At 39.0% G+C, this 48771-nt stretch carries 41 protein-coding genes, 1 rRNA gene and 1 pseudogene; 21 read left to right on the top strand and 22 right to left on the bottom strand.

The genetic code is table 11. From position 1 onward, the window contains the following. Positions 1-67: ribosomal RNA gene (locus tag B9T30_RS16570) — 16S ribosomal RNA — on the bottom strand; the annotation flags it as partial. Positions 68-1798: 1731 nt separating this feature from the next. After that, entirely contained in the window at positions 1799-3013 is a 1215-nt protein-coding gene (gene tyrS / locus B9T30_RS13405) for a tyrosine--tRNA ligase (RefSeq protein WP_086185439.1), read from the bottom strand. Positions 3014-3093: 80 nt separating this feature from the next. On the opposite strand from tyrS, the gene B9T30_RS13400 reads away from it, so the two are divergent. Next, positions 3094-4221, top strand: a complete 1128-nt coding sequence (locus tag B9T30_RS13400; RefSeq protein WP_086185438.1) for an anhydro-N-acetylmuramic acid kinase — start codon at positions 3094-3096, stop codon at positions 4219-4221. Positions 4222-4300: 79 nt separating this feature from the next. Here the strand turns inward: B9T30_RS13400 and B9T30_RS13395 are convergent, their stop codons facing one another. The 4 genes from B9T30_RS13395 to B9T30_RS13380 all read right to left on the bottom strand — a co-directional run bounded on the left by B9T30_RS13395 (position 4301) and on the right by B9T30_RS13380 (position 8613). Continuing rightward, positions 4301-5584 (bottom strand): lytic murein transglycosylase, encoded by a 1284-nt coding sequence (locus B9T30_RS13395; protein ID WP_086185437.1) that lies wholly within the window; start codon positions 5582-5584, stop codon positions 4301-4303. Positions 5585-6248: 664 nt separating this feature from the next. After that, entirely contained in the window at positions 6249-7370 is a 1122-nt protein-coding gene (locus B9T30_RS13390; protein ID WP_086185436.1) for a 5-(carboxyamino)imidazole ribonucleotide synthase, read from the bottom strand. 15 nt (positions 7371-7385) lie between these two features. After that, positions 7386-7910 carry a 5-(carboxyamino)imidazole ribonucleotide mutase gene (gene purE / locus B9T30_RS13385; protein WP_086185435.1) on the bottom strand — a complete coding sequence of 175 codons (525 nt, stop codon included), beginning with the start codon at positions 7908-7910 and terminating at the stop codon, positions 7386-7388. Positions 7911-8274: 364 nt separating this feature from the next. Further along, positions 8275-8613, bottom strand: a complete 339-nt coding sequence (locus B9T30_RS13380) for a DMT family protein (protein WP_086185434.1) — start codon at positions 8611-8613, stop codon at positions 8275-8277. Positions 8614-8867: 254 nt separating this feature from the next. Between B9T30_RS13380 and mpl the strand changes: the two genes are divergently transcribed. Both mpl and B9T30_RS13370 read left to right on the top strand, forming a co-directional pair. Next, positions 8868-10232, top strand: coding sequence for a UDP-N-acetylmuramate:L-alanyl-gamma-D-glutamyl-meso-diaminopimelate ligase (mpl, locus tag B9T30_RS13375; RefSeq protein ID WP_086185433.1), 1365 nt, complete (start codon positions 8868-8870; stop codon positions 10230-10232). Between the two features lie 537 nt (positions 10233-10769). Next, entirely contained in the window at positions 10770-11840 is a 1071-nt protein-coding gene (locus B9T30_RS13370; protein WP_086185432.1) for a zinc-dependent alcohol dehydrogenase family protein, read from the top strand. 35 nt (positions 11841-11875) lie between these two features. On the opposite strand, the gene B9T30_RS13365 is transcribed toward B9T30_RS13370, so the two are convergent. Beyond that, positions 11876-12160: a GNAT family N-acetyltransferase gene (locus B9T30_RS13365; protein ID WP_086185431.1), complete on the bottom strand. Its 285-nt coding sequence runs from the start codon at positions 12158-12160 to the stop codon at positions 11876-11878. A 542-nt stretch (positions 12161-12702) separates the two neighbouring features. On the opposite strand from B9T30_RS13365, the gene B9T30_RS13360 reads away from it, so the two are divergent. Then, positions 12703-13896, top strand: coding sequence for a sugar transporter (locus B9T30_RS13360; protein ID WP_086185430.1), 1194 nt, complete (start codon positions 12703-12705; stop codon positions 13894-13896). A 317-nt stretch (positions 13897-14213) separates the two neighbouring features. Then, positions 14214-15173, top strand: a complete 960-nt coding sequence (locus B9T30_RS13355; protein ID WP_086166492.1) for a TerC family protein — start codon at positions 14214-14216, stop codon at positions 15171-15173. 148 nt (positions 15174-15321) lie between these two features. Here the strand turns inward: B9T30_RS13355 and B9T30_RS13350 are convergent, their stop codons facing one another. After that, positions 15322-15894, bottom strand: a complete 573-nt coding sequence (locus tag B9T30_RS13350; RefSeq protein ID WP_086185429.1) for a nucleotidyltransferase family protein — start codon at positions 15892-15894, stop codon at positions 15322-15324. A gap of 104 nt (positions 15895-15998) precedes the next feature. On the opposite strand from B9T30_RS13350, the gene guaD reads away from it, so the two are divergent. The 3 genes from guaD (at position 15999) to B9T30_RS13330 (ending at position 18514) form a co-directional block, all read left to right on the top strand. Beyond that, positions 15999-17315 (top strand): guanine deaminase, encoded by a 1317-nt coding sequence (gene guaD, locus B9T30_RS13345; protein WP_086185428.1) that lies wholly within the window; start codon positions 15999-16001, stop codon positions 17313-17315. Between the two features lie 222 nt (positions 17316-17537). Further along, on the top strand, positions 17538-18065 hold the full coding sequence (gene hpt / locus B9T30_RS13335; RefSeq protein WP_086166496.1) for a hypoxanthine phosphoribosyltransferase: 528 nt from the start codon (positions 17538-17540) through the stop codon (positions 18063-18065). A 191-nt stretch (positions 18066-18256) separates the two neighbouring features. After that, complete coding sequence (locus B9T30_RS13330; RefSeq protein WP_086166497.1) at positions 18257-18514, top strand: GlsB/YeaQ/YmgE family stress response membrane protein; 258 nt, start codon at positions 18257-18259, stop codon at positions 18512-18514. 86 nt (positions 18515-18600) lie between these two features. Here B9T30_RS13330 and B9T30_RS13325 read toward each other — a convergent pair whose 3' ends face one another. Further along, positions 18601-19302 carry a DsbC family protein gene (locus B9T30_RS13325; RefSeq protein WP_086185426.1) on the bottom strand — a complete coding sequence of 234 codons (702 nt, stop codon included), beginning with the start codon at positions 19300-19302 and terminating at the stop codon, positions 18601-18603. A gap of 107 nt (positions 19303-19409) precedes the next feature. Then, positions 19410-20359, bottom strand: a pseudogene (gene dmeF, locus B9T30_RS13320) (CDF family Co(II)/Ni(II) efflux transporter DmeF). A 56-nt stretch (positions 20360-20415) separates the two neighbouring features. Between dmeF and B9T30_RS13315 the strand changes: the two are divergent. Both B9T30_RS13315 and B9T30_RS13310 read left to right on the top strand, forming a co-directional pair. Beyond that, positions 20416-20682 (top strand): metal/formaldehyde-sensitive transcriptional repressor, encoded by a 267-nt coding sequence (locus B9T30_RS13315; RefSeq protein WP_086185425.1) that lies wholly within the window; start codon positions 20416-20418, stop codon positions 20680-20682. Positions 20683-20803: 121 nt separating this feature from the next. Then, the gene (locus B9T30_RS13310) at positions 20804-21982 is read left to right on the top strand and encodes an MFS transporter (protein WP_086185443.1); all 1179 of its coding nucleotides are present in this window, start codon (positions 20804-20806) and stop codon (positions 21980-21982) included. A gap of 228 nt (positions 21983-22210) precedes the next feature. On the opposite strand, the gene mnmE is transcribed toward B9T30_RS13310, so the two are convergent. The 5 genes from mnmE to rpmH form a co-directional block, all read right to left on the bottom strand. After that, positions 22211-23566, bottom strand: coding sequence for a tRNA uridine-5-carboxymethylaminomethyl(34) synthesis GTPase MnmE (gene mnmE / locus B9T30_RS13305; protein ID WP_086185442.1), 1356 nt, complete (start codon positions 23564-23566; stop codon positions 22211-22213). Between the two features lie 99 nt (positions 23567-23665). Next, positions 23666-25420, bottom strand: a complete 1755-nt coding sequence (gene yidC / locus B9T30_RS13300; RefSeq protein WP_086185424.1) for a membrane protein insertase YidC — start codon at positions 25418-25420, stop codon at positions 23666-23668. A gap of 5 nt (positions 25421-25425) precedes the next feature. Continuing rightward, positions 25426-25749: a membrane protein insertion efficiency factor YidD gene (yidD, locus tag B9T30_RS13295; protein ID WP_086166502.1), complete on the bottom strand. Its 324-nt coding sequence runs from the start codon at positions 25747-25749 to the stop codon at positions 25426-25428. A gap of 9 nt (positions 25750-25758) precedes the next feature. Then, positions 25759-26148, bottom strand: a complete 390-nt coding sequence (gene rnpA, locus B9T30_RS13290; RefSeq protein WP_086166503.1) for a ribonuclease P protein component — start codon at positions 26146-26148, stop codon at positions 25759-25761. A 29-nt stretch (positions 26149-26177) separates the two neighbouring features. Beyond that, on the bottom strand, positions 26178-26312 hold the full coding sequence (gene rpmH / locus B9T30_RS13285) for a 50S ribosomal protein L34 (protein WP_000831329.1): 135 nt from the start codon (positions 26310-26312) through the stop codon (positions 26178-26180). 662 nt (positions 26313-26974) lie between these two features. Here rpmH and dnaA point away from each other — a divergent pair. From dnaA to B9T30_RS13260, 5 genes are all read left to right on the top strand, one after another. Continuing rightward, positions 26975-28354 (top strand): chromosomal replication initiator protein DnaA, encoded by a 1380-nt coding sequence (gene dnaA, locus B9T30_RS13280; RefSeq protein ID WP_086185423.1) that lies wholly within the window; start codon positions 26975-26977, stop codon positions 28352-28354. Positions 28355-28464: 110 nt separating this feature from the next. Then, positions 28465-29610, top strand: coding sequence for a DNA polymerase III subunit beta (gene dnaN / locus B9T30_RS13275; protein WP_086185422.1), 1146 nt, complete (start codon positions 28465-28467; stop codon positions 29608-29610). Positions 29611-29637: 27 nt separating this feature from the next. Continuing rightward, positions 29638-30720, top strand: coding sequence for a DNA replication/repair protein RecF (recF, locus tag B9T30_RS13270; RefSeq protein WP_086185421.1), 1083 nt, complete (start codon positions 29638-29640; stop codon positions 30718-30720). Between the two features lie 53 nt (positions 30721-30773). After that, the gene (gene gyrB, locus B9T30_RS13265; RefSeq protein ID WP_086185420.1) at positions 30774-33245 is read left to right on the top strand and encodes a DNA topoisomerase (ATP-hydrolyzing) subunit B; all 2472 of its coding nucleotides are present in this window, start codon (positions 30774-30776) and stop codon (positions 33243-33245) included. Between the two features lie 170 nt (positions 33246-33415). After that, on the top strand, positions 33416-33757 hold the full coding sequence (locus tag B9T30_RS13260) for a hypothetical protein (protein ID WP_086185419.1): 342 nt from the start codon (positions 33416-33418) through the stop codon (positions 33755-33757). 367 nt (positions 33758-34124) lie between these two features. Here B9T30_RS13260 and B9T30_RS13255 read toward each other — a convergent pair whose 3' ends face one another. Continuing rightward, positions 34125-36059, bottom strand: a complete 1935-nt coding sequence (locus B9T30_RS13255; protein WP_086185418.1) for an ATP-binding cassette domain-containing protein — start codon at positions 36057-36059, stop codon at positions 34125-34127. Between the two features lie 237 nt (positions 36060-36296). On the opposite strand from B9T30_RS13255, the gene B9T30_RS13250 reads away from it, so the two are divergent. The 4 genes from B9T30_RS13250 (at position 36297) to erpA (ending at position 40252) form a co-directional block, all read left to right on the top strand. Then, entirely contained in the window at positions 36297-37304 is a 1008-nt protein-coding gene (locus tag B9T30_RS13250) for a putative solute-binding protein (protein ID WP_086185417.1), read from the top strand. 231 nt (positions 37305-37535) lie between these two features. Further along, entirely contained in the window at positions 37536-38546 is a 1011-nt protein-coding gene (locus B9T30_RS13245) for a putative solute-binding protein (protein ID WP_086166510.1), read from the top strand. 242 nt (positions 38547-38788) lie between these two features. Continuing rightward, positions 38789-39799 carry a putative solute-binding protein gene (locus B9T30_RS13240; RefSeq protein ID WP_086185441.1) on the top strand — a complete coding sequence of 337 codons (1011 nt, stop codon included), beginning with the start codon at positions 38789-38791 and terminating at the stop codon, positions 39797-39799. 117 nt (positions 39800-39916) lie between these two features. Then, positions 39917-40252, top strand: a complete 336-nt coding sequence (erpA, locus tag B9T30_RS13235; RefSeq protein ID WP_086166511.1) for an iron-sulfur cluster insertion protein ErpA — start codon at positions 39917-39919, stop codon at positions 40250-40252. 79 nt (positions 40253-40331) lie between these two features. On the opposite strand, the gene B9T30_RS13230 is transcribed toward erpA, so the two are convergent. The 5 genes from B9T30_RS13230 to B9T30_RS13210 form a co-directional block, all read right to left on the bottom strand. After that, entirely contained in the window at positions 40332-40709 is a 378-nt protein-coding gene (locus B9T30_RS13230) for a hypothetical protein (RefSeq protein WP_086185440.1), read from the bottom strand. A 120-nt stretch (positions 40710-40829) separates the two neighbouring features. Then, positions 40830-41741: a matrixin family metalloprotease gene (locus B9T30_RS13225; RefSeq protein ID WP_086185416.1), complete on the bottom strand. Its 912-nt coding sequence runs from the start codon at positions 41739-41741 to the stop codon at positions 40830-40832. 241 nt (positions 41742-41982) lie between these two features. Then, positions 41983-43929, bottom strand: coding sequence for a molecular chaperone DnaK (dnaK, locus tag B9T30_RS13220; RefSeq protein ID WP_086185415.1), 1947 nt, complete (start codon positions 43927-43929; stop codon positions 41983-41985). Between the two features lie 120 nt (positions 43930-44049). Further along, positions 44050-44598, bottom strand: a complete 549-nt coding sequence (grpE, locus tag B9T30_RS13215; protein WP_086185414.1) for a nucleotide exchange factor GrpE — start codon at positions 44596-44598, stop codon at positions 44050-44052. Positions 44599-45213: 615 nt separating this feature from the next. After that, positions 45214-45711, bottom strand: coding sequence for a hypothetical protein (locus B9T30_RS13210; protein ID WP_086185413.1), 498 nt, complete (start codon positions 45709-45711; stop codon positions 45214-45216). Positions 45712-45912: 201 nt separating this feature from the next. Between B9T30_RS13210 and B9T30_RS13205 the strand changes: the two genes are divergently transcribed. Next, positions 45913-46983 (top strand): alpha/beta hydrolase, encoded by a 1071-nt coding sequence (locus B9T30_RS13205; RefSeq protein WP_086185412.1) that lies wholly within the window; start codon positions 45913-45915, stop codon positions 46981-46983. A gap of 57 nt (positions 46984-47040) precedes the next feature. Here B9T30_RS13205 and B9T30_RS13200 read toward each other — a convergent pair whose 3' ends face one another. After that, positions 47041-47709, bottom strand: a complete 669-nt coding sequence (locus tag B9T30_RS13200) for an acetoacetate decarboxylase family protein (protein ID WP_086185411.1) — start codon at positions 47707-47709, stop codon at positions 47041-47043. Between the two features lie 101 nt (positions 47710-47810). On the opposite strand from B9T30_RS13200, the gene B9T30_RS13195 reads away from it, so the two are divergent. Then, positions 47811-48380 carry a peptidylprolyl isomerase gene (locus B9T30_RS13195; RefSeq protein WP_086185410.1) on the top strand — a complete coding sequence of 190 codons (570 nt, stop codon included), beginning with the start codon at positions 47811-47813 and terminating at the stop codon, positions 48378-48380. The last annotated feature ends 391 nt before the right edge of the window (positions 48381-48771 follow it).

Here is a 48771-nt window from a genome sequence, read left to right as displayed (position 1 = left end):
GCTCGACTTGCATGTGTTAAGCCTGCCGCCAGCGTTCAATCTGAGCCATGATCAAACTCTTCAGTTTAATATTGCTTAGCACCTTAAAGGGTGCCAATCTTGGCTCATCAATTTTCTGACAAATATTTCTCAAATAAACTTCGAGTAATTTCTACCATCAATCAATGAAAATAATTTCGATCAATCAACCAGTAAAAATCCACACAAGTTGTTCTTCATAATCTCTTAATGATCTTCTTAATACTTCGTCAGTAATTAAGTCGCTCAACTTGATATTCCTTAACAACTCAGCACTTCGTGCTTCGTTTGTTTCCGGCTATCTCGTCGGGATGCTGCGTATTCTATACAGTTTATTATCTTGCGCAACCCCTAAATTCACTTATTCTTCACGTATGTCTTTTTTTTCAGCAAAAACTGCAAAAAAACTGCTTTTCTGGCTATTTTTTAGATGTTTTAACCCTAAAGAATGCTTTTTTATAAAAATTAATTTTCAGTATGCTTGTTATTAAAGACCTTCTCGCTCTTAAACAGCATATAGATCAAGCCACTTTTATTGAGTTGAAAAATAAGGCTGGTTAGATGCCTAAGTTATTCTGCTTTAACATTACTCAAATATTACAGCACTACTCAAAGGACTTTCCCACGCATAATTTTTACCAGTAAACATGCCAAGGTTCGCAACGGTCAAAAAGAAATTCTCTAATCACCTCCAGCAAAATATCTCAACAGTTATTGCATACCCACTTTTTAATTCCACAGACTCGCATTACAAAACATATTAAAGACAGCCAAAATTATCTCCTGCATGCTTTGAATTATGCTCAATGCTAGAGCTGTACTTCTGCTATTACCAATCTGAATTAGAGACTACAATCACCCATATATCGTGTTTTAAAAATGAAACTCCCCTCGGGAATTTATAGCGCTAAAAAATGAGTGCGTTAAATGTCTATTTTATGAAGGTAAATACAGTCAGATATCTAAACAATATGCTTAGTATTCGTGAAGGAAGCATTATTGCTGTGTTATGTGTCAACAGCTTAGTCAAAATGATTCGCCTAAATTAGACTTCATTAAATTTTAGATAGAAAAAAAGAAAGAGATCTCTCCCAAAATCTCTCCCTTGGAGTTAGATCATTATTAGATCCATAGATGTCATTATTATAGTTATCTACATATATCGTTAAAAAAGTCTCTCGGGGGAAAGACTTAAAACTGTGCAGCTTTTTATAAAATCACTTTCTAACCATGCTTTCTACACAACAGCTAGATGAATAAATCTTATACATAAGCATATAGAAATGCAATACGAATGGAAAAATTTAACTCTTGTTTTTATAAGGTTTTTTTGAATTTACTTATCTACATAACTTATTAAGAATTTGATAAATAAAAAGCAGACCGAAGCCTTAATGCCAGTCAGTTAAGGATTTTAGAAATTAAGTCCTTAGTTTTTAGTTGTTCATGACGGAGTCTTATATTTTTTAAATCAAATACTTGGAGCTCATCTATTACTTTGGATAAGCCCAAATGAGAATCCTCAAAATATATTTTGAGTTCGCAAGAAAGGCATCTTGCGGCGCAGTGCGCCTCACCGCAAAACTCGCCAAATCCCTTTTATTGATTAATAAATCGCAGAAACTTTACTTTTTTAAAATAGTTTTGCCTCGAAGAGTTGCGGATGACGTTTCCGTGTGTCGAATAACATCATGAATTTAAAAAATAAAATGCCAGTCAATTTCTGAACTGACTGGCATTAGACCGAAGCCTGCTTTTATTTCAATGCAAGTATGCCGATTTAGTCAACAAATGTAACTTTCGCAATCGCTTTCTTACCTGCTTGAATAATATAAGTTTTGTTCTCAGTAACAGAAAAATTAACATCAACCACTGCCCAGTCGACTTTCACCGCACCACGTGCAACTGCATCTTTGGCTTGGGCTGCATTCTTAGTTAAACCGGCTGCACGCACAATAGAAGCAATAAACATTTCACCACCAAATTCACCACGAGAAATTGTGACTTCAGGTGTGCCTTCAGGTAATTCACCTTCCGTAATGATGTTCCCTGCACCTTTATGCGCATTGGCAGCAGCATCTGCACCATGAAAACGCTCAACCAATTCAAGCGCAAGAATCTTTTTCACTTCTTGAGGATTACGACCTTCTGCCACATCCTTCAATAACACGGCAATTTCATCGAGTGATTTGAAACTTAAAAGATCGAAATAACGTTCAATCAAACTATCAGGCATTGAAAGTACTTTTTGATACATCGCACCCGGCGCATCAAATACCCCAATATAGTTACCTAAAGATTTAGACATTTTATTGACGCCATCTAAACCTTCAAGAATGGGCACGGTAATACAGACTTGTGCTTCTTGCTCATAACGACCTTGCAGCGTACGACCCATTAATAAGTTAAAGGTTTGGTCCGTACCGCCCAACTCTACATCAGCCTCTAAAGCAATTGAGTCATACCCTTGAACCAATGGATACAGAAATTCGTGAATCGCAATCGGTTGATGGTTGTTGTAACGCTTAGTAAAGTCATCGCGCTCAAGCATACGGGCAACCGTCTGCTGTGAAGCCAATTGAATCAGGTCAGCAGCCGTTTTTTCAGCAAACCATTCAGAGTTAAAACGCACTTTGGTTTTATTTGGATCAAGAATTTTAAACACTTGTTCTTGATACGTTTTGGCATTTTCCAACACTTGTTCGCGTGACAAGGGTGGACGGGTTGCACTTTTACCTGTTGGATCACCAATCATCGCGGTGTAATCACCAATCAAAAACGTCACTTCATGCCCCAAATCTTGGAACACTTTTAGCTTATTAATCAGTACAGTGTGACCTAAATGCAGATCCGGTGCTGTTGGATCAAAGCCCGCTTTAATTTTTAAGGGACGATTTTCTTTAAGTTTCTTTAACAGATCCTCTTCAGAAATAATTTCATGAGTGCCTCGTTGAATGAGGGCAAGTTGTTCTTCAGCCGGCAGGAAATTTGACATCACAAAACCCAATACATCAGTTATACAATTTGTGCGATATACTAACACTTTTTCAGCACAATGCAGGCTTAACTATCATCATGACAGCGATCTATATTGGGGTAATGACCGGCACCAGCATGGATGGCGTTGACATCGTTGCTGCTTCGTTTGATCCTTTGCAGCTTCATGCCACCCTGACCTTGCCATTTGATCCAGACTTACGTGATGAACTGATGGCGCTGACCTTACCGAATGACAATGAAATTGATCGTATGGGTAAAGCGGATGTTGCTTTGGCTCAAATGATTGGTCGCGGCATTAATGAGCTGATTGAAAACAATCATTTAGATCGCAGCCAAATTAAAGCGATCGGTTCACATGGACAAACCATTCGTCACCGTCCTGAACATGGTTTTACCTTGCAAATTGGTGACCCCAATATCATTACTGAAATGACGCAAATTCCTGTAATTTCAGATTTTCGACGTCGTGATATGGCGGCTGGAGGTCAAGGCGCACCTTTAGTGCCTGCATTTCATCAAGCCTTATTTCAACATTCCAGTATTCACCGTGTCATTTTAAACCTAGGTGGCATTGCCAACGTGAGTATGTTGCCCGCAGGCAACCCAGACGGTGTGTTTGGTTTTGATACTGGCCCCGCCAATATTTTAATGGATGCTTGGTGCCACCGTTATACGGGGCAACCCTATGATGAAAATGGCAATTGGGCAGCCTACGGTCAACCGATTCGCAGCTTGCTCGACCGTTTACAAGCACACGAATATTTTTCTAAAGAACCACCGAAAAGCACAGGCCGTGAAGATTTCAACCTAGAATGGTTAGATGAACAAATTGCAGACTGGCACAATGATCTTGAATATAACGAATTAGAAGATATCCCTGAAAATATTCAAGCAACTTTACTCAAACTCACCACGCGTGCGATTAAAAAAGCCATTTATCGTTCAAACATGGATACCGGTGAAGTGTATGTCTGTGGTGGTGGTGCCTATAATTCACATTTACTTGAACAATTGCGTTGGCGGTTACGCAAACACAATTGGTCTGTTCAAACCACATCCGCGATTGGCTTAGCCCCGACATGGGTGGAAGCCACTGCTTTTGCTTGGCTGGCAATGCGCTTTGTCAATCAACAAAGTGGCAACTTACCCGCAGTCACGGGTGCAGCAGGCTATCGAATTTTAGGCAGCATTACTGCGGTATAAGTACAAATACGCAAAACAAAAGGTCTGCTTTATACAGACCTTTTATCATTCTTAGATTAACATCTTAAAACAATAGGCTTTATTGCATCATTTTTTGGGCATTTTCATTGCGAAAAGCAGCTAAAATTTGTTGTCCAGCACGCCCTGTTGGACTAAGACCCAAACGAATCTGCTCCTGACGAATTGCTTGACGGCTTTTATCGCCAATCAATCCATCGACTGCGCCAATATCATAGCCTTTATTGAGCAAAAACTGCTGAATTTCACGACGTTCTGCCCGTGAAGTACCGGCATCATCGGTCGGCCAAGCTTGACTAAAACCACCACCACCTTGTAAGCGATCAGACAAATGCGCAATCGCTAAGGCATAACTTTCCGCAGCGTTATAACTATATATAGCATCGAAATTTTTAAAGACTAAAAATACCGGACCATTCGCGCCAGCAGGTGCCATCAATCCAGCAGCACTACTGCTCGATAAATTCCCTTGAATTAAAGCACTTCCATCCGCACGAACCACACCACGACTCATCCAGCTACTTAAAGGTTTTTTATTGCGACGACTTTCTCCACCAATCGGTAGATCTTCTGGAATACGCACTTCAAAACCCCAAGGCATACCTGTTTGCCAACCGCGTTTTTTTAAGAAATTTGCAGTAGAAGCCAAGGCATCAGAGGTACTGGATACCAAATCACGACGACCATCACCATCAAAATCAACAGCTAACTCTTCATAGGTTGAAGGCATAAATTGAGTATGACCAAATGCGCCTGCCCATGAGCCTTTCATCTGCGCTTCTGTTAAATCACCACGTTGTAAAATTCGCATGGTGGTAAAAAACTCACCACGGAAAAAGCTTTGCCGACGACCTTCGCAGCTTAAAGTGCCCAAAGCTTGTAATAAAGGATAACTTCCCGAAATTTGACCAAAATTACTTTCCACCCCCCAAACTGCCACCACGGTTTCAGCGGGTACGCCATAAGTGGCTGCAACACGATTTAACACCTCACGATGCTGTGCCAATTTTTGCTGTCCCAATTGCACCCGCTCTTCATCCACCAAACCAGATAAATAATCCCAAATCAGGGTAGAAAATTCAGGTTGATAGTTCAGTTTTTCAATCACTGAATAATCTGGGGTTAAATTTTGCGTATAACGATCATAGGTTGAGCCCGTTACACCTAAACTCATCGCCTGAGCACGTAAATTCGCAATACATTGCTGAAAATCATTTTGTGCTGTAGATGCTGTATTAAAACTGGATGGCGAAGAAGAAATACTTTGACCATTAATAATCAACTCAGCCTTGGCTTGAGTCATGGCTAAAAAAACTGAACCTAAAACGAAAGCTAAGCGACGCATAGTATCCCTAATGGTATTTGAATTTAAATTATGTTTTTACCATACCATCATCAACCCATAACGTCTGAATCAAATCGTAAATTTAAATTCATTGTTTTTATTTTAAATTCATATTTCGCTTTTTGAATTTAAAAAGTTATCCACAACAGCTGATTTTTCAAAATTTAAATTCAAAACCAACCAAAATATAAATTCAAATTCGCATATTTAAATTTAAACAGACTTTTTAAATTCAAACCTACTGTGGATAAGTTAATTTCTCTATATTTTATCTGCTTTTATATTAACAAAACTTTAAATTCAAAACTTATTTTTAAATTTAAAGTTTGAATTCATAATGCAAATTTCGCTTTGAATTCATTTTTTTAAATTCAAAATTATGGCTTTTGAATTCAAATTAAGATCATTTTAAATTTATTTTTATCTTTTGAATTTAAAAAATCTGCGCTGCTCTACCTCAGTAAAACTTAAATACAGCACACTTTTCAGGTGTTGGTTTTTTATGCAGAATATTTATGAACTATTGCATCAATGGCATGCTGTTATTTTTATTTTGTTGCAATAAATGTAGTGCTCATTCAAAAGAGGCGCAATCATGCCCGAACTTCAGGCATAAAAAAAGCGGTCATTGGCATGACCGCTTTTTTTCCATTCAATCGAAGGATTAAATGCTCATATCTTGAGTCAGTGCCAATGGCTCTGGCAAAATTTTCGCTAATTGGCGACACAAAGTGGTCAATTCAGCACTGTCATTTGGCATTAACGTGATGTGACCAATCTTACGACCTTCACGTTCAGTCTTATTATATAGATGTAAATGTGCGCCATTAAGCGCCAATACATCTTCAGACTTTGGATGCTTGCCAATAATGTTGATCATCACAGTCGGGCGAACCACTTCCGTTGAACCAAGGGGTAAACCCGCAACGGCGCGAATATGGTTTTCAAATTGCGAGCAGATAGCGCCTTCAATCGACCAGTGCCCTGAGTTATGCACACGGGGTGCCATTTCATTGGCGTATAAGCCGTTTTCAGTGACAAACAATTCCAGTGTCAACACACCGACATAATTCAAATGATTGAGCAGGCGAGTGATGTAATCCTGCGCCACAGGCTGTAAATCAGCACTGTTGGGTGCAGGAACAATCGAGTGTGACAAAATACCGTTATGATGGTGATTTTCAGCCAACGGCCAAGTTTTCACATCACCGTTCTGACCACGCACCGCAATAATCGACACTTCACGCGAAAATATCACAAAGCTTTCTGCAATCAATGAACCTGCTGGTCCCAATTCCGCCCAAGCTTGTTCCATTTGATCTGCTGAACGCAGAACAAATTGACCTTTGCCATCATAACCACCCGTGGTGGTTTTCAGGACAATCGGCAAACCCAAATCAACAACCGCTTGTTGTAAGCTGTCGAATGAATCCACTGCACGATAGGGTGCAACAGGAATATCTAATTCATCAAACAAGGCTTTTTCTGACAAACGATGTTGTGCAATGGCTAAAGCTTGACGAGGTGGATGCAAATCTTTGTTTTTGATCAAGACATCAACATCAGCCAAGGGTGTATTTTCAAACTCCAAGCTAAATACATCAGCACTGTTGATGAAATCCTGTAAACCATTTTCAGCTTTGCTTGAAATCACTTGACCCAATACAGCCGATGGACAATCTGTACTGGCTTCAAAGAAAGTACATTGAATATTCAGTGGTAGGGCAGCTTGTGCCATCATACGGCCAAGTTGACCACCACCAAAAATACCGATGGTTTTATCCATAACATGTGTCCCGTTTTAAGCTTGGCTCGGAATGTGACCTGGAATATTGTTGCTTGCCACTTTTTCAGTTTGTGCATCACGGAATTGGGCAACATTTTTTGCAATTTCAGGACGGGTCAGACCTAAAATCTGCGCTGCCATAATTGCCGCATTGGTTGCACCAGCAGGGCCAATCGCCAATGTACCGACCGCAATACCCGCAGGCATTTGAACGATAGAAAGCAATGAATCGACGCCATTTAAAATAGACGATTTCACAGGAACGCCCAGTACAGGTAAGTCCGTTTTCGCTGCACACATACCCGGTAAATGCGCTGCACCACCTGCACCCGCAATAATCACCTGAATACCACGTTCACGTGCTGTTTCAGCATATTCAAATAAACGATCCGGCGTACGATGTGCAGAAACGACTTCAGCTTCAAAAGGGACACCAAGCTGTTTGAGCATATTGGCAGTGTGTTCTAAAGTTGCCCAATCAGATTGAGAACCCATGATAATTCCAACTAAAGGAGCGTCTTGTGCAGCGGCCGCATTCATTGCAAATATTCCATAAACGAATGTAAGGAAGGATAAATCTCGACGAGAGCCAAGCTTTACATGAATCAGAAGCTCGCTATTATAGACTGAAAATTCATCTCACCAAAATTTAACAGAGACCGTACTGCGATATTTCCGCTATTTTTTTAGAAAATAATAAAAAATCATCATCAATTATAAAAAGTATTCAATGATTATTCCCAACGATGCCGTCGCGTAAAGGCGACATAAATGCCACCATTGGAGTGGGGGATATGGACATCGCCTCAATCCAACAATGGTTTTACCTACACCATGTATATAAATTCTCAATATGAAATGTGGCTGTGCAAAATTCTAAAAATTGAAATGCACTTGTGAGTCTTTACTGACTTCTAAAAACAAAATAGACACAGCCCAAAAGACACAATCCTGCCCAGATATAATCTAATTTAAAAGGCTGTTTAAATAGAAAAATCATAAAAGGCACAAAAACCAGCAAAGTCACCACTTCCTGTGTGATTTTCATCTCACCCAATGACCAACCTTGCTGCGCCAACAATCGCGTGGCAGGAATCATAAAACTGTATTCAAGCAAGGCTATCAGCCAACCAAATAAAATCGCTTGCCAAAGGGGTGCGCCATGTAAAAATTTCAGATGACCATACCAAGCCAAAGTCATAAAACAATTCGAGACAATTAAAAGAAACAGGGGAAATAACATGCTGAATTTATCTGGAACAATCGTGAATATTTTACGTTTTTTAAATAAAAAATCATGTCATTTCAGTGCTGATTTTTCTTCCCTACAATATGCCTTGAACAACACGATAAAACACATCATGCCATCCCATGAATAGATACAAGAAAAACTATCTTTTCAGTGAAACCCTTGCTATCGTTGCTTTCAAATCAAATTAATCACGACAACAGCACAATAAAAAAGTGATGTGTCTAAAACACAGCGGAGTTAAGTGTATGCATCTGCATATTTTGGGTATCTGTGGCACATTTATGGGTTCACTGGCGCTATTAGCGCGCGACTTAGGTCATAAAGTGACGGGTTCAGATGCAAATGTCTATCCACCGATGTCGACCCAACTTGAAAATGCAGGCATTACTTTAATGCAAGGCTATGACCGTAGCCATTTACAACCTCATCCCGATTTGGTGATTGTTGGCAATGCCATGAAACGCGGTATTGATGCTGTAGAATATATGCTCAATGAAGGTTTAGCCTATATTTCAGGGCCACAATTCCTAGCCGATCATGTTTTACAAGGCAAACACGTTTTAGGGGTTGCAGGAACTCACGGTAAAACCACCACTACGACTATGCTGGCTTGGGTGCTCGATCAAGCGGGTTTAAATCCGGGGTTCTTGATTGGCGGTGTGCCGTTAGGTTTTAGCGAAAGCGCACGTTTGGGCGGCGGTAAATACTTCTGTGTCGAAGCCGATGAATACGATTCTGCATTCTTCGACAAGCGCTCTAAGTTTGTGCACTACCATCCTAAAACGGCCATTTTAAATAACCTTGAATTTGACCATGCCGACATTTTTGATGATTTGGCTGCCATTCAAAAACAATTCCATCATTTAGTTCGTACCATTCCAAGTGAAGGTCGCATTATTGCCCCGATTACGGAAAGCAATATTGATGAAGTGCTCGAAATGGGTTGTTGGACACCTGTAGTTCGAACCAGTTTAGCAGCCAATGCCAAAGCAGCACTTTCTGCGGAACAACTTTCTGCTGATGGTTCACATTTTAATGTGTTAGAAAATGGTGTGGTCAAAGGCATCGTTACATGGAATATGACCGGGCAACATAGCGTTGCCAATGCCTTGGCAACCATTGCCGCGGCTGAACATGTCGGTGTTTCGATTGAACAAGCCTGTGAAGCCTTGTCGAATTTTGGTGGTGTAAAACGCCGTATGGAATTATTAGGCACGGTACGTGGCATTGAAGTGTATGACGATTTTGCCCATCATCCAACAGCCATTGAAACTACTTTAGACGGCGCACGTAAACGCCTTGCCGAACGTAAACTTTGGGCGATTATTGAACCACGTTCCAACACCATGCGTATGGGAAGCCACAAAGACGGTTTAGCTCATTCTGCACGTTTAGCCGATGAAGTAATTTGGTATCAACCTGAAGGTTTAGACTGGGATTTGCAACCCGTGATTGAAGCCGCTTCAAATAAAGCCGTAGTGGCTCGTTCACTGGAAGATATTATTCAAACAGTGGTCAGTGAGGCAGGTGAGGGCGATGCTGTCGTGATTATGTCGAATGGCGGTTTTGGCGGGTTACATCAGAAATTGATTGCTGCATTACAAGCTTAATCTATTCGTGTAAAAAAGCCCGCTTTGCGGGCTTTTTTACACTCAAAATTAGAATCATGAATAACAACAATATTCTTTTTTAATTAATCCTATAAAACTGAGTAATCAACTGCATAAACTATATTTGAGCTGAAGAATAGAAGAAGGATTAAACCTATTTTTTATCATGCTATTTCTTCAAAATGATATACATCATGTTCAAATCGCATCAATAATCAAATTAAGAGTCCAACAACGTTGAGCCCATTCTAATATTCAATGCTAAGCCTCTATATTTTCAAAACTTTCCTTATGTCCAAATATTACTTCCACATAAAAAATCAGCTTCATTTTATATTCACGGCCCTAAAGTAATTTACTTTAATTTTGAAATATCTTCATACAAATCTCATTGTAGAACAGTGCAATACCAGTACTTTTCCTACTGAGTTTATTCTACAAAAGTGCTAGCTTAAAAAATCAACAGAAAAGACTTATGAAAAGGAAGTGCTTTACGCCAATCCAACTCAATGAATAATCATAACAAGGAACTACTCCATGAAAGCCATGGTTTACTACGGTGCAAATGATATCCGCTTTGAAGAACGCCCTCATCCACACATTATTGACCCAACTGATGCTGTAATCCGCGTGACCAAAACTACAATTTGTGGCACAGACCTCGGAATTTGGAAAGGTAAAAACCCAGAAATTGAAGAACAAGCCACCCAAAAAATAGGACAATTCAATGGTCGAATCTTAGGTCACGAAGGTATTGGCATTGTTGAAGAAGTCGGAGCCGCCGTCAAAAATTTCAAGAAAGGTGATCGTGTCATTATTTCCTGTGTCAGCCGCTGTGGCACATGTGAAAACTGTCAAAAACAACTTTATGCACATTGCCGCAATGAAGGTGGCTGGATTATGGGTTATATGATTGACGGTACCCATGCAGAATATGTTCGCACTCCATTTGCTGATACTTCACTTTATCCACTCCCTGATGGTTTAAATGAAGAAGTTGCTGTATTTTTATCTGATGTCTTACCGACAGCACATGAAATTGGCGTGCAATATGGTGATGTTAAACCCGGAGATAGTATTGCAATTGTTGGTACAGGGCCAATTGGCATGGGCTGCTTATTGACCGCACAATTTTATTCCCCCGCAACGATTATTGCCATTGATATGGATGACAATCGCTTAAAACTTGCCAAAGAATTAGGTGCTACCCATACTATTAATTCAAATCGAGAAGATGCAATTCAACGTGTATTAGAAATTACTGAAGGGCGTGGTGTGGACTGTGCCATTGAAGCCGTAGGTATTGAAGCCACTTGGAATACTTGCCAACATATTGTCAAAGAGGGCGGGCATATTGCGAATGTTGGTGTCCATGGTAAATCAGTGAATTTTGAACTCAATAAACTTTGGATTAAAAACCTCACCATTACCACAGGCTTAGTCAATGCGAATACTACGGGTATGTTGTTAAAAACCTGTTGTTCTGGAAAATTACCCTTAGAAAAACTGGCAACCCATCATTTTAAATTTGCAGAATTTGAAAAAGCCTATGATGTGTTTAAACATGCTGCTGATGAAAATGCCATGAAAGTGATTATTGATCTCTAATTTAACCCTAAAAAGCCTCTTTTAAGAGGCTTTTTTTATGCTGCAACATCAACCAAGCTCTGATCACGCTTAAACATCGTATCCACATAAGAACAAGTCGGCACAATTTTTAACTGCTTTTCACGTGCAAATTCAACCAAAACATCCAGTAACTTTCGTGCGGCACCTTGCCCACGCAAAGAATCATCCACCCAAGTATGATCTGCAACAATAATCTCTTCACTACGCCAGATATAACTAATTTCTGCAATGCGTTTGCCTTGAGCATCGTCTAAAAAGAATTCGCCCTTTTGTTTATTATCTAAATGTTGAAATTGCATAACGTCCTCTAAATTATTCGTCTCTAAATGATTAATGCTTCAAAACATATCTTACCGAAATAAAACAGCATGCATAGTTGGATCTTTGTCGAATACAAATTTGGTCAAAGGGTAAAGTCATTATATTTTTATTTTCACAATAAAAATCAAACCTATATAACCAATAAAAACTAATTCATTATCCATACAACGTCACTTACATGAGTATCATTAATCACAAATACCTAATTAAAGGGATATAAAACAAAATCTTAAACATTTAGATTGGTGAGTAAATTTTATAGACTAACGCTTATGGATCTTGATTTAATTGCGATCATTTTTTTGTTTTGTATTGCACTCGTCCTAGTATTGTCAATTTACAAAGAAAAGTTAAAAAACCCATTTAAATAAGCAAGCAATTCAGTAAAAAAATTAATTAAGCAATATGCTACTGATCATCTTTTAACTATTTTTAGCATTACTTTTCCACTATATTTTAGCTTAACAAGTCTGCAACTTAAGCCTAAAATTTAACGCTGCTCATTTAAGTTTCCTGACTTATGTCAATGTCATCTTCAGAAATAGCGTCTCCCAATCCATCACACCAATGGATTTGTGTCATTACCCTTGCTTTTGCTGCCTTTATTTTCAATACCACTGAATTTATTCCTGTGGCATTGCTGAGTGATATTGGCCACAGTTTTAATATGCCTGCCACAGATGTAGGTATCATGATTACCATTTATGCATGGGTGGTTGCACTGATTTCATTGCCTATGATGTTAATAACCAAAAATATTGAACGACGCTTTTTGTTGATTGCTTTATTCGTGGTTTTTATTGTTAGTCATGTGCTGTCTTATTTTGCATGGAGTTTTGAGATTCTGCTTACAAGCCGAATCGGAATTGCTTTTGCACATGCATTATTTTGGTCAATTACGGCATCATTAGCCGTTCGTATCGCACCTAAAGGTAAAGAATTTCAAGCCTTAGGATTACTTGCAACAGGAACGGCTTTAGCTATGGTTTTAGGTATTCCTTTCGGACGTATGATTGGTGAAGCCTACGGTTGGCGCAATACCTTTGCTTTAATTGCCATTGGTGCAGCACTCGTTTGTCTGACCTTGGCAAAAATGCTCCCGAAGCTGCCCAGTATCAATTCAGGTTCATTTAAAAGTATTGGTATCCTATTTAAACGCCCAAGCTTGATGCTGGTCTTTGCATTGACGATTATTATCATTAGCGCGCAATTTACCGCTTATAGTTATATCGAACCCTTTACCCTCACTATTGCACATTTTAGTTCATCACAAACCACCACTTTATTGCTCATTTATGGTGCTGCTGGTTTCTTAGGTTCTTATTTATTTGGCAAATTTGGTGCGCGTTATCCTAAAGTTGCGATTCCTTTCAGCAGTCTATGTTTAGCCATTTCCATGTTGCTGTTGCTGCCTCTAGCACAAAATATTATCAGCTTAAATATGCTCAGCTTATTTTGGGGGATGGGTATTATTGGCTTGAGCTTAGCCCTACAAGCCAAAACGCTCAACCTTGCGTCAGATGCAACCGATGTGGCTATGGCCATTTATTCAGGTCTTTATAATGTCGGCATTGGCGGTGGTGCATTATTGGGTGGGTGGGTTACCACACGTTATGGTCTAAGTTATATTGGCTTCGTGGGTGGCTTAGTCGCAGTTTTCGGCATGGTTTTGGCGTTAGTGTTGGTTCAGCGCAAAGACTTTATGAAATTGTAACCACTACAGATAAAATTTGCACAATGATAATAAATATGCGATTCTTCAGCCATATTTGGATTTAATCCAAAACTAAATTATGTTGAACAAGGGGAGTAGCCTCCTTCAAACGTCAGCCATTTGATCTTTTTAAATGACTGACGTGTCAGAATATCGTCATTACACTTTGCAAAAAGTCGGTATCTGAGCATCTGAAATAACCAAACATTGGTATTCAGATGTAGGCAAGACCTTGATCATGTTGACACAGATGTTTAAATCATCTGGCAACAGGTCAAGGTTTTTTTATGGCCAGTTGTCAGATGTGGAGGATTCACATGGAAACAATTGGCAATTTATGGCTGTATTTAGCATTCTTCGGTTTAGTTGCCGTCATGCTCACCATCGACTTTTTAGGCTTTAAACAAAAACAAGGTCAAGAAGTCAAAATTAAAACCGCAGCATACTGGAGTATGGCTTGGGTTTCTGTGGCTGTTCTATTTGGTGGCGGCTTATGGTTTTACCTACAACAGACAGCTGGCATCGCCATCGCAAATACCAAAGTCATGGAATACTTTGCAGGTTATCTATTAGAGAAATCTCTCGCGATTGATAATGTCTTTGTTTGGTTAATGATTTTTGCTGCCTTCGCTATTCCACCCGCTTTACAGCGTAAAATTCTGCTTTATGGCGTACTTGGCGCGATTGTTCTCAGAACGATCTTTATTTTTATTGGCGCATGGTTCGTACAAGAGTTCTCATGGGTGCTTTATATTTTCGGTGCATTCCTCGTTTATACCGGCTTTAAGTTCTTAAAAGGACATGAAGAAGACCCAAATATTGAAGATATGGCGATTTTAAAGTGGTTGCGTAAGCACATACGTATCACACCTAAGCTAGAAGGGGATAAGTTCTTTGTTCGTCAAAATGGTCTGTTATGGGCAACGCCATTATTTCTGGTGTTAATTTTGGTTGAAGCATCGGACGTTATTTTTGCCGTCGACTCTATTCCTGCGATATTTGCAGTCACCAGTGATCCCTTTATTGTTTTAACCGCAAACTTAATGGCGATTTTAGGTTTACGCGCAATGTTCTTCTTACTGGCTGGGGCTGCATCAAAGATGCACTATTTACCCTATGGTCTAGGAATAATCTTGCTATTTATTGGTTTCAAAATGTTAATGCTAGACGTATTCCATATGCCAATTTGGATTTCACTTGGCTTTATTGTCATCACTTTGGCCATTACCGCTTGGTTATCAATTCGCTATAACAAGAAGCAAGAATCACTATCTTAATATTTTGCTAACCATAAAAGCCTTCCCCACGTGGAGGGCTTTTTTACTCCTAAAATAAAAAACTAAAGACAAGACCAGATATACGAAAATGCCATCCGCCACTATTCAATACGGGAACATGCTCATAAACAGGTTAAAGGCGCATCCATCATAACAAGCTTAATTTGTTCCATCTGCGCAAAAACTGCTTTTCTTCCATTCTTTGCATAAAAACATGATGACTAACCAACGCAGTATTCCATCTTAGTTTTAACTCAAATAAATCATCCAGACCCAAGGGTGCAATAATTTCAAGCTCATTATTTTCCAATAAGCGTACAGCAACTGCCGTCGCTGTTTCAGGCCATAAAGACAATGCATGTTGAATCGATTGTAACGGTTGAATCGAAGTGCCATTTTCTGTGGTGTACCATTGGTGAACCCATGCCTGATTGACGACATCCCAGTCATTTTCAGGAAACTTCTGCTTTAAAATTTCAGCCAAATACCGCTGTTCAAAACCAGACGGATCTTCTACATCATAAAAAATCACATCAATTTCAGTCTGTGAAAGTTCATAATACTGATCATGCAATACAGACCAAATAAGATTGCGAATCACACCTGCACTGCAAAATGCCTCGGGTTTCACTTGTCGTAAAAAAAGCAATCTGGCATAAAGATCCCGATGCTTTAAAAGGTTTTTCTTCAGCAGATTTTGATAGTTTTCAGCCAACTGCATCCTTTGCTCCTTGAGATCTCTTCACAATCGGCATTCAATATGCCTAAAAATAGAATAATTTCAGGTACAATCAATCGAAAAAATTACACGTTAAAGGTTATTGTATGTCTCCCATTCAGGCTCAACGCGCCGTTCGTGGTCGCTTTCTTGATATTCAACACACGGTTTCTCAGGCAGCAGATATTCCTCAAGCCATTCGTTACCTTGAAGATGGTTTAGTCATCATCACAGCAGGGAAAATTACGTGGTTTGGCACATGGCAAGATGGGCAGCATTTGCTGAATGAAGATATACCATTTGAGCATTATCCTGAGCAACTGATTGTGCCAGGTTTTATTGATACCCATATTCATTTCCCACAGACCGAAATGGTCGGCGCTTATGGCGAGCAACTGCTGGAATGGCTCAACAGTTATACCTTCCCAACAGAATTGCAATTTAAAGACAAAAACTATGCAGACCAAATTGCCCAATTTTTTGTGCAAGAACTGCTTAAAAATGGCACCACGACTGCTTTAGTTTTTTGTAGCGTACATGCTGAATCGGTTGATGCATTATTTGAAGCAGCAGAACAGCATCATATGCGTTTAATTGCAGGGAAGGTGATGATGGATCGTCATGCACCCGAAGACTTATGTGATACCGCTGAAAGTGCTTATAGCGACTCTAAAGCACTGATTGAAAAATGGCATGGTAAAGGTCGTAACTTGTATGCCATTACGCCACGTTTCGCACCGACCTCGACTCCTGAGCAACTGGCAAAAGCAGGACAGTTAAAAGCTGAATATCCTGAAGTGTATGTGCATACCCATTTAAGCGAAAACAAAAATGAAATTGCGTGGGTTAAAGAGTTATTCCCTGAGCAACAAGGCTATTTAGATGTTTATCATCATTATGGTTTAACAGGACAGCGCTCGATCTTTGCCCATTGTGTGCATTTAGAAGAGGCTGAATGGGACTGTATGCATGAGACAAACTCTGCCATCGCCTTTTGTCCAACCTCTAATTTATTTTTAGGCAGTGGTTTATTTCCTTTGAAAAAAACATGGGAAAAACAAGTCAAAGTCGGCTTAGGGACAGACATTGGTGCAGGCACGTCATTTAACCAACTGCAAACCTTAAATGAAGCCTATAAAGTGCAACAACTTCAGGGCGATAAACTTTCTGCTTTTGAATCTTTGTATCACGCGACTTTAGGTGGAGCCAAAGCCTTAGATCTGGCGGATAAACTGGGGAATTTTAATCTGGGCAAAGAAGCCGATTTTATTGTATTAGATTTAAAAGCAACCGCCTTACAAGCCCTACGCCAAGCACGTGCCAAAGGCATAGAAGATGCTTTATTTGCCCTGATGACTATGGGGGATGATCGTAATATCCATGCCACTTATATTTATGGAGAACCCGTTTATATCAAAGCATAAAACTAAAAAAAAGAGGCAGTAAAAAGAATGTATTGCTGATGTTAATCGTGCTGAGTTGTGCTTTTTAAATCAGGTATGAGACTGTACAACTCAAGGCTGAATACATTTTCAACTGCAAAAAAGATGCATCTCTTGAGTAGATGTATTAAAATTACAACATCTTTTGAGGTGTTGCTGGTCAACACCTTTTTTATTTTTTGATTTGCTTTTAGGTATCTACCCATGACCATTCATATGAGCGTAATGATCTCAGCGGAAGAAATTCACGCTAAAGTCAAAGAGCTTGGTGCAAAAATTGATGCTCACTATGCCCATAGTGACAAAGAACTTGTGCTGATTGGTTTACTTCGCGGTTCAGTTATTTTCATGGCTGATTTATGCCGTACCATTAGTAAACCGCATGAACTCGACTTTATGACGGTATCTAGTTACGGTGGCGGTACGACATCAACACGTGATGTCAAAATTTTAAAAGATTTAGACGGCGAAATTCGCGGTAAAGATGTTCTGATTATTGAAGATATTATTGATTCGGGCAATACCCTCAGCAAAGTGCTGGAAATTTTAAGCACCCGTAATCCTCATTCTATCGAACTATGTACTTTAATCAGTAAACCTTCACGCCGTGAAATCGAACTTGATGTGAAATTTCTAGGCTTTGAAGTTGAAGATAAATTTATTGTGGGTTATGGCTTAGACTTCGACCAAAAATATCGCCATATTCCCTTTATTGGTGAAATTGGTCTATAAGCACACTATAGCTACCAATAGAGACTTAAAGTGGCCGAAGGCCACTTTTTTTTATTCACCACACTTTAAAACGAACATAAAAACAACAGTTATTAGCATGATTGATCTATTTCATTTTCGATAAATGATTAATTATGAACATGAAAGCGAATTGAAAGTAGATAAACAAACGATAAAAAAGGAGAAGACACATGTGGTCACTCATCGTTGCGATCGTGGTCGGTTTTATTGCGGGCTTAATTGCTCGAGCCATTCATCCAGGAGATGATAAAGCAGGTTTTTTGATTACCGCTTTATTGGGTATTGCAGGGTCTTTATTAGCAACTTATGGTGGGCGTTTGCTCGGACTTTATGGTGAAAACTCTGCTGCTGGATTTATTGCCTCAGTCATTGGCGCCATTATTATCTTATTTCTTTATAACTTGGTTTCAAAAAAATCTGGCGGCTAAAGACACTTTAAGATGCGTAACTGCCCAAATAAAAAAGTACCTTTCTGCAAGGTACTTTTTTATGCTTTAGTTCAGCAAGCAATATCCTATAAACCTAACTCTTGCCACATTTTTTCTATTTCTTGTGCAGGGTAGGCACCCATCACTTTAAAACCATTGGAAAAGATAATCGCGGGTGTGCCATTTAAAGCCAGTGACTTACCTAAAGTTAAATTACGCTCAATAGGATTGGCACAGGTTTTTTTCGAGCTCGGTTGAATGCCTTTGGCAATCAAATTTGACCATGCTAAAGCAGCATCTTTTTCACAGAAAACCTGTTTTGAAACAGCAATAGATTGCGTTTTAATCGGGTAAATAAAAGTATAAATCGTGACATCATTCAACTTGGTTAATTCAGTCTCAAGCTGTTTACAATATGGACAATTTGGATCAGAAAAGACCGCGATCTGGCGTTTACCATTACCTCGCACCGTTTTTACAGCATCCTGTAAAGGTAATTTTTTCCAATCAATAGTATTTTGCTTGAGCATTAAATCTTTGGTTAAATTTTTCTGATCACTTAAACGAAACATTGAACCAATTAAAATATGCTGTGTATCTTCACCAACATATACCACTTGACCATCCATCGAACCACTATAAATACCTTTCATCTCGGTGGTTTGAATATTTTCAATCTTCAAATTTGGATGTTGTTTCGTAAGGTTACTTTTGACCGTATCAACATTGGCCAAACTTAAGGTTGAAATAAAGCTGACGAAAGCCAATGCCAATGTTTTTTTAATCATGTTTTTTACTCAAAGGTTCAAATTATTCAAGCTGATTCTACTCAAAATCCGAGCAGAACTTTAGTCATTTTTAACTGTCATTACTTAAACCAAACATATTGCATGCTTCAGGTTTCACGTGGAACATATCTATTTTTTACAGAAAATTTATTTCTACCGAGATATGCACGATTTCATCATGAATGGATAACGCCTCACGAACTTGGTCTGCATTTAAATCGGAATCAGTGACTAAAGCCAAAATACAAGAAAACTTTCCCTTTCCAACTTTCCATACATGCAAATCAGTAATATCAGCCTGAGGAAACTCAGCAATCACTTCACGAATTTCCTCGACCACGGGATGATTCATTTCTGCATCGAGTAAGGTTTTTCCAGTCTCTTGTATCAGACCAATCGCCCATTTTGCAACCAAAATTGAACCCACGATACCCAATATGGCATCAAGAAAACCCCAATCCAAATACTTCGCTGCGCACAAAGCAATAATGGCAAAAATTGAAGTAACCGCATCCGCCACGACATGCATAAAAGCTGCTTTTTGATTTAAATCATAATGGATATGAGCATGCTCATGATGGTGATGGTGATGGTGATGGTGATGGTGACCATCATGCAGTAGCCAAGCACAGATCAGATTAATCACTAAACCCAAAATTGCAATTGGAATGGCTTGGTTATAGTGAATATCAACAGGGTTAAATAGTCGTTCTACAGACTGAAAGGCCATAAATAATGCCATCACCATCAATAAAATGGCGCTGCTATAGCCCGCTAGAATTTCAATTTTCCATGTCCCAAAACTAAAACAGCTATCCTTGGCATAATGACGGGCAGAGCGATAGGCAAAATAAGCCAAGCCCAGTGCCAACATATGCGAACTCATATGCCAACCATCAGCAAGCAATGCCATTGAATTGTAAATCCAACCGCCGATCACTTCTAATAACATCATGACTGCCGTTAGAATAGTCGCGAAGAGGATACGTTTTTGTGCGAGGGGATTACCTTCATCAAACTGATGAGTATGTGATCGTATGAGTGGGGCTTTTTGCATAATCTTAGTGTTAAAATATACTCCCCTACAGTATATTGATTTTTTGGAGTATTGTATTGGCTCATTTACATCAAGATCAGAAAATTAAAAATCGTGTTAAACGCTTACAAGGGCAAATTAATGCAGTAGAGCAAGCTTTAAATAGCCCTGAAAACTCGTGTATTACGGTATTACAGCAAGTCGCTGCAATTAAAGGGGCGGTAAACGGTTTAATGACTGAATTAATCGAGTCTCATTTGCGCCATCACGTGATTAAGGAACAAACTGAAGTGAATGAAAATGAACTTGCTGAGTTTTTAAAATTATTAAAGCGTTATGGTTAAATGAGTTACATCTTATAAATTGACGTGGTCGTTGAAGAGGAACTAATCTACAACTCTTCTTATTTCTCTGCAAATGTTCGCTATATTTTAAATTTAGCGGGTATTTTTGTGACCCGACATGATGACTCAACAATCATGGCGACCCTTTCTCATGGTCAGCCTAGCACTTTGTATTGGAACCATTGGAACGGCACTCGCCAGTCCTTTATATCCCATTTATCAAGAACTCTGGCATCTACTCCCTAGCCATATTACCTATATCTTTGTCGCCTATATGTTTGGTTGTCTGGCAACATTGCTATTCTTAGGTCGTATCAGTAACAGTTTAGGATTTCTACGCACCTTACAAATCGGCATCCTTTTTGTCATCTTAGGCTTAGTCATTTCCGCCATTTCTCCCAATGCAACTTGGTTGGCTTTTGGGCGCTTTATTATTGGCATTGCTTCAGGACTGATCAGCACTTCGGCAATGTTGGGTCTCATTACGACAATTCCAGAGCGTCATAAGCCAAATGCACCTCAGTTAAGTTCGATCATTACGGTGATTGGTTTTGGATTGGGGCCATTTATTGGTGGATTGATTGCACAATTTTCGACTTCCCCCTTAACGACACCTTATTTACCGATTATTGCAGCAGCAATTTTATGCTTTTTTTGTTTGTTTTGGCTAAAAGTCCCACAATTTAAAGCTCAACCTTTTTCCATTGCACCGCGTTTAGAAACACCAGAAGCTCAATATAAGTCATTATTTTTTATTGCAGGCTTCACCGCATTTTGTGCTTTTGCAGCCTTTAGTTTATTCGCATCGCTGTCACCTTCTTTTGTTAAAGATTTAATTCCTTGGCATGGGCCTTTGATTAGTGGGGCTGCAATTTCGAGTATTTTACTCATTTCTGCTTTAGTACAATTTTTTGCTAAAGATCTGACTGCGGCTAAAAGCTTAACTTTAGGGTTGATGACCTTGCTGCTCAGTTTTATTTTACTCGGCTTATGCATGATTATGCAGTGGAGCATTTTGTTCTTTATCAGCGATATTTTGTTGGGTATAGGGCATGGCTTAGGCTTGTTAGGTGCATTTGGTTTAATTCACCAAATGACTACCGCAGATAACCGTGCAGCCGTGATGTCGACCTATTTATTTATTGGTTATTTAGGCACGATTGTGCCGATTATTGCCGTGGGTTATTTAGCAGATCATTTTGGTTTAACCACCGGTGTTTTAGGATTTTGTATAGGCGTTGGTTTACTCTGCTTAACTTTAATTGTTTGGCATAAGAAAATTGCATCATTAAAAAAATAGCCTTCATTTGAAGGCTATTTTTTTAATCAATTTTAGAAAAGTTTTAACTGTAAAGAATCTACAATTTCATCAATGTTATGATGTAAATATGGTTTTACTTTTTTACCGCACTTCTTTACCTATAAATTGTCTTAGATCTTGTCATGCAGCATCATCTCTCGGCTGTTGATCAATTTTAAAAATAAAAAAAGGGCATCGAATATGCCCTTCAATTGATTCTTTTATAGATTACTTTCCAATACAGAAAGATCCAAAAATCTTACCGAGTAAATCATCAGCACTAAATTCACCGGTAATTTCTGCCAAAGCATTTTGTGCCAGTCGCAAAGATTCAGCCACTAACTCACCCGCTTGATACACCACTAACTGCTCATGCGCTTCAGCCAAATACACCTGTGTACGCTTCATTGCATCTAAATGGCGTGTACGTGCGATAAAGTTATCTTCTTCTGGTTGAAAGCCCGCATGCGCTGTAATCGCATCTATAAGCGATTGAACACCCGTTTCCTGCTTAGCAGAAACCGTGATATGACGAAAACCCTGATAATCACCAATATCGGCTGGGGCATGGGTTAAATCACACTTATTGGCAATTAACATTAAGCGTTTCGGTTCAAGATGCTCAGCAAAATAATTCTGTGCCAATTGCAAAGGGTCTTCGCCTTGGCTTAAGTCATACACCAATAGTAACAAGTCGGCTTGTTCAATTTCTTTAATTGCGCGGCGAATGCCTTCTTTCTCGACAATGTCGCCCGTTTCACGTAAACCAGCAGTATCCGTAAGGGTAATCGGCAAACCATTTAAACTAATTTTTTCATGTAATACATCACGCGTTGTACCCGCAATATCCGTGACAATGGCACGTTCATTTCCTGCTAGGGTATTAAGTAACGACGATTTTCCTGCATTGGGCTTCCCTGCAATCACCACCTGTAAACCTTCACGTAGCAACTGACCCTGACGTGCCGAGGCTTGTACTGCCGCAACCGAGCTTTGCACATCTTGCAATAGCGCTAGAATTTTACCGTCAGCCAAAAAATCGATTTCTTCTTCAGGGAAATCAATCGCAGCCTCTACATGTAAACGCAAATGAATCAGTTTTTCTAACACGGTATTCACACGCGTTGAAAATGCACCTTGTAAAGAACGTACCGCAGAACGAGCAGCTGCTTGTGATGTTGCATCAATCAAGTCGGCAATGGCTTCGGCTTGAACTAAATCTAACTTGCCATTTTCAAAAGCACGCATCGAAAACTCACCGGCTTTGGCTGCAATTGCTCCCAGTTCCAACAAACGTGCCAGCAAAGCATTTTGAATGACAGGACCACCATGCCCTTGTAACTCCACCACATCTTCACCGGTAAATGAATGTGGGTTGGGAAAGCAAATCGCTAAGCCCTCATCCATCACCTCACCAGCAGCATCATAAAACTGCCGAAAACCAGCAAAGCGTGCCTTCGGTAGATTTTTTTGCGTCAAGGCTTCGGCAATAGCATAGGATTTAGGACCTGACAGACGAATGACACCGACACCGCCACGTCCAGGTGGCGTCGCAATTGCAGCAATCGTTGTTCGGTTTTGCATAAAATTCACCTCAAAAAATCCTAAATCACAGCCAAATAAAAATCCGCCTAAGATTACCATCTTAAGCGGATTTATTCAGCTATTCGCAATCAGTCGTGATTAAACAACTTCGCGTTTGGCACGGTCTTTTTCAACACTTTTGTTGATCAAACTTTGTTGCAAGATGGTGATACTGTTATTGACAATCCAGTACAACACCAAGCCCGCAGGGAAGAACAACATAAATACAGTGAAGACAATTGGCATGATTTTGAAGACTTTCGCCTGCATTGGATCAGCCGGTTGTGGATTTAAAGACTGCTGAATAAACATGGTTGCACCCATCAATAAAGGTAGGATAAACCACGGGTCCATTGCAGACAAATCTTGAATCCAGCCTAACCAAGGTGCGTGACGAAGTTCTACAGACTCCATCAATACCCAGTATAAGGCTAAGAAAATCGGCATTTGCATTAACAGTGGCAAACAACCTGCAAGCGGGTTGACTTGTTCACGTTTGTACAGTGCCATCATCTCTTGAGAGAAGCGCATACGATCTTCACCGAACTCTTCTTTCATGCGTTGCATTTCTGGTGCAATCACACGCATTTTCGCCATAGAACGGTAGCTCTTAGACGACAATGGCCAAAGAATCAGTTTCACCAAGATAGTCAATAAAATAATAGACCAGCCCCAGTTGCCCACTAATCCGTGGAAGAACTCTAAGCCAACGAACAATAATTTCGCAATTGGCCATAACCAGCCATAATCTACAGTTTGGTTTAAACCAACAGCCAAATCTTTGAGTTCAGATTGAACTTTAGGACCTGAATAGAATGTTGCATCCAATTCAGCCGCAGTACCCGCAGGCACATTAATCATCGGTGAAGTGAAACCAATAATGTTCATGTTGTCTGTTGATTGGCGCGATTCTAATTTCGCACTATAAGGCTGACCACCCGCTTGAGTCAGTTTGAGATCACCCGGAATCCAAGCACTAACAAAATAGTGTTGAACCATTGCAACCCAGCCACCTTTTGCTTCTACATTCAATTTTTCTTCATTGAAGTTAGCAAATTTAAGCTTGTTGTAATGTTCTTCAGGCGTACCCCAAGCACCACCCAAGAATGTTCCTAGGGTGAAAATACCTTGGTCTGATTTACCTGGATCATCTGAATTATCACGTTTGATTTGACCAAACATCTGACCTTGCCAATTGCCTGCACTACGATTGACAATTTTGTGATTCACAATAATCGGATATTCACCTTGTTTAAAGGTAAATGTCTTGATAATTTCTACACCATCAGCCGTTTTATAAACCATTGGTACAGATAAAATTTTAACAGCTTTGCCGTCTTTAGTTTTTTCTGCTTTAGCATCCGCTAAGCTATAAGATGATTTTTCAATCTCATAAACAGGGCGGCCATTACGGTTACTGTCTGGCCCATTTAAACCAATCAAACCAGACTGAGCAACATAAGTACGTTTTGCATCGCTTTCCAGCATGACAAACGGTTGATCACTGTCTTTATTTTTATCATGGTTCAATAATTCAATACGAACAATGTCACCACCTTTAGGATTAATCCAAAGATGATAAAGGTCAGTGTGTACTGAAATAAGCTGTTGACTTACAGGTGCCGTAGCATCTGTTGTTGTTTGCTGAGTTGCAATATTTGCTTGAGGCATGTCAGACGCTGCAGTAGCTGTTTGACCATTTGGCAAATCTGCAGATACTTCATGCGAAACAACCGCAGCTTCTTGCTGAGGTTTGGTTTCCGCATGACCATAATCTTTTTGCCATGCCAAAATAAGCAAATATGCGACGACAAACATGGCCCCTAGAATTGCAAACCTGGCCCATTGTTGCATATCTATTATCCCAAGTAGTTAGAGGAGTGATTTCGGTTCAATAAACGATCACGAAAGGGTACAACAACGTGAAGCATTTGAGAATCTATTTGCTGAAATGAAATAAAACGAATTGCTTTCTGGGGAACAGGGTCATAACCAGAACCACCCCAAGGATGACAACGACAAATACGTTTTGTAGCTAACCACGCACCACGCACAGCACCATAAGAATGAACTGCTTCTAAAGTGTATTGAGAACATGTTGGAATATAACGACAGCGTGGTCCCAATAAAGGACTAATCGCGATCTGATAAAATCGAATCAACCAATGCAGTAAACGTACCATTGGCCATCTCTACTTTTGTGGGGAGGGAGCTATCTTTTTATGCTTATTGGCAAGGCGTTGCAATTTCTGCCAAGCAAATTGTAATTGCTGCTGCAATTCTGCATTAGGAATTGCTTCAATACCTACTTTAGGCATGACCACAATATCTAATAAATCTAATTGCTGTTGATGTAGGCGAAAACTTTCGCGAGCAAGACGTTTTACTCTATTTCTTTCATGTGCGCGACGCACTTTTTTCTTAGCAACAACAATACCCAAACGACTTGTAGGTTGTTCGGAATTTTTTGCCAAAAATAAGAAATGGGGTTGATGCACTTTAAAAAGCGCACCATCAAACACACTTTTATAATCGGCAGCACAGCGTATACGTACGTCTGTGCTGAAGCCATAAAGTGTCATAACACCCAAAATCGTAATAACTTAACTAATTAAACAGTTAAGCTATGACGACCTTTTGCACGACGACGAGCTAATACTTGACGACCAGCTTTAGTAGCCATACGAGCACGGAAACCATGAACACGCTTACGCTTTAATTCTGATGGTTGAAATGTACGTTTCATATTGAAACTCCAAAAATGATCTTTCTATGAAGGTTCGCGATTCTAGTGCTCATTCAATGAGCTGTCAATCAAAAACAAACTTTCTTGCAAAATAAGTCTTTTTTTTAAAAAATCAAGATCATTCGAATTATTGAATTAATTTCAAGCTGTTTGTATTTTATACACAACACAAACTATTGATTAATAAAACAACATAAGTTATAAACAGAAATATTCACAATATTATCCACAACTTAGTGTTGATAAGATTTATTTGCTGACTTTTGAATTTAAATTTAAAAATATTGAGAGTTATCCCCAAAGCAAAGTGCTCTTATTAATTAAATTCAAATTTATAAATTTAAATTTATTACTATTAGGGAGCTGTTTTTCTGTGGAAAAGCATTTTTTATCTTTATTAACCATAAACTTATCTTGTGGATAAACATGTTTTTATAACTTTATTAAATTGTGGATAACTTTGTGCTATATTTTATCCACAGCTTAGTGGTAAGTTTATCCACACCATGTTTTAAATTTAAATGTAAATTGAAAATTACTTTTTAAAGCGATATTTCGCTAATTTTGCCATGACAGATGTGGATAACTTCGATAGAATGGCGACCCGCTTAGTCGGGCTCAAATAATTTTTTACCAATAAATGGAATAAATAGGGGTTTCACATGCTTTGGACAGACTGTTTAACTCGTTTGCGACAGGAGCTTTCGGGGAATGTCTTTACAATGTGGATTCGCCCTTTGGTTGCTGAAGAGCTTAATGACACATTAAGACTGTATGCACCCAATCCTTATTGGACACGTTATATTCAAGAACATCATCTTGAGTTAATCACGATTTTGGCAGAGCAAATGTCAGAAGGTCGTGTACGTAAAGTTGAAATTTTGGTGGATTCTCGTCCAGGTGCAATTTTGTCAGCCAATGAACAACCCGCTACCACAACGGCTGCACTGCAATCTGCTCCTGCTGCAATTGTTAGGCCACGAAAAGAAAAAGAAGAATCAACGGTAAAAAATAGTCGTAAGCGTTTATTAAACCCATTATTTACTTTTTCATTATTTGTTGAAGGCCGTTCTAACCAAATGGCGGCAGAAACGTGTCGTAAAGTTTTAACGCAATTAGGGGCTTCGCAGCATAATCCCTTATTTTTGTATGGCCCGACAGGTTTAGGTAAAACGCATTTAATGCAGGCTGTGGGGAATGCTTTGTTACAAGCAAAACCAAATGCGCGTGTCATGTATATGACGGCAGAGAGTTTTGTCCAAGATTTTGTCAGTTCTTTACAGCAGGGCAAGGTTGAAGAATTTAAGAAAAATTGTCGCTCTTTAGATTTGTTATTGGTCGATGATATTCATTTGCTTGCGGGTAAAGAAGCCAGTTTGGTCGAATTTTTTTATACCTTTAATGCATTACTTGATGAATCGAAGCAGATTATTTTGACTTCGGATCGTTATCCTAAAGAACTCACGGAACTTGATGCACGTTTAGTTTCACGTTTTTCTTGGGGCTTGTCGGTCGGTGTAGAACCACCCGATATTGAAACCCGGATTGAAATTTTATTGAAAAAAGCCGAAAGCAATGGCGTAGATTTACCGCGTAATTGTGCGTTATTTGTCGCACAACAAGTCGTGGCCAATGTACGTGAGCTTGAAGGTGCACTCAATAAAGTGGTTGCCATTTCTCGTTTTAAAGGCACACCAATTGATTTGGATGTAGTGCGTGAATCATTAAAAGATGTGTTAGCGATTCGTGCAAGAACCATCAGTACTGAAAATATTCAGCGCGTGGTGAGCGAATATTTCCGTATTCCATTAAAAGAAATTGTGGGCCCTAAGCGTACCCGTATTTATGCACGTCCACGTCAGTTGGCCATGGGGCTGGCGCGTGAACTGACAGGGGATAGTTTTCCTGAAATTGGTATGGCATTTGGCGGGCGTGATCACAGTACCGTGATGCATGCCTGTGAGAAAGTACTGAGTCTTCGTGAACAAGATCCGATCTTCAATGAAGACTATAAAAACCTGCAGCGTTTGCTGCAAAGTTGATCTGTTTTGATCAAATTCTATTCTTGCAATGCGGCATATTCTGCCGCATAGTACACTGCTAAAAAATTAGTTAATTGACCTGAAATCTTCAGTTGTTAGAGGAATATGCCGTGCGTTTGAAAATCGCGAAAGAAAGCTTACTTAATGTTCTATCACATGTCGTAGGAGCGGTTGAACGTCGCCATACTTTAAATATTTTATCTAATGTCAAGATTCAAGTAAGCACCGAATCGTTAACCATTACTGGTTCAGATTTAGAAGTAGAATTGGTCGCCAGCACCCATTTGGCTGAGGGTGCATGTTTACAGGTGGGTGAAACAACTGTTCCTGCACGTAAATTGATGGACATCTGTAAATCGTTACCCGCTGCGGCCTTGATAGACCTGCAAATTACTGAAGATCGTTGTATTTTAAAATCGGGCAATAGTCGTTTTGTGTTGGGAACACTGCCTGCTGAAGATTATCCGCTATTAAGCACTGAAAATGCTCAAGGCACGCAAGTGACGGTGACTCAGCGTGAATTAAAACGCTTATTTGAGAAAACGGCTTTTGCGATGGCGGTGCAAGATGTGCGTTTTTATTTAACTGGGACATTGCTTGAAATTGATCAAAATCAACTTCGTGCAGTGACGACAGATGGTCATCGTTTAGCATTATGTGAAACCGCAGCAACGTCAACTGCGACTCAAGCCATTCAAGCCATTGTTCCACGAAAAGCGGTTGCTGAATTACAACGCTTACTTAGTATTGAAGATGAACAATTGTCTTTACTGATTGGTCGTGAATTGTTAAATGTGACCATTAGCATCGCCAGTCGTGACAAAGAACAAGGCAGTATTACGGTTCGTTTTACCACGAAATTGATTGATGGGAAATTCCCCGATTACCGTCGCGTGATTCCACGTGGTGGTGATAAAAATGTATTGATTGCGCATGATGTATTTAAGCAATCGCTACAACGTGTTGCCATTTTAAGTAATGAAAAATTACGTGGTGTGTTTTTAAACTTTGGTGCGGACTGTTTGCAACTTCGTGCCAATAATCCAGAACAAGATGAGGCAATTGAAGATTTAGCGATTCAATATGCTGATGCACCGATGGAAATGTCATTTAATGCACAATATTTGTTGGATGTATTGGGTGCTTTAGATGGTGATGATGTATCGATGACTATGACTGAGGCTAACCAATCTGTATTGGTACACGATCCATCACAACAAGATCAAACCTATGTTGTGATGCCGATGCGTGTTTAATTTGCAGATTTTTGACAAGATCAAACGATGCATATTACGCGTTTAAATATAGAACGTGTTCGAAACTTAAAAACGGTTGCACTTCAAGAGTTGCAGCCGTTTAATGTCTTTTATGGCCCGAATGGTTCTGGGAAAACATCTATTCTTGAAGCCATTCATTTATTGGCGACAGGGCGTTCCTTCCGTACCCATATCCCGAAAAACTATATTCAAAATGAAACAGCCAATGCCATTGTTTTTGCACAGTCTGCCACTGAAAAAATTGGGATGCAAAAATTATTGTCAGGTGAGCAGCTGATTAAAGTTAATGGCGATCATATTGCCACTCAAGGACAATTGGCTAAACTTCTGCCTTTACAACACATCGACCCACAAAGCACCGATATTATTGATCATGGCGCAAAACCACGGCGACAATTGATTGATTGGTTGATGTTCCACGTGGAACCTGAGTTTTATCATGCATGGCAATATTATTCTCGTGCTTTAAAACAACGTAACAGTTTGTTGAAATCGAGACGAAATATCGGTTTGAATGAATTGGAACCGTGGAACAAAATGTTGGCGGAATATGGCGAAATGTTGCATTCACAACGCAGTGGAATCGTCGAGCAATGGAAAGTTTATTTGGAGCAGGATTTAAAGCATTTATTGCCTGATTTAGAGATTCAATTGGAATATAGTGCAGGCTTTCATACCGAACAGGGTTTGCTGAATGACTTAACCGTACATCATCAGAAAGATGTCGATCGACGTTATACTGAATATGGTCCACATCGTGCAGATTTACGTTTAAAAACAACGCTAGGCGATGCTGATGTGGTACTTTCACGGGGGCAAAAAAAGCTGCTGATTATGGCCTTAAAACTGTCACAGATTGCAATGCTGCATGCCTGTAATAAGGAAACTGTGGTATTATTAGATGATCTGACAGCAGAATTAGATTTAACCGCACAGCGACGATTAATTGAGCGATTGAGCCAACTAGGTAGTCAAGTTTTTATTACCACTTTAGAGCATGAATCAGTAAAAAAACATTTACATGATTTGTCTATTTCTTATCAATTATTCAATGTTGAAAACGGTCAAGTTCAAGTTGTTGTGCAATAGTTTTTAGATTTTACCCATCTTTGGATAGACCTTTATTTCACTAGGGAGAAACCATGAGTTCAGAAGATCAAGCTGCTTCTCAAACAGAACAAACCAATGAAAAGGCTTATGATTCCTCTAGTATCAAAGTATTACGTGGCCTAGATGCTGTTCGTAAGCGTCCAGGTATGTATATTGGTGATACTGACGATGGTTCAGGTTTACATCACATGGTGTTTGAGGTGGTCGATAATGCGATTGATGAAGCCTTAGCGGGTCACTGTGATGAAATCTTAGTCACCATCCATGAAGATGAGTCTGTAAGTGTTGCAGATAACGGTCGTGGGATTCCAACGGATATTCACCCTGAAGAAGGGGTATCTGCCGCTGAAGTGATTTTAACCATTCTGCATGCTGGCGGTAAGTTTGATGATAATAGCTATAAAGTTTCCGGTGGTTTACACGGGGTAGGTGTTTCTGTTGTAAATGCCTTGTCGAGTAAATTATTACTGAATATTCGTCGTGCTGGTAAAGTTTTTGAACAAGAATATCATCATGGCGATCCAGTTTATAAATTACGTGAAATTGGTGAAACCACTGAGTCAGGAACAACCGTTCGTTTCTATCCGAGTGAGTTAACCTTCTCTCAAACGATTTTCAATGTCGATATTTTGGCGCGTCGTTTGCGTGAACTTTCATTCTTAAATGCTGGGGTTCGTATTGTATTACGTGATGAACGTATCAATGCTGAACATGTATTTGATTATGAAGGCGGTTTGTCTGAATTTGTAAAATATATCAATCAAGGTAAAACTCACTTAAATGAGATTTTTCATTTTACCAGTGAGGTTGTGGAAACAGGCATTACGGTTGAAGTCGCGTTACAGTGGAATGATAGTTATCAAGAAAATGTTCGTTGCTTTACCAATAACATTCCGCAAAAAGATGGTGGTACGCATTTAGCTGGTTTCCGTGCCGCGTTAACACGTGGTTTAAACCAGTATTTGGATAGTGAAAATATTCTCAAGAAAGAAAAAGTTGCTGTCACAGGTGATGATGCCCGTGAAGGTTTAACCGCAATTGTTTCAGTGAAAGTGCCTGATCCGAAATTCTCATCACAAACCAAAGAAAAATTGGTTTCCAGTGAAGTGAAAACTGCTGTAGAGCAGGCGATGAACAAGTCTTTTTCTGAATATCTTTTAGAAAACCCACAAGCGGCTAAATCAATTGCAGGCAAAATTATTGATGCTGCTCGTGCACGTGATGCTGCGCGTAAAGCACGTGAAATGACACGTCGTAAGAGTGCATTAGATATTGCTGGTCTGCCTGGTAAACTGGCCGATTGCCAAGAAAAAGATCCAGCATTGTCTGAACTTTACTTGGTCGAAGGTGACTCGGCGGGCGGTTCTGCAAAACAGGGTCGTAACCGTAAGATGCAAGCCATTCTTCCGCTTAAGGGTAAAATTTTAAACGTAGAACGTGCGCGTTTTGACAAAATGATTTCCTCTCAGGAAGTGGGCACGCTAATTACTGCACTGGGTTGTGGTATTGGCCGTGAAGAATACAATCCTGATAAATTACGTTATCACAAAATCATCATCATGACCGATGCCGACGTCGATGGTTCGCACATTCGTACGCTACTGTTGACCTTCTTCTTCCGTCAAATGCCAGAACTTGTGGAACGTGGTTATATCTATATTGCCCAGCCACCCTTGTATAAGTTGAAAAAAGGTAAGCAAGAGCAATATCTTAAAGATAATGATGCTTTAGAAACCTATCTTATTTCGAATGCGATTGATGAGCTTGAACTGCATGTAAGTAGCGAAGCTCCAGCGATTCGTGGTGAGTCTCTAGCCAAAGTGATTGCTGATTATCAAACTTCACAAAAAAGTTTAAATCGTTTAACGCTACGTTATCCTGCAAGTTTGCTGGATGGTTTACTGGGTTTAGATGCATTTAAACTTGATCAAAATCATGATGAAGATTATGTAAAACAATGGTCTGAACAGTTACGTGCAGCAATTGAACAACACCAACCAAGTTTGCGTCCTGAAATCACCTTAGAAGCTTTTGAAAAAGAACATGTAGATGGTGAGAAAGTGACGCATTATTGGCCACGTGTAACGGTCTATGTACATAACTTGCCGCATCATTATTTACTTGATTCTGGATTATTTGCTTCAAGTGAATACAAGCGTTTACTGCAAAATTCGAAGAGTTGGTTTACCTTGCTTGAAGATGGTGCTTATTTGCAAAAAGGTGAGCGTAAAATTAATGTCGCCACTTTCCATCAAGTTTGGCAACATATTTTATCCGACTCACGTCGTGGCATGATGATCCAGCGCTATAAAGGTTTGGGTGAGATGAACGCGGAACAGCTTTGGGAAACCACCATGGATCCTGAAAACCGTAACATGTTGCAAGTGACCATTAATGATGCGATTGAAGCAGATCGTATGTTCTCTTGTTTGATGGGAGATGATGTGGAACCACGTCGTGCCTTCATTGAAGAAAATGCTTTAAATGCGGATATTGATGCCTAATGTGTTGATGAGCTAAGTGATAAAAAGCATCCTTCGGGATGCTTTTTTAATGCTATTTTGATTTAAATATGATTAAATTTTAATCATATTTTTTATTAAAATGACTTATTGCTCTGTCATGATGCTTGTAAACACAGGAAATCATTATGCAATATTACGAGGTTAGCACGATGGATAATCAACTAGAAAAGATCCGAGATATTTGGGTGAATGCATTTTTTACCGGAAATTTTGATCTGTTGGCTCAATATGAGCATGCAGATTTCAAAGTGGTGTATGAGCAAGAAGGGCGTGTGGAAGGTACTTTTACCCGTTATGAACGTATTGCGCATGCTGTAAAAAATGGGGTGTGGAAACCGCAAAAACCAGCCATAGAATTTGAAGAGTTTGAATTTGATCGAGATTTGACGCACTGTAAAATTCTCATTGGTTTGGAAAATCAGAAACAAATTCAGGAATTATGGGGCAATCAAGGGGCTTGGAAAATTATAGAACTCAGATTTTTAAGCTGAAAAACGGTATCTAAATAAATAAAAAAGCTGGTTTTATTTCAGTACTTATATGTGGATAAGTTTTATGAGTGGGTTATTCTTGTTTGATGTGCATGTGAAAATTAATTTATCCACAGCTTAAAGTGGGTTTTTATTTTAAATTCAAACGGGTTTTTATGGTTATTGGTCAACACTTTAAATTTAAATATGGCATTTAAATTTAAAGTCTATGGGTTGGTAATTTTTTAAATCATTCTACAGATCCACTGCTTAAAATCAGAATAAAAGGATTATGTAGTAAAATTAAAAAATCGCAGTACAGGTTGAAAATTGTACTGCGATAACAAAATAAGCATTTCTTTAGTTTTGCTTAAGAGTTTATTTTGGCTTATTCGAAAGAGCTTTCCAGTTCTTCCAATTCCATCATTAATTCAAGCATTTGCTCTTCAGCCTGTGCCAATTTTGCTTTTAATTCAGTCTGTTCATTCATCAGTTTAAGCAAATCATCCTTACGGTTTGCTTCATATAGGGTAGTATCCCCCAATAAAACTTCAATTTCTGCTAAGCGTGGCTGAGCTTTGGCAATCTGAACTTCATTTTTTTCAATATTTTTACGAATTGGACGACTTAGTTCACGATTACGTGCCGCTTCTTTACGCTGCGCTTCTTTGTCCAGTTTAGAAATGGTCGGTTTCACTTCAACTTGTGATTTCACGGGTGCAGCAGGTTGTTGCCCAGTTTTCATCATGTCGATACGTGCTTGGCGTAACCATTCTGCATAAGCGGTTAAGTCACCATCAAATTCACGACTTTGACCGCCATGAACCAAGATCAACTCATCACAGACTGAAGCAATCAATTGACGTTCATGCGAAACCAGAACAACGGCACCTTCAAAGTCTTGTAGCGCCATCGTCAGTGCATGACGCATATCTAAGTCTAAATGGTTGGTTGGTTCATCTAGAATTAACACGTTTGGACGTTGCCATACAATCAGGGCTAAGGCCAAACGCGCGCGTTCACCGCCAGAGAAGCTTTCACTTGGCGTGTCCATACGTTCGCCACTAAAACCAAAGCTTCCTAAGAAAGAACGTAAGCTTGCTTCACTGATTTTTCTATCGGCAATACGTGCCAATTGCAACATTGGGCTGGCATTACCATCCAAAGCATCCATTTGATGCTGGGCAAAATAGCCAATATTCAGCAGTTCAGAATCTTTACGCGTCCCTTGTAATAATTTTAAATCGCCAACCAGTGATTTAATCAGGGTTGATTTACCCGCACCATTCATCCCCAATAAACCAATTCGACTGGTTGGCGTAATTTGTAGGCTAACATTGGTCACAATCAGTTTTTCACCGTAACCAATATCTGCATTTTCAAGTTCAAGTAAAGGTGAACTCATTTTCGTTGGTTCACGGAAACTAAAGGTGAAAGGTGTATCGACATGTGCAGCAGAAAGTTCCTGCATACGTTCCAGTTGCTTAATTCGGCTTTGCGCTTGTTTGGCTTTGGTGGCTTGTGCTTTAAAGCGGTCGATATATTTTTGCAAATGTGCACGTGTTTCTAATTGCTTTTCATAAGCTTGTTGTTGTTGTGCTAAACGCTCACTACGAGTACGTTCGAAAGTCGAATAGTTGCCAGTATATAAAATCAGTTCTTGATTTTCGATATGTAAAATATGATCGGTAATTGCATCTAAGAAATCACGGTCATGTGAAATAAGAACCAAAGTTCCTTCGTAGGCTTTCAACCAATCTTCTAACCAAAGAATCGCATCTAAGTCTAAATGGTTGGTTGGTTCATCAAGCAGTAATAAATCTGAACGGCTCATGAGGGTACGCGCAAGGTTCAGACGCATACGCCAACCGCCCGAGAAGCTTGAAACATCGAGTTGTGATTGATGTTCAAAGAAACCTAAACCTGCCATGAGTTGTGATGCTTTAGAGGATGCTGAATAGCCATTAATTTCATCAAAGCGACCATATAAATGCGCTAGTTCATCATCACTTAAGCTGTCAGGATGATCCAGTTTGTTCTGAATTTCCCAATATTCTTCATCACCAGACAAAACAAAATCAATTGCTTTCATTTCTAAAGCTTTGATTTCTTGTGCCATATGAGCGACGGTCCACACGGCAGGACGGGTTAAAGAACCACTGTCTGATTCCATGCCGCCAAGGAGTGCATTAAATAATGTTGATTTTCCTGCACCATTGACACCTGTTAAGCCAATTTTCCATCCCGGATGTAGCTGCATGGATGCTTTTTGAAATAAAACACGTCCACCGCGACGTATAGAAAGTTGATCTAACTGAATCATTGAAATATCTAAATGAGAAGAATGGTGCGCGTATTCTAAAGGAAGCTACTCAGAAAAGAAAAAATCTGAGGCATTATTCTTTGATAAAGGGGATTCTTTGCGTAAATAAATAAAAATGTGACAAGTTGTTTAAAAAATAACCTTTCGTCAGAAATGAAATCAAAGCTCTATTTTTGCCCTTAAAACAACACTATAGTTATTTTTAGAGGAGTAATTAAAAAAGAATAAGGAAAGATGATGAAAAAAGGAATTTGGTTGGTATCAACGGGACTGTTATTGAGCTGTTCAAGTTTGGCTCAAGCAAAACAAGATATATGTGTGTTTGACCTACTGGGAAAAGCGGGTGAATCTTATAAAATGATGGAGGAGTGGGCACTCGCTGCAAAAGTATGGAATGCGGATGTCCGATTAATTGCGTATCAAAATGAAGAAAAAGCAGATAACGATTTTAAAAATGGAAAATGTGATGCCATTTATATGACCACCATGCGGGCACGTGCATATAATAAATTTGCAGGTTCTATTGATGCTTTAGGGGGTGTTCCCAGTAATGCGATTGCGCATAAAGCCATCATTTATGTGCTAGACAAAAGAAATATTAAAAGATTAAAAACAACCATTGATAATGTGCAATATGAAGTGGGGGGGATTGGACAAATTGGGCCTGCATACATTTTCGTTAAAGATCGCAATATTAATACGATTGAAAAAGCGGCAGGGAAAAAATTTGCCGTTTTAGAATATGATAAAGCACAAATTGCCATGGTCAAACGAGTGGGTGCGACTCCTGTTTTGTCAGATGTTTCGGATTTTGTCAGTAAGTTTAATAAAGGGCAAGTTGAGATGGTCGGTGCCCCCGCTTATGCATTTAAACCTTTAGAAATGGATAAAGGTTTAGGTACGAATGGGGCATTATTTAACTTTCCAGTGCTGAATGTGACTGCCGATTTAATTTTTAATACCGAAAAATTTCCAAGCAATTTGGGCATTCAATCGAGAGATTGGTTTATTAAACAATTACCTCGTCAATTTGCGATGGTGAAACGCTTAGAAGAGGGGATTCCTGCAAAATATCGCATGCAATTATCCAAAGAAGAAAAAGAAAAATATCAAAAATTATTAAGAGATGGTCGTATCGAACTAACCAAGCAAGGCATTTATGATGCTTCGATGATGACGGTACTGAAAAAAGCCCGTTGTACTGTAGAGCGAACCAATTTTGAATGTTCTTTAGGGGGCGAATAAACCTGCTCCGCAAACGAATTGTAAAATAACGCAAATTTTTTGCGGATTAGGTCATAATTTTTGTTATATAAGTTTATGATTTTATTTTAAATTTATAAAATTAAAAAAAATTGACCTACAGAACATAAAAAAATGGAGCAAATGCTCTATTTTTTTATTGTGAACTTGCTTAATATTTATGGCGTGAATGGACATTCGTCAAACAACAAGATTCTAAAAAGGACCGCCACAATGAAAAAAACGATTCTCGCATTAGCTGCATTTTCTGCTGTAGGTTTAGCGACGACAGCTCAGGCAGCTAAAGTAGATGTATGTGTATTTGACTTACTGGGTAAATCTGGTGAATCTTATCAAATGGCTCAGGAATGGGCGCTTGCTGCCAAAGGATGGGGAGCAGAAATTAATTTAATTCCACGCCAAGATGAAGCTGTTGCTGATAATGACTTTAAAGCAGGCAAATGTGATGGCGTTTTTATGACGGCGATGCGTGCACGTCAATACAATAAATTTGTAGGTTCTATTGATGCTTTAGGTGGTGCACCAAGCAACACGATTGCACAACGTGCGATTACTTTTGCACTTGATCAACGTAATGCGCCGAAAATGGTCAGTAATTTAGGCGGTAAAAAGTATGAAGTTGCTGGTATTGCGCCTTTAGGCTCGGCTTTTATTTTTGTACGTGATAAAAAGATTGATTCGATTGAAAAAGCAGCGGGTAAAAAATTTGCTGTATTAGGTTATGACGATGCACAAAAAATTATGGTGCAACGTGTTGGTGCACAAGCGGTTATTTCTGACGTTTCTAACTTTGTAGCCAAGTTCAACAATGGTCAGGTGGATATGGTGGGAGCACCTGCTTATGCGTATAAACCTTTAGAAATTTATAAAGGTTTAGGCTCAAATGGTGCGATGTTTAATTTCCCTGTATTACAAGTCACAGCCGATTTTATTATCCGTCCAGATCAATTCCCAGCAGGCTTTGGACAAAAATCGCGTGATTGGTTCGTGAAAAATTTACCGAAAAGTTTTGCCATGATTAACCGTCTTGAGACCAGTATTCCTGCCAAGTTTAAAATGAACTTAACCGCTGAAGATAAAACCAAATATCAAAAACTTCTTCGTGAAGGTCGTATGGATATGACCAAACGTGGAATTTATGATGTTGGCATGATGGGCGTATTGAAAAAAGCACGTTGCTCTGTCGATAAAGCCAATTTTGAATGTTCACTTGGTGGTGAATAGTATTGATTTTTAAAAATAAAGCCTAGATTAAATCTAGGCTTTTTTGTCGAATTAAATCTGTCATTTTTGCCATTGTTGTCAGCTCAAAAAAGCGTAGTCTTAAAAAATGGTGATAAAAATTTTATCATAAAAATGAAATCAAGGATTACGCTTGTGATTCACGATTAATAGATAAATAAAAACTCAAAAAGCTTCAATCTCAGATTGAATGAAAACAAAGAAACAAGGAAGAAAAAATCATGATGCCATGGTCTAAAACACTGCTGCTGGGTATGAGTTTGTGTGCCGTAACAGGTATTGCTCAAGCAAAACAAGTAATGTGTGTATTTGATTTAGTCGGTAAAAGTGGCGATGTTTTTACCCTGATGAAAGACTATCAACTTGCAGCCAAAAATTGGGGTGCAGATATTGAATTACGTGTGGGTCAAAACGAAGCGGTCATTGCTGAAGACTTTAAAGCGGGTAAATGTGATGCAATTAGTGTCACAGGAATGCGCGGTCGTCAGTTCAATGATTTTACTGGTTCTTTAGATGCGATTGGTGCGATTCCCGATTTAAAACTTGCGGTCAAAGTAATGCAAGGTCTAGCCAGTCCAACTTTTGCTAAACATATGGTACACGGCAAATATGAAGTGGTGGGGGTGATACCCGTCGGTGATGCTTATCTAATGGTCAATGACCGAAATATCAATACTGTGGCGAAAGCAGCAGGCAAAAAAATTGCAGTCTTAGATTATGATGAAGCACAAAAAATTATGGTTCAGCAAATTGGTGCACAGGCAGTCAGTGCGGATGTCACCAACTTTGGTGCCAAATTTAACAATGGTCAGGTCGATATTATTGGCGCACCTGCCGCTGTATTTAAACCTTTAGAGTTACATAAAGGATTAGGCAGTAAAGGCGCTATTGTGAATTATCCAATTTTACAAGTCACAGGTAACCTCATTATTCGTCCAGATAAATTTCCTGCTGGTTATGGGCAAAAATCACGTGAATGGGTGAAAAGTCAGTTGCCTCGTGCTTTTGGTATTTTAGGTAAAATGAAATCAGATATTCCACAAAAATATTGGATGCAAGTTCCTAGCGCAGATAAACCGGGTTATCAAAAATTGATGCGCGAATCACGTGTCGATTTAACCAAACGTGGGATTTATGATAAACGGATGATGAAATTATTATGGCAATTCCGTTGTAAGGAAGACCCAAAAAATTTCGAATGTAGTCTTCAAGATGAGAACTACAAACAATCTTGATAAAAATACTCAGATTTAACTTTAAATCTTCAAAGACTGACCATATATTGGGTATGATATACTTGAATTATGGTCTTTATCTTTTAAAGACATCTGAATTGAACAGAGGAATCCAACATGAATGCCCAAACTTTGGTGCTGACCGACAATGCTGCGAATAAAGTACGCCAATTGCGTGATAGTGAAGGCAACCAAGAATTAATGTTACGCGTTTATGTTACAGGTGGCGGTTGTTCAGGTTTTTCTTACGGTTTTAACTTCGCTGAAAGCATGAATGAAGATGATGCTGAATTTATCAATGGCGATGTAAAAATGCTGGTGGATTCTTTAAGCTATCAATATCTTGTAGGCTCAGCAGTCGACTATATTGAAGGCTTGGAAGGTTCACGTTTTGTTGTGCAAAATCCAAATGCAACAACAACCTGTGGTTGTGGTTCATCTTTCTCGATTTAATAAAAAGTTTGAAAAAGCCCTCATTTTTTGAGGGCTTTTTATTGAAAATAGCATGTATGATGGCGTTAACAATAAATCATTAGGCTTCTAATTTAGCAGCTTCTAAAATATCAAAAACAACGGTTGTCACGTCTTGGCTTAAATCACGATTGTTGAAAATTTCATGTGCTGAAATGGTGACATCTGTATCACTTGGCAGTAAGCGTTGTTCTTCTTCAATCAAATGTTGAATGGGTAATAAGGTGTGTTTGATTTCCAAATGAAGAATATCGCTGAATTCAAGGTTTTCATCTTCTAATTCAATCAATTGTTCATTCAAAAAGGGTAATAAAATTGAATGGAGGTAAGGTTGAATCTCAAGAATATCAAAGATTTCGATCTCACGTGTTTGCTCAATCGTACTAATGTGATCATTCATTTCAATCAGAATATGGTAGTAACTCACACGCGTCTCCAGAGATTTTATCTTGTTATTTCTGTACATCACAATAACATGAAATGCACGCTATTTCCGTTCTATTATTATGCATATACTTATAAAAAGTAAGGGATTTTTACATTGTATCTCAGTCGCTGCTTAACGGGCATCTAACAAAGCTAAATCGGCAGGGGTCAGGCTGAAATTTTGCATATTTTGATCCTTCATCATTGGATACATTAGTGCGACGGGGTCTTGATTATGTTTTAAACCCAGCGCATGTCCAAATTCATGTGCGAGGGTAAGACGTAAATCATCTTTGGATGAAAACTCATAAATATTAATTTGTTTGCCATTAAACAGTCCTTTATCAAATAACCGAGCTTGAAAGCGTTGATTAAATTGATCAATAGATTGATTTAATTGGTTGTTAATTTGATTGAGTTCGCTCACCTGATTATTTAAGTGTTGAATTTTTTGGTTGTACAGATTGATTTCTTGTTCTAGCGCAAAGATTTGTTGTTGGAGTTGATGACGTTGTTGTATAAACAGATCACGCTGTGAGGGATGGATACTCCCATTTTGATTCATCATGGCAATTTGCTGATTATATTGGTGTAATTGAGCATCTAGTTGTATTTTTTTAGTGTCGAGTAGGATATTGGCACGATCTATCTCATCTTTAAGTTGCTTGAGGTTTTGATTTTTATTTGACCAAATTTGCTGATTTTGTTCAATATTACCTAGTTGTTGACGGCGTTGATTTGATTCATCTTGGCGCTCATCGTAGATTAAATGAATCGTAAGTTTGGCATTCGGGTCATAAATAAAATAATCATTGCCTGTCCCTATTTTCCAAATATCGGTGGCTTGTTGACTCAGTTGTATGACCTCGTCTTTGCTTAAACCAAAACGTGGGTCAACTTCGGCAATACGATAACGTAAGCGCATATCGAAAGGATGCTTAAGTCGATCAGATACTGCGTTATAGCGAAGTTGATGGTGCTGATGTGTTTGATAGGTTATCAACAACAACCAAATAACGGTAAGAATCAGGCTGAGCATACGCATAAAATTGATTAATCTAGATCACTGGATTTGAGAGCAATAGAGAGATGGATTGGATCAATAAGCGTACGAGCTAATTTCTCTGAAAGTAGCAATATTTTGATTAAAGTATTCATTTTACCCATTCTTGAAAATATTTTATTTTGTTGATGACTTTAGCAAAAAGCATGATTGAATACATTAAAAATGAACATAAAAAACCGCGCTTACGCGCGGTTTTTTATGACTTAATTAAAGTGACAAATTATTTTTTGTCATCTTTAACTTCAGTGAACTCAGCATCTACAACGCCGTCATCCGCTTTTTGTTGTTGACCCGCATCACCACCTTGGAATGCATTTGGATCAAAACCTTCCGCACCGCCTTGAGCACCTTGCGCTGCTTCATAAGCACGTTGGCTAATTGGCATAATGATGTTTTGTAAAGCTTCAGTTTTCGCTTTGATTTCTTCTACATCATTTTCTTTAGTAGACGCTTCAAGCTCAGCAACCGCAGTTTCAATCGCTGTTTTTTCGTCAGCAGTCACTTGCTCACCAAGATCTTTCACTGCTTTTTGAGAAGAAGACACTAATGCATCAGCTTCGTTACGTGCTTTCGCGAGTTCTTCGAACTTACGATCTTCTTCAGCATTCATTTCAGCATCTTTAATCATCGCTTCAATTTCAGCATCGCTCAAACCTGAGTTTGCTTTAATCTGGATCGATTGCTCTTTACCCGTGCTCTTGTCTTTTGCAGACACTTTCAAGATACCATCGGCGTTGATGTCGAAAGATACTTCAATTTGTGGCACACCACGTGGTGCAGGTGGAATGTCGCCCAATTGGAAGTTACCCAACAATTTGTTTTGCTGTGCCATTTTACGTTCGCCTTGGAACACAGAAATGTCTACAGCAGGTTGGTTGTCAGCAGCAGTTGAGAACACTTGAGATTTCTTCGCAGGAATCGTGGTGTTTTTCTCAATAATTGCAGTTAACACACCGCCCATGGTTTCAATACCAAGTGTCAGTGGTGTTACGTCAAGTAAAAGTACGTCAGTTTTGTCACCAGACAATACCGCACCTTGAATCGCAGCACCCATGGCTACAGCTTCGTCAGGGTTCACGTCTTTACGTGGCTCTTTACCGAAGAATTCTTGTACTTTCTGTTGAACCATTGGCATACGTGATTGACCACCGACCAAGATTACGTCAGAGATGTCGCTTGTTGAAAGACCAGCATCTTTAAGCGCAATACGGCAAGGTTCAATGGTACGAGCAACAAGATCAGCCACTAAGCCTTCAAGTTTTGCACGTGTTACGTTGATCACTAAATGTTTAGGACCAGTCGCATCAGCCGTGATGTATGGAAGGTTAATTTCCGTTGCATTTGACGAAGAAAGCTCGATTTTTGCTTTTTCAGCTGCTTCTTTCAAACGTTGTAATGCAAGTGGATCTTGTTTTAAGTTGAAGCTTTGTTCTTTCTTGAACTCTTCAACTAAGTATTCGATTAAAGCGTTATCGAAGTCTTCACCACCAAGGAATGTATCACCATTGGTCGACAATACTTCAATTTGTTGGTCGCCATCTAAGTCAGCGATTTCAATGATTGATACGTCAAAAGTACCACCACCTAAGTCGTAAACTGCGATTTTACGGTCGCCTTCTTTTTTGTCCATACCGAACGCAAGTGCAGCAGCCGTTGGTTCGTTGATGATACGTTTAACTTCTAAACCTGCGATTTTACCTGCATCTTTAGTCGCTTGACGCTGCGCATCATTGAAGTAAGCAGGAACAGTAATCACGGCTTCAGTAACGGTTTCACCTAAATAGTCTTCAGCAGTTTTTTTCATCTTTTTCAAGATTTCAGCTGAAACTTGTTGTGGTGCGAGTTTTTTATCGTTCACATCAACCCAAGCATCACCATTGTCTGCTTGGATGATTTTGTAAGGTACAAGACCAATGTCTTTTTGTACTGCTTGGTCTTGGTACTTACGACCGATCAAACGCTTGATGGCATACAAGGTATTTTTTGGATTCGTTACTGCTTGACGTTTCGCAGATTGACCAATCAGAATTTCACCATCTTTGTATGCAACAATTGATGGGGTAGTACGCGTACCTTCTGCATTTTCGATTACTTTAACTTTGTCGCCTTCAAGTACAGCGACACAAGAGTTTGTTGTACCTAAATCGATACCAATGATTTTAGCCATTTGGATGTTTCCTCTAAATTTTTTACAATGTTTTTTGCTTGTTATCCGATATGAGAGCCATTCAAATTTTTTCAAGTTCTTTAAACGAAAAAAATAGAAAAACTCTCGAATTTCTTTACTTTATTGACCCACTAAGACCATTGCAGGGCGAAGTAAACGGTTTGATAAGGTATAACCCTTTTGTAATACAGTACCGATTTCACCTGCTTTAGCATCGGGTGCGATACCCACTGCTTGGTGTAAATCTGCATTAAAACCGTTATTCATATCCACTTCTACTACACCGAATTTTTCCAGTGTATGTAGCAAGGATTTCAACGTAAGTTGCACACCTTCAAGTAATGCTGATTCCGTGTCACCTGCAGCTTGAATTGCGCGTTCTAAATTATCAACCGAGTCGAGTAGCTCTTTCGCGAACTTCTCAATCACAGTTTCTTTGTGCTTTTCAGCATCACGTTGAATACGTTCCACACTTTTTTGAGCTTCGTATACAGCATTGGCTGTACGTGCTTTTTCAAGTTTTAAACTTTCTTCCAAGTTTTTAATTTGTGTTTGTAAATCTTCAACTGAAACGGCAGTTTGCTCTGTTTCAGCTTGAGTTTGTGCTGTTTGTTGATCAGCTTGCTCTTGCCCAAGATCTTGAGCTTGTTCGTTTTGCTCAGTTGCCATAGATTTACTCCGTTTAAATGGGTTCTTAAACATGCACAGTCCTTTTGGCTGCAGTGTTAACTGGGTTAATCCTGAACTGCCATGAGTGATAAAATTCATGATTAATACAGAGGTCGGGGCAAGCGATAAAAATTCAAGCGAGACAAGCAATTAAATCTGTTTAATTTGATGAAAAGCGTTAAAAAATACCGTTTTTCGAGCAATTGGGTAAAAATGATTGGATTATTGATGCTTAGCTTGATGTTATGGATAAAATAATAACCCGCTTGAAAAAGCCCAAGGACATCAGCTGCTGAGTGATCACCTTAAGGGCAACCCGAAAATGGCAGTACACGCCATACTTATTATAAGCAGAGACAATTTCCCCACTCTTGCAGACCCTGCTTAAATCTTGCAACAAATTCAAAAATAAAAAGTCTTCACATTAAAAGATGCACTTCGAGTTCATCGCGGTAAATATTATGGTGGTTACTGTTAACAAAAATTTAATTCCGAAACAGAGTGCTGCATCATCGTGAACAGTAACAAGTTTAAAATTTTGTGATCGTGATTTGTGTTAATGAATAAAAAAATGCCCAGTAAAAAAGGGCATTCAATGGCGTAGATAAAAAGATTTTAATCGTCGTGACGATGACGTTGCTGTTTATCATAATCTCGACGAGGTTCATCCCAACGGTTTTTTTGAGATTGATCTTGCTGTTGTATTTTTTGACGATTTTTCAAATCTGATTTTTCGCGTTGTTGGTCAATCCGTTGGCGTTCACGTTGCTTCGCATCCCAACCCGATGAATTCGGTTGATTTTGTTCAGCGTACTTACGTTGTTCACGTTTTTTGCGATCCCAATCTAACTGTTTTTGACGATTTTGTTCCCATTGACGACGTTCAAGTTCACGCTTTTGACGTTCTAGCTCTAAACGGTTTTGTCGTTGTTGATATTCCCAATGTTGACGATTACGCTCACGATCATAGCGATAGTCATAATCTCGATCATAATGACGGTCGGAGCGATTGTCATAACGTCCAGCGTAATAACCGTCATTTTCAGGGAATGCTACGCAACCTACAGTTAAAAATGTGGTTGCTAAAGCCAGTAGCATGAGTTTTTTAGCCATAGCCTATATCCTTCTTTTTAAGGAGTAGCAAAAACACTCCGAAATATACGTGGAAATTGTCAATGACAAGGTATAAAAAGAAGATTAGCGTATGAATGGTTTTACTGTGTATATAGATGATTAGACTTCTATAAGATTATGGTCACTTATAAGCCGATCATGTAGAAAATATGAAGAATATAAAAAAAGGAAGGTGCATGAATGGTTGCTTTTAATCAAACGCTACAGACGATCATCGAAAAAGGACAAGGCATCGCAGCCCGCACTTTAGATCGCTTGCCGAGCCTTGCGCAAGAGTCTTTGGTTAAAGTTTTAGGCTATCCCTATCAATATCCTGAGCTTGACCCATTAATCAAATGCATGATGGCTGTACAGTTAAAACAAGGCAATCGTGGTTTTATTGGTGCAGATGTCATTCGTGCCCGTAAAGCCTTTGACTTGCAAATGCAGTCGATTAAGAGCAAACCAACCCCTGTGAAGCAAGTCGAAGATATACGTTTGCCTTTACACAGCGGCACGATCTTCGCGCGACATTATCATCCTGCCCCAAGTAAAAAACTGCCGATGATTGTGTTTTATCATGGTGGTGGTTTTGTCGTGGGAGGGCTAGATAGTCATGATGAGGTGTGTCGTTTACTTGCTGTGTATGCGAAAGTGCAGGTTTTAAGTATTGACTATCCATTAGCACCCGAAACCAGTCCAATAAAATTAATTCAAACCTGTGAAGATGCCTTGGCATGGGTCTATCAAAATAGAAAACAGTTTAAAATTTTAAAAAATAGAATTTCAGTTGCTGGCGATAGCGCAGGGGGGAATATTAGTACGGTGGTTGCACAGCGTAGTGCCCATAAAGTATATGCACCTCAAGCCCAATTGCTGCTCTATCCCGTTGTTGATTTTAAAAGTCGTCATCCATCGTTCTATGCCTATAAAGATGGTTTGCTTCTGACCGGAGAGGATATTGATTTTGTGACGCACTATTATGCAGAACAGCATCAAGTGGAATTAGATGATCCGATTATTTCTCCCACCTATGGTAAACACGATAAATTACCGCCTGCATACGTGATTACAGCGGGTCATGATGTATTACATGATGAAGGTGAAATTTATGCCTATAAACTACGGCATCGTGGCGTGAAAGTACATTACCAAGAATATAATGATCAACCGCATGGTTTCATCAATCTCACCCCAATTTCTTCTCGCGCTAAAAAGCATTTTATTGAAATTAGTAAGAACTATAGAAAGTTTTGGGATAAACACGCTTAAGCTTTTTTCTCAATTGATGTATCAATAGGACAAGGTGTTTCACGTGAAACACCTTTTTTATTTATTTTCAATTTTGGCTTTGGGGAGCGTCAGTTGAAATTCGGGCACATAAAAACTGTGTAAATACTTCGCTTGAGAAAAATCAGGGAAGATGTCGAGCGTATTTTTCCATGCGACTTGTTTAAGTTTACATAGCTTGCCGCGAAATTGAGGACTGAATTGATAATGTAAACCTTGCCATGTTTGTTGGATGTTTAACAGTCGGGCGGGTAAATGATGACTATTGATATAAAAAGTTTGGCTATGTTTGTACTTATACAGACACAAACTCATTTCTTGTTGTTCAAATGAAATGGTGCAATACACCACATCATCTTTGATTACCCATTCAAATTGGGCAAGTTGTTTTGGAATGCCCCAAAAATATTGACCATGAACAACAGATGCCTCGGTCGACACATAAATTTTAGCAATGGAAGATAAGTGTCTTTTACTGATTAAGGGGTGGTCTAAAAGGAGCAGTTCATCATATGGGCCAATAGGGGACTCATGATAACGGATCAATATGATCTGTACCACTCGACCAATTGGAGAGGGGGCAATGTGAAAAGCGTGATTGTGTTTAATAAAGTTTGGCGTTAACCAATAATTCAAAATAAAAGCATCACCATGTAAATGCCAAGGCGGATCATGATGAAAAGTCACTGTACTTAATGCTTCATTCATTGTAATTCTCATTTATCCCAAAAAGAGATACTGTTTTATTTATATTGAAAGATTAATATATAGTCATTCACAATGACAACTTGAAATAGAAGAGTAAAGAAATGTTAAAACAAACCCTATTCGCTGTAGGTGCTATATGTATAAGTTTACAAGCGATGGCTGCAAATAGCATTGTAGAAATGAAAACATCAATGGGAAATATTGAAATAGAACTTTTTAATGACAAAGCGCCTATTTCAGCAAAAAACTTTGAAGGCTATATAAAAGATAACTTCTATAATGGCACCATTTTTCACCGCGTTATTCCAGGCTTTATGATTCAGGGCGGTGGCATGGATGCCAAAATGGCAGAAAAACAAACTAAAGCTCCTATCCAAAATGAATCTTATAATGGTTTGAAAAATGTACGTGGCACTTTAGCGATGGCACGTACCAACAATCCTAATTCAGCCAGTAGCCAATTCTTCATTAATACCGTAGATAACGACTTCTTAAATAAAAGTCAGATGAATGCAGGTTATGCCGTGTTTGGTAAAGTGACCAAAGGTATGGATGTAGTCGATAAAATTACTAAAGTTCCAACGGCAAACTTCGGTATGCACCAAAATGTACCGCAACAGGCTGTAAAAATTGTGAGTGTGAGTATTAAACCAGCAGTAGTGAAAAATTAATAAAAAAATAAAGCAGAAATATTTTGGTCATGTTTTTGCTTTAAAATTAGATATTTATACTTAAGACAGAGTAAAAATGAGCCAAAATAGTGCATAAAAATGCAACACTCGATAAAACAGTCAGTTAAAAGCGCTTGCGTGTGTACGAAATTGCCCTATACTGTGCTCATCCCGACGAGATAGCCGGAAACAAACGAAGCACGAAGTGCAGAGTTGTTAAGGAATATCAAGTTGAGCGACTTAATTACTGACGAAGTATTAAGAAGATCATTAAGAGATTATGAAGAACAACTTGTGTGGATTTTTACTGGTTGATTGATCGAAATTATTTTCATTGATTGATGGTAGAAATTACTCGAAGTTTATTTGAGAAATATTTGTCAGAAAATTG

Source organism: Acinetobacter sp. ANC 4973, from assembly GCF_002135275.1.
In the GTDB taxonomy this organism is placed as follows: Bacteria; Pseudomonadota; Gammaproteobacteria; order Pseudomonadales; family Moraxellaceae; genus Acinetobacter; species Acinetobacter kyonggiensis.
This window is presented reverse-complemented; position numbering and strand designations above follow the sequence as displayed.

Bases quoted from the DNA above. Each gene is read 5' to 3' on its own strand.
- tyrS (WP_086185439.1), bottom strand. From the start codon at position 3,013: ATGTCAAATTTCCTGCCGGCTGAAGAACAACTTGCCCTCATTCAACGA.
- B9T30_RS13400 (WP_086185438.1), top strand. From the start codon at position 3,094: ATGACAGCGATCTATATTGGGGTAATGACCGGCACCAGCATGGATGGC.
- B9T30_RS13395 (WP_086185437.1), bottom strand. From the start codon at position 5,584: ATGCGTCGCTTAGCTTTCGTTTTAGGTTCAGTTTTTTTAGCCATGACT.
- B9T30_RS13390 (WP_086185436.1), bottom strand. From the start codon at position 7,370: ATGGATAAAACCATCGGTATTTTTGGTGGTGGTCAACTTGGCCGTATG.
- purE (WP_086185435.1), bottom strand. From the start codon at position 7,910: ATGAATGCGGCCGCTGCACAAGACGCTCCTTTAGTTGGAATTATCATG.
- B9T30_RS13380 (WP_086185434.1), bottom strand. From the start codon at position 8,613: ATGTTATTTCCCCTGTTTCTTTTAATTGTCTCGAATTGTTTTATGACT.
- mpl (WP_086185433.1), top strand. From the start codon at position 8,868: ATGCATCTGCATATTTTGGGTATCTGTGGCACATTTATGGGTTCACTG.
- B9T30_RS13370 (WP_086185432.1), top strand. From the start codon at position 10,770: ATGAAAGCCATGGTTTACTACGGTGCAAATGATATCCGCTTTGAAGAA.
- B9T30_RS13365 (WP_086185431.1), bottom strand. From the start codon at position 12,160: ATGCAATTTCAACATTTAGATAATAAACAAAAGGGCGAATTCTTTTTA.
- B9T30_RS13360 (WP_086185430.1), top strand. From the start codon at position 12,703: ATGTCAATGTCATCTTCAGAAATAGCGTCTCCCAATCCATCACACCAA.
- B9T30_RS13355 (WP_086166492.1), top strand. From the start codon at position 14,214: ATGGAAACAATTGGCAATTTATGGCTGTATTTAGCATTCTTCGGTTTA.
- B9T30_RS13350 (WP_086185429.1), bottom strand. From the start codon at position 15,894: ATGCAGTTGGCTGAAAACTATCAAAATCTGCTGAAGAAAAACCTTTTA.
- guaD (WP_086185428.1), top strand. From the start codon at position 15,999: ATGTCTCCCATTCAGGCTCAACGCGCCGTTCGTGGTCGCTTTCTTGAT.
- hpt (WP_086166496.1), top strand. From the start codon at position 17,538: ATGACCATTCATATGAGCGTAATGATCTCAGCGGAAGAAATTCACGCT.
- B9T30_RS13330 (WP_086166497.1), top strand. From the start codon at position 18,257: ATGTGGTCACTCATCGTTGCGATCGTGGTCGGTTTTATTGCGGGCTTA.
- B9T30_RS13325 (WP_086185426.1), bottom strand. From the start codon at position 19,302: ATGATTAAAAAAACATTGGCATTGGCTTTCGTCAGCTTTATTTCAACC.
- B9T30_RS13310 (WP_086185443.1), top strand. From the start codon at position 20,804: ATGACTCAACAATCATGGCGACCCTTTCTCATGGTCAGCCTAGCACTT.
- mnmE (WP_086185442.1), bottom strand. From the start codon at position 23,566: ATGCAAAACCGAACAACGATTGCTGCAATTGCGACGCCACCTGGACGT.
- yidC (WP_086185424.1), bottom strand. From the start codon at position 25,420: ATGCAACAATGGGCCAGGTTTGCAATTCTAGGGGCCATGTTTGTCGTC.
- yidD (WP_086166502.1), bottom strand. From the start codon at position 25,749: ATGGTACGTTTACTGCATTGGTTGATTCGATTTTATCAGATCGCGATT.
- rnpA (WP_086166503.1), bottom strand. From the start codon at position 26,148: ATGACACTTTATGGCTTCAGCACAGACGTACGTATACGCTGTGCTGCC.
- rpmH (WP_000831329.1), bottom strand. From the start codon at position 26,312: ATGAAACGTACATTTCAACCATCAGAATTAAAGCGTAAGCGTGTTCAT.
- dnaA (WP_086185423.1), top strand. From the start codon at position 26,975: ATGCTTTGGACAGACTGTTTAACTCGTTTGCGACAGGAGCTTTCGGGG.
- recF (WP_086185421.1), top strand. From the start codon at position 29,638: ATGCATATTACGCGTTTAAATATAGAACGTGTTCGAAACTTAAAAACG.
- gyrB (WP_086185420.1), top strand. From the start codon at position 30,774: ATGAGTTCAGAAGATCAAGCTGCTTCTCAAACAGAACAAACCAATGAA.
- B9T30_RS13260 (WP_086185419.1), top strand. From the start codon at position 33,416: ATGGATAATCAACTAGAAAAGATCCGAGATATTTGGGTGAATGCATTT.
- B9T30_RS13255 (WP_086185418.1), bottom strand. From the start codon at position 36,059: ATGATTCAGTTAGATCAACTTTCTATACGTCGCGGTGGACGTGTTTTA.
- B9T30_RS13250 (WP_086185417.1), top strand. From the start codon at position 36,297: ATGAAAAAAGGAATTTGGTTGGTATCAACGGGACTGTTATTGAGCTGT.
- B9T30_RS13245 (WP_086166510.1), top strand. From the start codon at position 37,536: ATGAAAAAAACGATTCTCGCATTAGCTGCATTTTCTGCTGTAGGTTTA.
- B9T30_RS13240 (WP_086185441.1), top strand. From the start codon at position 38,789: ATGCCATGGTCTAAAACACTGCTGCTGGGTATGAGTTTGTGTGCCGTA.
- erpA (WP_086166511.1), top strand. From the start codon at position 39,917: ATGAATGCCCAAACTTTGGTGCTGACCGACAATGCTGCGAATAAAGTA.
- B9T30_RS13225 (WP_086185416.1), bottom strand. From the start codon at position 41,741: ATGCGTATGCTCAGCCTGATTCTTACCGTTATTTGGTTGTTGTTGATA.
- dnaK (WP_086185415.1), bottom strand. From the start codon at position 43,929: ATGGCTAAAATCATTGGTATCGATTTAGGTACAACAAACTCTTGTGTC.
- grpE (WP_086185414.1), bottom strand. From the start codon at position 44,598: ATGGCAACTGAGCAAAACGAACAAGCTCAAGATCTTGGGCAAGAGCAA.
- B9T30_RS13210 (WP_086185413.1), bottom strand. From the start codon at position 45,711: ATGGCTAAAAAACTCATGCTACTGGCTTTAGCAACCACATTTTTAACT.
- B9T30_RS13205 (WP_086185412.1), top strand. From the start codon at position 45,913: ATGGTTGCTTTTAATCAAACGCTACAGACGATCATCGAAAAAGGACAA.
- B9T30_RS13200 (WP_086185411.1), bottom strand. From the start codon at position 47,709: ATGAATGAAGCATTAAGTACAGTGACTTTTCATCATGATCCGCCTTGG.
- B9T30_RS13195 (WP_086185410.1), top strand. From the start codon at position 47,811: ATGTTAAAACAAACCCTATTCGCTGTAGGTGCTATATGTATAAGTTTA.